This is a genomic window from Salipiger bermudensis HTCC2601, from assembly GCF_000153725.1.
Taxonomy (GTDB): Bacteria; Pseudomonadota; Alphaproteobacteria; order Rhodobacterales; family Rhodobacteraceae; genus Salipiger; species Salipiger bermudensis.
Map to the genome: position 1 here is coordinate 1387577 of NZ_DS022276.1, position 54759 is coordinate 1442335.

The 54759-nt window shown below is 64.9% G+C and carries 57 protein-coding genes (2 of these 57 only partly in view); 27 read left to right on the forward strand and 30 right to left on the reverse strand.

Annotation, left to right across the window (positions count from 1 at the left end; all coding sequences use genetic code 11):
• Positions 1-1031: the 5' portion of an AI-2E family transporter gene (locus R2601_RS06600; RefSeq protein WP_007795456.1), read on the reverse strand. The gene continues 22 nt to the left of window position 1, outside the view; 1031 of the gene's 1053 nt are visible here — the first part of the coding sequence; its start codon is at positions 1029-1031; its stop codon lies off the left edge, out of view.
• A 192-nt stretch (positions 1032-1223) separates the two neighbouring features.
• Between R2601_RS06600 and R2601_RS06605 the strand changes: the two genes are divergently transcribed.
• On the forward strand, positions 1224-1817 hold the full coding sequence (locus R2601_RS06605; protein ID WP_007795459.1) for an exopolysaccharide biosynthesis protein: 594 nt from the start codon (positions 1224-1226) through the stop codon (positions 1815-1817).
• A gap of 35 nt (positions 1818-1852) precedes the next feature.
• On the opposite strand, the gene R2601_RS06610 is transcribed toward R2601_RS06605, so the two are convergent.
• From R2601_RS06610 to R2601_RS06620, 3 genes are read right to left on the reverse strand one after another with little or no spacing between them, the layout of a single operon-like run.
• Positions 1853-2068, reverse strand: coding sequence for a hypothetical protein (locus tag R2601_RS06610; RefSeq protein WP_007795462.1), 216 nt, complete (start codon positions 2066-2068; stop codon positions 1853-1855).
• Between the two features lie 36 nt (positions 2069-2104).
• Complete coding sequence (locus tag R2601_RS06615; protein ID WP_007795466.1) at positions 2105-2932, reverse strand: metallophosphoesterase family protein; 828 nt, start codon at positions 2930-2932, stop codon at positions 2105-2107.
• Complete coding sequence (locus R2601_RS06620) at positions 2929-3858, reverse strand: diacylglycerol/lipid kinase family protein (protein WP_007795469.1); 930 nt, start codon at positions 3856-3858, stop codon at positions 2929-2931. The genes R2601_RS06615 and R2601_RS06620 overlap by 4 nt, the downstream gene beginning before the upstream one ends.
• 266 nt (positions 3859-4124) lie before the next feature.
• Here R2601_RS06620 and R2601_RS06625 point away from each other — a divergent pair, with 266 nt between their 5' ends.
• Complete coding sequence (locus R2601_RS06625) at positions 4125-4775, forward strand: CbiX/SirB N-terminal domain-containing protein (RefSeq protein WP_254656038.1); 651 nt, start codon at positions 4125-4127, stop codon at positions 4773-4775.
• A 75-nt stretch (positions 4776-4850) separates the two neighbouring features.
• Here the strand turns inward: R2601_RS06625 and gyrB are convergent, their stop codons facing one another.
• The 5 genes from gyrB to rpsT all read right to left on the reverse strand — a co-directional run bounded on the left by gyrB (position 4851) and on the right by rpsT (position 11944).
• Positions 4851-7268, reverse strand: coding sequence for a DNA topoisomerase (ATP-hydrolyzing) subunit B (gyrB, locus tag R2601_RS06630; RefSeq protein ID WP_007795473.1), 2418 nt, complete (start codon positions 7266-7268; stop codon positions 4851-4853).
• 79 nt (positions 7269-7347) lie between these two features.
• The gene (gene recF, locus R2601_RS06635; RefSeq protein WP_007795474.1) at positions 7348-8457 is read right to left on the reverse strand and encodes a DNA replication/repair protein RecF; all 1110 of its coding nucleotides are present in this window, start codon (positions 8455-8457) and stop codon (positions 7348-7350) included.
• A gap of 37 nt (positions 8458-8494) precedes the next feature.
• A complete protein-coding gene (gene dnaN, locus R2601_RS06640) occupies positions 8495-9613 on the reverse strand; it encodes a DNA polymerase III subunit beta (protein WP_007795477.1) in 1119 nt (372 codons plus the stop codon).
• Positions 9614-9781: 168 nt separating this feature from the next.
• Positions 9782-11161, reverse strand: a complete 1380-nt coding sequence (dnaA, locus tag R2601_RS06645) for a chromosomal replication initiator protein DnaA (protein WP_040544429.1) — start codon at positions 11159-11161, stop codon at positions 9782-9784.
• 519 nt (positions 11162-11680) lie between these two features.
• Positions 11681-11944 carry a 30S ribosomal protein S20 gene (rpsT, locus tag R2601_RS06650; protein ID WP_007795483.1) on the reverse strand — a complete coding sequence of 88 codons (264 nt, stop codon included), beginning with the start codon at positions 11942-11944 and terminating at the stop codon, positions 11681-11683.
• Positions 11945-12215: 271 nt separating this feature from the next.
• Here rpsT and R2601_RS06655 point away from each other — a divergent pair, with 271 nt between their 5' ends.
• Positions 12216-12398: a hypothetical protein gene (locus tag R2601_RS06655; RefSeq protein WP_007795485.1), complete on the forward strand. Its 183-nt coding sequence runs from the start codon at positions 12216-12218 to the stop codon at positions 12396-12398.
• 70 nt (positions 12399-12468) lie between these two features.
• Here the strand turns inward: R2601_RS06655 and R2601_RS06660 are convergent, their stop codons facing one another.
• Both R2601_RS06660 and mutM read right to left on the reverse strand, forming a co-directional pair.
• Positions 12469-13245: an enoyl-CoA hydratase gene (locus R2601_RS06660; protein WP_007795488.1), complete on the reverse strand. Its 777-nt coding sequence runs from the start codon at positions 13243-13245 to the stop codon at positions 12469-12471.
• A gap of 64 nt (positions 13246-13309) precedes the next feature.
• On the reverse strand, positions 13310-14161 hold the full coding sequence (mutM, locus tag R2601_RS06665) for a bifunctional DNA-formamidopyrimidine glycosylase/DNA-(apurinic or apyrimidinic site) lyase (protein ID WP_007795491.1): 852 nt from the start codon (positions 14159-14161) through the stop codon (positions 13310-13312).
• 94 nt (positions 14162-14255) lie between these two features.
• On the opposite strand from mutM, the gene ubiE reads away from it, so the two are divergent.
• Genes ubiE through R2601_RS06680 form a run of 3 tightly spaced genes read left to right on the forward strand, consistent with a single transcriptional unit; the run spans position 14256 to position 17597 of the window.
• Complete coding sequence (ubiE, locus tag R2601_RS06670) at positions 14256-15008, forward strand: bifunctional demethylmenaquinone methyltransferase/2-methoxy-6-polyprenyl-1,4-benzoquinol methylase UbiE (RefSeq protein WP_007795494.1); 753 nt, start codon at positions 14256-14258, stop codon at positions 15006-15008.
• A gap of 3 nt (positions 15009-15011) precedes the next feature.
• Positions 15012-16544: a 2-polyprenylphenol 6-hydroxylase gene (gene ubiB / locus R2601_RS06675; RefSeq protein ID WP_007795500.1), complete on the forward strand. Its 1533-nt coding sequence runs from the start codon at positions 15012-15014 to the stop codon at positions 16542-16544.
• Between the two features lie 36 nt (positions 16545-16580).
• Positions 16581-17597, forward strand: a complete 1017-nt coding sequence (locus tag R2601_RS06680) for an NAD-dependent epimerase/dehydratase family protein (protein ID WP_007795503.1) — start codon at positions 16581-16583, stop codon at positions 17595-17597.
• A 29-nt stretch (positions 17598-17626) separates the two neighbouring features.
• Here R2601_RS06680 and R2601_RS06685 read toward each other — a convergent pair whose 3' ends face one another.
• Positions 17627-18301 (reverse strand): flagellar hook capping FlgD N-terminal domain-containing protein, encoded by a 675-nt coding sequence (locus R2601_RS06685; RefSeq protein WP_007795505.1) that lies wholly within the window; start codon positions 18299-18301, stop codon positions 17627-17629.
• A 10-nt stretch (positions 18302-18311) separates the two neighbouring features.
• Positions 18312-18827: a flagellar hook-length control protein FliK gene (locus tag R2601_RS27140; RefSeq protein ID WP_217626363.1), complete on the reverse strand. Its 516-nt coding sequence runs from the start codon at positions 18825-18827 to the stop codon at positions 18312-18314.
• 2924 nt (positions 18828-21751) lie between these two features.
• Here R2601_RS27140 and R2601_RS06695 point away from each other — a divergent pair.
• From R2601_RS06695 to R2601_RS06720, 6 genes are all read left to right on the forward strand, one after another.
• Positions 21752-22012, forward strand: coding sequence for a rod-binding protein (locus R2601_RS06695; RefSeq protein ID WP_040544432.1), 261 nt, complete (start codon positions 21752-21754; stop codon positions 22010-22012).
• A 40-nt stretch (positions 22013-22052) separates the two neighbouring features.
• Complete coding sequence (locus R2601_RS06700; protein ID WP_254656039.1) at positions 22053-22361, forward strand: flagellar protein FlgN; 309 nt, start codon at positions 22053-22055, stop codon at positions 22359-22361.
• Between the two features lie 207 nt (positions 22362-22568).
• A complete protein-coding gene (locus R2601_RS06705; RefSeq protein ID WP_007795519.1) occupies positions 22569-23858 on the forward strand; it encodes a flagellin N-terminal helical domain-containing protein in 1290 nt (429 codons plus the stop codon).
• 83 nt (positions 23859-23941) lie between these two features.
• Entirely contained in the window at positions 23942-24319 is a 378-nt protein-coding gene (gene flaF / locus R2601_RS06710) for a flagellar biosynthesis regulator FlaF (protein ID WP_007795522.1), read from the forward strand.
• Positions 24316-24720 carry a flagellar biosynthesis repressor FlbT gene (flbT, locus tag R2601_RS06715; protein WP_007795525.1) on the forward strand — a complete coding sequence of 135 codons (405 nt, stop codon included), beginning with the start codon at positions 24316-24318 and terminating at the stop codon, positions 24718-24720. The genes flaF and flbT overlap by 4 nt, the downstream gene beginning before the upstream one ends.
• On the forward strand, positions 24717-25934 hold the full coding sequence (locus R2601_RS06720; protein WP_007795530.1) for a DUF1217 domain-containing protein: 1218 nt from the start codon (positions 24717-24719) through the stop codon (positions 25932-25934). Before flbT ends, R2601_RS06720 begins: the two co-directional genes overlap by 4 nt.
• Before the next feature lie 5 nt (positions 25935-25939).
• On the opposite strand, the gene R2601_RS06725 is transcribed toward R2601_RS06720, so the two are convergent.
• On the reverse strand, positions 25940-27301 hold the full coding sequence (locus tag R2601_RS06725) for a FliI/YscN family ATPase (protein ID WP_007795533.1): 1362 nt from the start codon (positions 27299-27301) through the stop codon (positions 25940-25942).
• Between the two features lie 85 nt (positions 27302-27386).
• Between R2601_RS06725 and R2601_RS06730 the strand changes: the two genes are divergently transcribed.
• From R2601_RS06730 to R2601_RS06770, 9 genes are read left to right on the forward strand one after another with little or no spacing between them, the layout of a single operon-like run.
• Positions 27387-27764 (forward strand): FlgB family protein, encoded by a 378-nt coding sequence (locus R2601_RS06730; protein WP_007795537.1) that lies wholly within the window; start codon positions 27387-27389, stop codon positions 27762-27764.
• A 15-nt stretch (positions 27765-27779) separates the two neighbouring features.
• Positions 27780-28172, forward strand: a complete 393-nt coding sequence (gene flgC, locus R2601_RS06735) for a flagellar basal body rod protein FlgC (protein ID WP_007795538.1) — start codon at positions 27780-27782, stop codon at positions 28170-28172.
• A gap of 29 nt (positions 28173-28201) precedes the next feature.
• On the forward strand, positions 28202-28492 hold the full coding sequence (fliE, locus tag R2601_RS06740; protein ID WP_007795541.1) for a flagellar hook-basal body complex protein FliE: 291 nt from the start codon (positions 28202-28204) through the stop codon (positions 28490-28492).
• 3 nt (positions 28493-28495) lie between these two features.
• Positions 28496-28765 carry a flagellar biosynthetic protein FliQ gene (locus R2601_RS06745; RefSeq protein ID WP_007795543.1) on the forward strand — a complete coding sequence of 90 codons (270 nt, stop codon included), beginning with the start codon at positions 28496-28498 and terminating at the stop codon, positions 28763-28765.
• A gap of 1 nt (position 28766) precedes the next feature.
• Positions 28767-29480 (forward strand): flagellar hook-basal body complex protein, encoded by a 714-nt coding sequence (locus R2601_RS06750; protein WP_007795546.1) that lies wholly within the window; start codon positions 28767-28769, stop codon positions 29478-29480.
• Positions 29481-29490: 10 nt separating this feature from the next.
• A complete protein-coding gene (gene flgG, locus R2601_RS06755) occupies positions 29491-30276 on the forward strand; it encodes a flagellar basal-body rod protein FlgG (RefSeq protein WP_007795548.1) in 786 nt (261 codons plus the stop codon).
• On the forward strand, positions 30276-30692 hold the full coding sequence (gene flgA, locus R2601_RS06760; protein WP_007795551.1) for a flagellar basal body P-ring formation chaperone FlgA: 417 nt from the start codon (positions 30276-30278) through the stop codon (positions 30690-30692). Before flgG ends, flgA begins: the two co-directional genes overlap by 1 nt.
• 3 nt (positions 30693-30695) lie before the next feature.
• A complete protein-coding gene (gene flgH, locus R2601_RS06765) occupies positions 30696-31424 on the forward strand; it encodes a flagellar basal body L-ring protein FlgH (protein WP_007795554.1) in 729 nt (242 codons plus the stop codon).
• 10 nt (positions 31425-31434) lie between these two features.
• Entirely contained in the window at positions 31435-31950 is a 516-nt protein-coding gene (locus R2601_RS06770) for a flagellar basal body-associated FliL family protein (protein ID WP_007795556.1), read from the forward strand.
• Between the two features lie 7 nt (positions 31951-31957).
• Here the strand turns inward: R2601_RS06770 and R2601_RS06775 are convergent, their stop codons facing one another.
• The 11 genes from R2601_RS06775 to R2601_RS06825 form a co-directional block, all read right to left on the reverse strand.
• Positions 31958-32383 (reverse strand): hypothetical protein, encoded by a 426-nt coding sequence (locus tag R2601_RS06775; RefSeq protein WP_007795559.1) that lies wholly within the window; start codon positions 32381-32383, stop codon positions 31958-31960.
• Entirely contained in the window at positions 32380-33471 is a 1092-nt protein-coding gene (locus R2601_RS06780) for an EscU/YscU/HrcU family type III secretion system export apparatus switch protein (RefSeq protein WP_040544436.1), read from the reverse strand. Before R2601_RS06780 ends, R2601_RS06775 begins: the two co-directional genes overlap by 4 nt.
• A 6-nt stretch (positions 33472-33477) precedes the next feature.
• Positions 33478-34245: a flagellar biosynthetic protein FliR gene (locus R2601_RS06785; RefSeq protein WP_007795564.1), complete on the reverse strand. Its 768-nt coding sequence runs from the start codon at positions 34243-34245 to the stop codon at positions 33478-33480.
• Entirely contained in the window at positions 34242-36317 is a 2076-nt protein-coding gene (flhA, locus tag R2601_RS06790) for a flagellar biosynthesis protein FlhA (protein ID WP_007795567.1), read from the reverse strand. Before flhA ends, R2601_RS06785 begins: the two co-directional genes overlap by 4 nt.
• Positions 36318-36441: 124 nt before the next feature.
• A complete protein-coding gene (locus tag R2601_RS06795; protein WP_254656040.1) occupies positions 36442-38694 on the reverse strand; it encodes a hypothetical protein in 2253 nt (750 codons plus the stop codon).
• Positions 38691-39560 (reverse strand): flagellar motor stator protein MotA, encoded by an 870-nt coding sequence (motA, locus tag R2601_RS06800; protein ID WP_007795570.1) that lies wholly within the window; start codon positions 39558-39560, stop codon positions 38691-38693. The genes R2601_RS06795 and motA overlap by 4 nt, the downstream gene beginning before the upstream one ends.
• Before the next feature lie 99 nt (positions 39561-39659).
• Complete coding sequence (locus R2601_RS06805) at positions 39660-40772, reverse strand: flagellar basal body P-ring protein FlgI (protein WP_007795571.1); 1113 nt, start codon at positions 40770-40772, stop codon at positions 39660-39662.
• Positions 40769-41773: a flagellin gene (locus R2601_RS06810; RefSeq protein WP_007795573.1), complete on the reverse strand. Its 1005-nt coding sequence runs from the start codon at positions 41771-41773 to the stop codon at positions 40769-40771. Before R2601_RS06810 ends, R2601_RS06805 begins: the two co-directional genes overlap by 4 nt.
• 10 nt (positions 41774-41783) lie before the next feature.
• On the reverse strand, positions 41784-43244 hold the full coding sequence (gene flgK / locus R2601_RS06815) for a flagellar hook-associated protein FlgK (protein WP_007795575.1): 1461 nt from the start codon (positions 43242-43244) through the stop codon (positions 41784-41786).
• Positions 43245-43283: 39 nt separating this feature from the next.
• The gene (locus tag R2601_RS06820; RefSeq protein ID WP_007795577.1) at positions 43284-44582 is read right to left on the reverse strand and encodes a flagellar hook protein FlgE; all 1299 of its coding nucleotides are present in this window, start codon (positions 44580-44582) and stop codon (positions 43284-43286) included.
• Positions 44583-44687: 105 nt separating this feature from the next.
• The gene (locus R2601_RS06825; RefSeq protein ID WP_007795579.1) at positions 44688-45521 is read right to left on the reverse strand and encodes a flagellar motor protein MotB; all 834 of its coding nucleotides are present in this window, start codon (positions 45519-45521) and stop codon (positions 44688-44690) included.
• 212 nt (positions 45522-45733) lie between these two features.
• On the opposite strand from R2601_RS06825, the gene R2601_RS06830 reads away from it, so the two are divergent.
• Together R2601_RS06830 and R2601_RS06835 are read left to right on the forward strand one after the other, a co-directional pair.
• Positions 45734-47881: a YjbH domain-containing protein gene (locus R2601_RS06830; protein WP_007795582.1), complete on the forward strand. Its 2148-nt coding sequence runs from the start codon at positions 45734-45736 to the stop codon at positions 47879-47881.
• Entirely contained in the window at positions 47860-48549 is a 690-nt protein-coding gene (locus tag R2601_RS06835) for a YjbF family lipoprotein (RefSeq protein WP_242533807.1), read from the forward strand. The genes R2601_RS06830 and R2601_RS06835 overlap by 22 nt, the downstream gene beginning before the upstream one ends.
• A gap of 10 nt (positions 48550-48559) precedes the next feature.
• Here R2601_RS06835 and R2601_RS06840 read toward each other — a convergent pair whose 3' ends face one another.
• Positions 48560-49171, reverse strand: coding sequence for a sugar transferase (locus tag R2601_RS06840; protein WP_007795584.1), 612 nt, complete (start codon positions 49169-49171; stop codon positions 48560-48562).
• Between the two features lie 190 nt (positions 49172-49361).
• Here R2601_RS06840 and R2601_RS06845 point away from each other — a divergent pair, with 190 nt between their 5' ends.
• Positions 49362-50480, forward strand: a complete 1119-nt coding sequence (locus R2601_RS06845) for a polysaccharide biosynthesis/export family protein (protein ID WP_040544440.1) — start codon at positions 49362-49364, stop codon at positions 50478-50480.
• Positions 50481-50591: 111 nt separating this feature from the next.
• Here R2601_RS06845 and R2601_RS06850 read toward each other — a convergent pair whose 3' ends face one another.
• Complete coding sequence (locus R2601_RS06850) at positions 50592-51020, reverse strand: c-type cytochrome (RefSeq protein WP_007795588.1); 429 nt, start codon at positions 51018-51020, stop codon at positions 50592-50594.
• 138 nt (positions 51021-51158) lie between these two features.
• Here R2601_RS06850 and idi point away from each other — a divergent pair, with 138 nt between their 5' ends.
• Positions 51159-51680 (forward strand): isopentenyl-diphosphate Delta-isomerase, encoded by a 522-nt coding sequence (gene idi, locus R2601_RS06855; protein WP_007795590.1) that lies wholly within the window; start codon positions 51159-51161, stop codon positions 51678-51680.
• 3 nt (positions 51681-51683) lie between these two features.
• Here idi and R2601_RS06860 read toward each other — a convergent pair whose 3' ends face one another.
• Genes R2601_RS06860 through R2601_RS06870 form a run of 3 tightly spaced genes read right to left on the reverse strand, consistent with a single transcriptional unit; the run spans position 51684 to position 53976 of the window.
• A complete protein-coding gene (locus R2601_RS06860; RefSeq protein WP_040544443.1) occupies positions 51684-52277 on the reverse strand; it encodes a Smr/MutS family protein in 594 nt (197 codons plus the stop codon).
• Positions 52274-53317, reverse strand: coding sequence for a murein transglycosylase A (gene mltA / locus R2601_RS06865; protein ID WP_007795596.1), 1044 nt, complete (start codon positions 53315-53317; stop codon positions 52274-52276). The genes R2601_RS06860 and mltA overlap by 4 nt, the downstream gene beginning before the upstream one ends.
• A complete protein-coding gene (locus R2601_RS06870; RefSeq protein ID WP_007795599.1) occupies positions 53317-53976 on the reverse strand; it encodes a Tim44/TimA family putative adaptor protein in 660 nt (219 codons plus the stop codon). Before R2601_RS06870 ends, mltA begins: the two co-directional genes overlap by 1 nt.
• A 103-nt stretch (positions 53977-54079) precedes the next feature.
• Here R2601_RS06870 and R2601_RS06875 point away from each other — a divergent pair, with 103 nt between their 5' ends.
• Positions 54080-54631 carry an FxsA family protein gene (locus R2601_RS06875; protein WP_007795601.1) on the forward strand — a complete coding sequence of 184 codons (552 nt, stop codon included), beginning with the start codon at positions 54080-54082 and terminating at the stop codon, positions 54629-54631.
• A 57-nt stretch (positions 54632-54688) separates the two neighbouring features.
• Positions 54689-54759, forward strand: partial view of a protein-export chaperone SecB gene (secB, locus tag R2601_RS06880; protein ID WP_007795604.1) — the beginning only. The gene runs 439 nt beyond the window's last position; the window shows 71 of its 510 coding nt (coding positions 1-71); its start codon is at positions 54689-54691; the stop codon falls past the right edge of the window.

A 54759-nucleotide genomic window follows, 5' to 3' on the forward strand; every position in this document is an offset into this window, starting at 1 on the left:
TTGGCGGACACGGAGGTGTCCCCCAGAATATCGAACAGGCGCAGCAGGATCAGCGTGACCGGGATGGCGACGATGCCACCCAGCGGGCCCCAGAACCAGAGCCAGAAGATCAGCGACACGAAGATCAGGAATGGGTTGATCTGCACATGCCGGCCGATCAGCGCCGGCGTCACGAACTGCGCCTCGGTCATGTTGCAGCACAGGTAGATCGCCATCGGCGCAAAGGTCATCAGGCCATCATAGTTGACCACACCCGCCAGCAGCAGCCCCGCAGCGAGGGCCGCCGGTCCGAGATAGAGCACGAAGTTCAGCAGCATCGCGGCGATGCCCCAGACCACCGCCCCGGGCAGGCCGAGCAACATCAGCGCGGTGCCAACGGCGATGCCAAGCCCGGCATTGACCACCGAGATGGCGGCAAAATACTTCGACACCATCGCCTCGGCATCGCAAAACCGCTCGAGCAGCTTGGGCGTATCCATGCCGGTGCCGATCTTGGCCGAAATGTATCGGTAGATCTCGTTGCGGGTGAGCAGGAAGAAAAACAGCCCGCCGAGGAAGATCAGCATCTGCGCGAGGATCTGCGGGGCCAGGAACATGGCATCCGTCAGGCCCGGGATGTCGGCGGCCTCCTTCTGCTCGCCACCGCTGCCAAGCGCCGCCTCGACCTCCTTGTTCATCTCGTCGAAGCCCTGGATCAGGCCCTGGTATTCGATGAACAGCTTGCGGATCTCGTACTTGATCGAGGGCAACCGGTCGATCAACGTGGTGATGTAGGGCTCGACCAGATAGGCGAGCGCGCCGATTGCAAAGAAGATGCCGATGATCAGCCCCATCGCCACCAGCCCGCGTGGCAGGCCCAGCCGTTCCAGCCGGTCCGCGAGCGGAGCAAAGATCACCCCGGTCACGATGGCCAGCGTCAGCGGCGCAAAGATGTCTTGGGCTACCTTGAGCCCAAATAGCAGCACGCCAGACGCCATGATCACCGTCGAGACGCGCAGCACGGTGTCGGAGACGATGGCTGGCCTTTTCATGCGAGGACAACTTCGGCTGACGGGCTTTGTTCCTTCAGGCTGACTGTATTTCGCGCTACATTGACGCGATACGATCTCGTCCTGCCCGCTGGAAGCGTCAGAAACGGCACGATGCCGGCAAAGCGCTGCCCCGGCGGGGAACCGCGGGCGCTGTCGAAGCGTTGGATGCGGCAACAGGAAGGGCCAGAAGGCATGGATGCGCAGAGTGGACACCAGCCGGTGGGCGAAATCGTCGACCGGCTTGATGCCGTCGTGAAGCGGGACAACGTCTCGCTGCGCGACCTGTTCGAGGAATTCGGCGAGAGCTCGTTCCTCCCCGCTCTGATGGTTCCGTCCCTGCTCGTGGTCTCGCCGCTTTCGGGAATTCCGCTTTTCTCATCGGTCTGCGGCCTGACCATCGCCTTCATCTCGGCCCAGATGCTGATCTCGCGCAAACACCTGTGGTTGCCCGACATGCTGATGAGGATGAAGATCGACGGACCGAAGGCGCGGACCGCGGTGCAGAAGATGCGAGGGGTCGGCGCCTGGATCGACCGGCACAGCCGTCACAGGCTTCCGGTCTTCCTGACGGCGCCAATGCGGAAATGGCTGCAACTGCTCTGCATGCTCTGTGGTTTCGCGATGCCGTTCCTCGAGATCGTGCCGTTCTCGTCGTCGCTGCTCGGCAGCGCCGTGACGTTGCTCGCCACCGCGATGCTGGCCCGAGACGGCCTGTTCGCCCTGCTTGGCAGCATCGCGATTGCCACGGCTGCGCTGGTTCCGGTCGGCGTGATCGGGGCGATCTAGAGACGAAGCTGCCAGAATAGAGACGCTTGGCAGCGTCAGACCAGCGCGACGATGTTCAGAACGAACACGGTGATGAAACCGACCCCGACCAGCCAAAGGAACAACCGTGTGGCGCGATTTCCGTCGCGGCGGTCCTGCGGCGTCTCCTCGCGGTGAACCGGTCGGTCGCTGGCACCCGCATCACCGGGGCCGGCGCGGACATCACGGGGACGGCTCGGGGGGTCTTTCATGTCGGCGTCTGGCTTGGTCATCCAATGGCCTCTTGAAGTGTATTCCGGGACAAACCCTTACAGCCCCCTGCCGGTTCCGAGTGACCTCGCGTCTTGGCGATCACGCCAGCCGTCCTCGCCGAACTGGAAACTGCGGGAGCCAGCCGGGACGAACTGCTCGCCCCGCGCCACCATGCGCGTGACCTTGGCCTCGTCGGCGTCAAGATCGAGCACCGCGAAATCGTTCTCCTGCCCGCGCAACCGCGTCGACAGTCCGGTGCCGACATGGATCTGCAGAACCTGCGCACCGTGCTTGCGCGACAGGAAAGGCTCGGCCCGCCAACGGTGAAGGTGACCTGAGAGCAACAGATGCGCGCCGCACTCCGCCAGTTGCTCGATGGCCTTCTCGGCCTTGGGCATCAGGCTTTTCTTCACGTCCTGGTCCTGCTCGAACGGGTGGTGCGCCAGCACCACGCGGATCGCCTCGTCGCTGTCCGAGAAGATCTTGCATGCGTTGCGCATCTGCCGCCAGCGGATCCGTCCACGCTGCCAACGGTACTGATCGACGGTGTTCAAGCCGACCGCCACAAAGCCGTCGCCGCGATGAACCGGGAAGAGGTCGTTGCAGATATGGTCTCTGTACCGCCTGAAAGGCCGCATCAAGCGCAGCCAAAGATTGTCGAGCGAGATGTCGTGATTGCCCGGCACCGCCAGCCAGGGCGCCTCGAACCGGTCGAGGAAGGCGCGCGCGTCGCGATACTGGCTGTTGCGCGCACGCTGGGTGAAATCGCCTGTCACCGCCACGAGATCCGCCTGCGTGGCGTTGACCGCATCGACCAGAGGGTCGAGCAATTCCACATCGGTGCGACCGAAGTGCAGGTCGGAGATATGAACGATACGGGTCATTCGGTGGCCCGGCCCTCCGGCACCATCACCCGCAGCGGCGCATCGCGCAGACGGATGCGGATCGGTGTCTCCATCAGGGCCTTTTCGCCATCCCGCGCCACCAGCGTGCGCTTGCGGCCGGTGTGGATGGTGATGTCACGCGCGGTTTGAAGATCGAAATCAGAGCCCTTCTGCGCCGCGCCGCCGGCCAGTTTCAGGGCCGTGCGCACCAGATCGATGCTTCGCTCGCCCTTGGCGGTGAACAGTGCGAAACGCCTATCGCGGATCGCATCGGCCCCGTCGAGGTTGAAGCGCTCAAGCTGATAGGCGCTGTTGGCCACGAAGGCGAGCGGTGTGCGCAGTTTCATCTCGCGACCATCGAGCGTCAGCCGGAGCTTCAGCGGGCGGCGGAACCCGGTCAACGCCAGAAGCACCGACCAGTAAGCCGCGAGCCGCGACCGGCCCCAGCGATTGTAGATGCTCTCGCGGCGATGCAGGATCAGCGGATAGACTCCGAGGCTGGCATTGTTGAGGAAGACCTCGCCATTGACCTCGCCCAGCGGCATGTCGTGCAACCTCCCCGAGGCGAGCACGTCGATGGCGCCTTCCATGTCCTCTGGAATGTCGAGACCGCGCGCGAAGTAGTTGAAGGTGCCCTGCGGGATCACCCCCATCGGCACGCCCGCATCATGGCTGGCGGCTGCCACAGCGGCGATGGTGCCGTCGCCCCCCGCCGCGACCAGCATGTCTGCGCCGCTCTCCTCAAGCGACTTTCGTGCGAAGGCGACCATGTCGTCGCCACTCTCCGGGACCGCGATTTTCGAGCCTATACCCGCCTCATCGAGCAAGGCAGAGAGACGAGCGTGCCGATCGCCCTCGGCATGATCGCCGGAGCGTTCGTTCAGAATGATACAGACGTTGCGGACGGCAGGCACCGTGACCTCCACTTGAAACCGTTGGTCAACGCCCCGGGTTAAGGCCGGTTCCCCTGCCCAGAGAAAAGGCAAGCCGGGCCGTCTCGCGGAAATTTCAGTTTCGGCAGGGCGACGGAATGGATCGAATCGTCTAGCATCGACCACTCACCGGTGGATCGGAGGAGGGTCTGCCGGGCCTACAGCACAGAGGATACCGACAGAACATGGCTCATAGCCCAGTTCCCCGCAGCGCCGTAATTGTTGCGCATGGCAGCCCGTCAGACCCGGAGTCGCAGGAGGTGGCGCTCCGCGCTCTGGCGAGCAGCGTCGAGGCCCACATGGACGGCTGGCGGATCGGCAGCGCGACACTGGCCGCGAAGGGCCGGCTTGAAGCCGAGATCGGCGAACTCGGGAGGCCTCTGATCTACCCGTTCTTCATGGCGCGGGGCTGGTTCACCGGGCAGGTGCTGGCCAAGAAGGCGCGCGAGCTCGGCCTGCGGATGCTGGAGCCGTTCGGTGTCGAACCCGGGCTTGTCGCCTGCGCCCGGACCGAGCTGCATGCGCAGCTCGCGCAGAAGGGCTGGGAGGCGTCCGAGACCGCGCTGGTGGTCGCCGCGCATGGCAGCGCGATCTCGCGCACCAGCGCCGACAGCGCCTACGGCTTTGCGCGAGCGCTGCATTCTGGGATGGGCTTCACCGCAACACGCACCGGGTTCATCGAACAACCGCCGTTTCTCAAGGACGTGGCGCAAGGGCTGGGTCAGGCGATCTGCCTGCCCTATTTCGCGCAGCAATCGGGTCACATGGAAGACGATGTACCCGCCGCGCTCGCCGCCGCCGGCTTCGACGGTCCGATGCTTCCGCCCTTCATCGCCTGGACCGACACACCGGCCCTGATCGCCGGCAGCATCGAGCGGCAGGGCGCCGCGCTCGTAACCGAGGCATCCTGAGCTCTCGCTCTTATCAACCCACGCAAAAGGGCCGCCCAATCGGGTGGCCCTTGGCATTTCCGGCTCGGAACCGGCTCAGAAGTCGAGGTTCTCGACGCTGAGCGCGTTCTGCTGGATGAACTCGCGGCGCGGTTCGACCACGTCGCCCATCAGCTTGGTGAAGATGTCATCCGCCTCGGTCATGTCGTCGACGCGCACCTGAAGCAGCGTGCGGGCGTCGGGATCGAGCGTGGTTTCCCAGAGCTGGCCCGGGTTCATCTCGCCCAGACCCTTGTAGCGCTGCAGCGACAGACCCTTCTCGCCCTCTTCGAGGATCGCCTCAAGCAACCCGAGCGGGCCATAGATCGCCTGACGGCGGTCCTTGCGCTCGAGCACGGCGGGCGTGGCGTACACGGTCTGCAGCGCCTGCGTGAAGCTGCCGGTCTTGCGCGCCTCGCCGGACCGGAGCATCGGGCCGTCCAGCGTGCGGACTTCCTCGACCCCGCGCAGGATGCGCGCGAGGCGAATGCCGCGGTCCTGGGTGATGCGGCCCTGCCATCCCTTCTCGTATTCCAACGCGATCAGATCGAGCCGCTCGGCCACCTTGTCGGCCACGCCCTGCAGGTCGCTCTCGACCGCGCCGGGCACGAAGGCCCCCGCCACGGCGGCCTGTTCGAGGATGTGGCGCGGGTAGTGCGTCGGGAAGGCGTCGAGCACGCGCTTGAGCTGACGCGCCTCGTCGATCACCCGGACAAGATCCTGCCCGGTGATGACCTCGCCATTGCCGAGCGTCAGATGCGCCCCGTCGACCCCCTGCTGGATCAGATAGTCGTCAAGCGCCGCCTGGTCCTTGACGTAGACCTCCGAGCGGCCGCGCGCGACTTTGAAGAGCGGCGGCTGGGCGATGTAGAGATAGCCACCTTCGATCAGCTCCGGCATCTGCCGGTAGAAGAAGGTCAGCAGCAGGGTGCGGATGTGGGCACCGTCGACGTCGGCGTCCGTCATCAGGATGATCTTGTGATACCGCAGCTTGTCGATGTTGAACTCGTCCCGGCCGATGCCGGTGCCGAGCGCCATCACGAGGTTGCCGATCTCCTGGCTGCCGAGCATCCGGTCGAAGCGCGCGCGCTCGACGTTGAGGATCTTGCCCTTCAGCGGCAGGATCGCCTGGGTGCCACGATCCCGCCCGGTCTGGGCCGAGCCGCCGGCGGAGTCCCCCTCGACGATGAACAGCTCGGTCTTGGACGGGTCCTTCTCGGAGCAGTCCTTGAGCTTGCCGGCGAGGAAGTTGACATCCATCGGGTTTTTACGGCGCGTGAGCTCGCGCGCCTTGCGCGCAGCCTCGCGGGCGAGCGCCGCCTCGACGATCTTGCCGACGACCATCTTGGCCTCGTTCGGGTGCTCTTCGAACCACTCGGTGAGCTTCTCGTTCACCAGGTTCTCGACCGCCGGGCGCACTTCGGACGACACCAGCTTGTCCTTGGTCTGGCTCGAGAACTTCGGGTCGGGCACCTTCACCGACAGCACGCAGGTCAGGCCCTCTCGGGCGTCGTCGCCGGTGAAGCTGACCTTTTCCTTCTTGGCGATGCCGCTGTCGGTGGCATAGCGCGTCAGCGTCCGGGTCAGCGCGCCACGGAAGCCGGCCATGTGGGTGCCGCCGTCGCGCTGCGGGATGTTGTTGGTGAAGGGCAGCACCATCTCGTTGTAGCTGTCGTTCCACCACATCGCGACCTCGACGCCGATGCCGTCCTTCTCGCCGGTCATGTAGATCGGCTCGGGCATCATCGGCTGCTTTGAGCGGTCGAGATACTTGACGAACTCCTTCACACCGCCCTCGTAGTGCAGCTCGGTGTGCAGCGGCTCGGCCGGGCGCTCATCCTCGAGGATGATGCGCACGCCGGAGTTCAGGAAGGCGAGCTCGCGCAGGCGCTTTTCCAGCGTGGCAAATTCGAAATCGAGGTTCGAGAAGGTCTCGGTCGAGGCGAGGAAACGGACCTCGGTGCCCTGCTCGCCCTCGGCATCGCCGACCACGCGCAGATGCTCGACCGTCTCACCGTGCGAGAACTTGGCGTAGTGCTCCTTGCCGTTGCGCCAGATGCGCAGCTCGAGCCAGACCGACAGTGCGTTCACCACCGAGACGCCCACGCCGTGCAGACCACCGGAGACCTTGTAGGAGTTCTGGTCGAACTTACCGCCGGCGTGCAGCTGGGTCATGATGACCTCGGCCGCCGAGACGCCCTCTTCGGCATGCATGTCGACCGGGATGCCTCGGCCGTTGTCACGCACCGAGACCGAGTTGTCGGCATGGATTTTCACGCGCACGAAGTCGGCATGACCGGCCAGAGCCTCGTCGATGCCGTTATCCACGACCTCGTAGACCATGTGGTGCAGGCCCGAGCCGTCATCGGTGTCACCGATATACATGCCGGGGCGCTTGCGCACTGCCTCCAAACCCTTGAGAACCTTGATGGAATCCGCGCCGTATTCCTGCGGAGCGCCTGCCGGTTCGGCCATGTAGCCATCCTCTGTCTTGTTTGGGAATTTTATAGGTGAGAAGCGCTGCCTTGTCACGCAGATGACACAAGATTTGGTGTCAGATCGGCAGGTTTTCAACGACTGATTGCCCGGCCTCTTCGGTGACCTGAAGCCGCTGCGCGCGATCGCCCAGCTCCGCGAACAGTTCCGGCCCGGTGCCGGTCATCCAGGCCTGCGCACCGAGGGCGCAGATCTCGTCATAGAGCGCCGCGCGGCGGCCCGCGTCGAGATGCGCCGCGACCTCATCGAGCAGCAGGAGCGGTGGTGCACCGATCTCGGCCGCGAGCGCCCGTGCATTGGCAAGGATCAGCGAGATCAGCAGCGCCTTCTGCTCGCCGGTGGAGCAATCCGAGGCCGGCACCCCCTTCGCGGCAAAGACCCCGTAAAGATCCGACCGGTGCGGCCCGACCAGCGTGCGCCCGGCGGCCATGTCGCGAAAGCGCCCCTCGGCGAAGACGGCGCGCAGATCCTCCTCGGTCTCGGGAATGTCGGCCTCGGTGGAGACCAGCGCGAGATCGGCGGCCGGAAAGCTGGTCTCCGCCCCATCCTGCGCGCGGGCCAGACGCGCCAGCGCCGCCTGCCGGTTCTGCTGGATCAGCGCGCCGCTCTGCGCCATCTGGGTCTCGAGCGCGGCATACCAATGCGCGTCGCGGATCTGCTCCTTGAGCAGCCGGTTGCGCTCGCGCATGGCCTTCTCGTAGGTCAGCGAGGCGTCGGCGTGATCGGGGAAGAAACTCAGCGTCATGCGGTCAAGAAAGCGCCGCCGGCCCTCGGGAGCCTCGATCCACAGCCGGTCCATCGAAGGGATCAGCCAGAGCACCCGCGCGATGCGCCCCAGCGCCGTCTGCGGCGCGGGCTTGCCGTCGATCTCGACCTGCCGCGAGCCACCGCTTTCCGAGCGCACCGAGATCTCGCTCGCGCCCTCGGGTCCGTGCAGCACCGCGCCGATCTTCCAGCCCAGAGCCTCGGGCCGTCGCGTCATCTCCTGCGCCGAGGCGCGCCGCATGCCGCGCCCGGGCGACAGCAGCGAGACCGCCTCGATCAGGTTGGTCTTGCCCGCGCCATTGGGCCCAAAGATCGCCACGGGCCGGGCATCGACCTCCACCGCCGCGCGCTTGTGCGAGCGGAAATGCGAGAGCGTCAGACTGGAGAGGTGGAGAGCGGTCACGGTCCGCTCTCCCTGTGCAGGTCAGGCCCGGTCAGGGTCACACGCGCATCGGCATCACGACGTAGACCGCGCTGGTGTCGCTGCCTTCGCGCATCAGGGTCGGGTCGCCGGAGGAGTTGAACATGAACACCGCGTTCTCGCGATCCACCTGGCTGGCGATCTCGAGCAGGTACTTGGCGTTGAAGCCGATCTCGAGCGGCTCGTCGCCATAGGCCACGGCGAGCTCTTCCTCGGCGGCGCCGCTGTCGGGCGCGTTGACCGACAGCACAAGCCGGTCCTCGTCGAGCTGCAGTTTCACAGCGCGCGACCGCTCGGACGACACGGTGGCGACACGATCGACCGCCTTGGCGAACTCGGTCGCGTCGACCTCGAGCCGGCGGGTGTTGCCGGTCGGGATGACGCGGGAGTAATCCGGGAAGGTGCCGTCGATGACCTTGGAGGTCAGGGTGATGTCGGGCGTCGCAAAGCGCACCTTGGTCTCGGACACCGACACGGCGATGTCCATATCGTCATCGTCGAGCAGCTTGCGAAGCTCGCCCACGGTCTTGCGCGGCACGATCACGCCGGGCATCGCCTCGGCGCCCTCGGGCACCGGCGCATCGATCCGGGCGAGGCGGTGGCCGTCGGTGGCGACGCAGCGCAGCACCCGGCCCTCTTCGCTGTCCGACACGTGCATGTAGACGCCGTTGAGGTAGTAGCGGGTCTCTTCCGTCGAGATGGCGAATTTCGACTTGTCGAAGAGCTTGCGCAGGGTCTCGGCCTTGGCGGAGAAGTTCGTCGCGTATTCCGACGAGGCCATGACCGGGAAGTCCTCTTTCGGCAGGGTCGCGAGGTTGAAGTTCGACCGGCCCGCGGTGACCGTGAGGCGCCCGGCGGCGCTGTCATCGGCGAGCTGGACAAGCGCGCCGTCGGGCAGCTTGCGGACGATCTCGTGCAGGGTCACGGCCGAAACCGTGGTGGCCCCGGCCCGCTCGACCTGCGCCGGGGCGCGGTCCAGAACCTCGATGTCGAGATCGGTGGCACGGAAGGTGACGGTGTCGCCCTCGGCCTCGATCAGCACGTTCGCGAGGATCGGAATGGTGTTGCGACGCTCGACAACAGATTGCGCCTGGCTGACTGCCTTGAGCAGCGTTGCCCGTTCGATACTGACTTTCATCCCTCACCCTCTCCGCCGTGCCGGAGGCGCAGCGTAGCGCCATGCGCAAGCTGCTCCAAGCCTTGTTTCAGCGATTGATCGGATTGTTTTACAGTGGCGTCAAGGCCGCGAGGCCGCGTGAAGGCGGCCCCGTTCGGTTGTGTTGTGTTCGAACCTCAGAAGGCCGTTTCAGGCCTCGAGCGCGCGGCGCAGAAGCTCGACATCGTCGGCGATCTGGCTGTCCTGCGTGCGCAGCTCCTCGATGCGCTTCACCCCGTGCATGACGGTGGTGTGGTCGCGCCCGCCAAAGCGGCGGCCAATCTCGGGCAGCGACCGGGCGGTGAGCTGCTTGCACAGGTACATCGCCACTTGGCGCGGCCGCGCAAAGTTGCGCACCCGCTTGGGACCGATGAGGTCGCTGAGGCGGATGTGGTAATGCTCGGCCACCTTGCGCTGGATTTCCTCGATCGAGATCTTGCGATCCGAGGCACGCAGCACGTCGGCGAGGCAATCCTGCGTCAGCTCCATGGTGATCGGCTGGCCGACCAGCGAGGCGAAGGCGAAGAGCCGGGTCAGGGCGCCCTCGAGCACGCGCACGTTGGTCGAGATGCGGTGGGCGAGGAATTCCAGGATGCCGTCATCGAGTTGCAGCGCGGGATACTGCTCACGATAGTTCTGAACCTTGGATTGCAGGATGCCGAGACGCAGTTCGTAGTCGGTGGGATGCAGATCGACCACGAGACCGGACTGGAGCCGCGAGCGGATGCGGTTCTCGAGGTCCTTGATCTCATCCGGGGCGCGGTCGGCCGAGATGATGATCTGCTTGTTCTGGTCAACCAGCGCGTTGAACGTGTGGAAGAACTCTTCCTGCGTGGAATCCTTGCCGGCGATGAACTGGACATCGTCCACCATCAGCACGTCGACCGAGCGGAACAGCTCCTTGAAATCCATCATCCGGCGCTCGCGCAGGGCCTGCACGAAGCGGTACATGAACTGCTCTGCGGAGAGGTAGAGCACGTTCAGGTCGGGCCGGTTGTTGCGCAGGTCCCAGGCGATGGCGTGCATCAGGTGGGTCTTACCAAGGCCCACACCACCGTAAAGGAACAGCGGGTTGAAGGTCACCTGGCCACCCTCGGCCACGCGCTTGGCCGCGGCATGGGCCAGCTCGTTGGGCTTGCCGACGACGAAGCTGTCGAAGGTGAAGCGGCCGTCGAGCGGCGCGCCGGGCAGCAGGTCGCTGTTGGCGGGCGCCGCGGCGGCCGGGGCCGGCTGCGCCTGCGCCGCCGGGCGCGGCTGCTGCTGGGCCGGGGCGGGCCGGGTGTCGGCATTGGCGACCTGAAACTTCAGCCGGCGCACGTCGGTGTCCATCCCCGACAGCTTGGCAAGAAGAATGTCCCCGAAGTTCTGCGACACGTAGGTGCCAATGAAGTTGGTCGGCACGTTGAACACGGCCACACCACCCGGCTCCACGCCGTGGAATTCCATGGGTTCGATCCAGGTCTTGTAGTTGTTTTCCCCGATCGTACTGCTCAGCTGGCTCTGCAATGCGCCCCACTGGTCTTTTGTCATTTGTCCCCGCTCCGAAAGCCTGACTGCCATTCATCCATCTCGTCATCTCGGGCGATCTGAGTGAGCCGCCCGGCGGACACATGTCATGCGGGAACAGGTCTCTGCCCCATGCCATGACGACATGGGCTGGAATGATACGCATTCCGGACGGACAACACCTCACCGCGCCCTTGGCATCCCAACCAAGGACTGATCAAAGTGAGCGCTGTCCGCGCATTTGTATACCTCGGACTGGCAGGGCAAACGCCCTGTTCTGGCGGCTGGTGCAGCAGACCGCCAAAGCGCAGTGCATACGTCCCAAAAAACACGGGCGTTGCGCTGCTTGCCTGTCCCCCCAAAGCAATGTGACTCGCTCGGTGAAATTAGCAATTTGGCGGGAAGCCCGGCAACCGAACTTAAATGTTGACTCAGAGGAATCCGAAAAAAGAATCTCCGATTTCAACGGATAGTATCTGGGTGAAAAAAAGGCACCACAGATTGTGGTGCCTTTTTATTCGTCTACAAATCCGGTGTGGCTTTTCAGCCCAGCGCTTTCACCCGCGATGCAAGGCGCGACATCTTCCGCGATGCGGTGTTCTTGTGGAACACGCCCTTGGTCACACCGCGCATCAGCTCGGGCTGTGCGGCCAGAAGAGCGGCCTTCGCGGCGTCTTGATCGCCCGAGGCGATCGCCTCTTCGACCTTGCGCAGGTAGGTGCGGATGCGCGAGCGGCGCGCCTTGTTGATTGCAAAACGCTTTTCGTTCTGACGGGCGCGCTTCTTCGCCTGGGGGGAGTTTGCCATGATGATCAGTCCTCTGTCTTCTGCCCCTCGCATGGGGGTCAACGGTATCCGGGTCGCGCAATGGCACTCTGACCCGGACAGGTGTCGCCGGACCGATTCTTGCCTGAGCGGGCATCACGCGCATGTAGCCGCGGCGCATATACCAAAACTTCGGTCTTGCAAACCCCTATGCGGGTCAAGACGGACCCGAAGGTCGCAGAATCGGCCCTGAGCCCCTATATTCGGGGTCCTGCCACCGCAGGACCGTTCATTCTGAAAGGAGGAATCAGAGATGAATGCGATGCAAATTTCGGAGTATGCACAATCGCTCTACCGCGCCCACGGTGACCGGGCAGAGGCCGAGGCGGCCCAGAAGGCCCGCACCTGCGAGGAGAGCGGCAACACGGCTCAGGCCGAGGACTGGCGCGCCATCCAGGCCGCGATCCGCAGCCGTCGTGGCGCACTTCAGGGCTGACGCCGCACCGAGGCCGAAACGCGAACGGCCCGCCGAGGGGCGGGCCGTTTTCTTGTTCTGAAGCTTGGGCTCAGCGGTCGCGGAACTGCGCGGTGCGCTTTTCCTGGAAGGCCGCCATGCCCTCTTTCTGATCCTCGGTCGCGAACAGCGAGTGGAACAGCCGGCGCTCGAACAGCAGCCCCTCGGTGAGCGTGGTCTCGTAGGACCGGTTCACCGCCTGCTTGGCCGCGATGCTGGCCAGCATGGACTTCTCGGCGATCTTCTCGGCCGCTTTCTTGGTCTCGTCCATCAGCTGCTTGGCCGGCACGATACGGCTCACCAGCCCGGCGCGCTCGGCCTCTTCGGCATCCATGAAGCGACCGGTGAGGTGCATGTCCATGGACTTGGACTTGCCGACATAGCGCGTCAGGCGCTGCGTGCCGCCGATCCCGGCGATGACCCCGAGATTGATCTCGGGCTGGCCGAACTTGGCGTTTTCGGCTGCAATGATGAAGTCGCACATCATCGCCAATTCGCAACCGCCGCCCAGCGCGTAGCCCGCCACCGCGGCGATGATCGGCTTGCGCACCCGGGTCACGGCCTCGGTCGCCGGCTCGAAGAAATCTCCGAGATACATGTCGACAAAGCTCTTCTCGGACATCTCCTTGATGTCCGCCCCGGCCGCAAAGGCCTTGGCCGAGCCGGTCACGATGATGCAGCGTACCTTGTCATTGGAATCCAGCTCGCCCAGCGCCTGCGCCAGCTCCTGCAGCAGGTGGCTGTTGAGGGCGTTGAGGGCATCCGGGCGATTGAGTGTGATCGTTGCGACGTGGTCATCTATTTCGACGATGATCGTCTCATAGGCCATGACTTCGGGCTCCCGTCCGTTAGCGTCAGACGGCAGCCTTACCAGCTTGGCCCTCGCAATCAAGTTATCTTTGGCACCGCGGGCAGTAGAACGAGGACCGCCCTGATTGAACCATCCGGTGTACCGTAGCGCCGCAATCGGGGGTCCGGCACGGCTGCCCCTCGCGCCCGTAGACATCGAAGCTGTGCTGAAAATATCCAAGCTCCCCATCGGCTTGGCGGAAGTCCCGCAGGCTCGATCCGCCTGCCGCAATGGCCTCTTCCAGCACCTCTCGGATCACCGGCACCAACGAGGCGATGCGTTTCTCGGAAATCCGTCTGACGCGACGTCCCGGATGAATTCCGCAGCGATAGAGCGCTTCGCAGACGTAGATATTGCCGAGGCCCGCGACGATTTTCTGGTCGAGCAGAGCCGACTTGATCGGCATGTTGCGCCCCGCCAGCGCCGCCACCAGGTGGGATTCGCTGAACGCGTTGCCAAGCGGTTCCGGCCCCAGCGCCGCGAGGAGCGGGTGGGCTTCGGCCGTGGCGGTTTGCATCAGATCCATCGCCCCGAACCGACGCGGATCGTTGAAGGTGACGCGGGCGCCATCCGCCATGTCGAGCACCACGTGATCGTGCTTTTCCGGCGCCGGATGGTCGTGCACGAAGCGCCCCAGAGCGTCGCCCGAAACCAGCATCCGGCCGGTCATGCCAAGGTGGATCAGCAGCGTCTCGCCGCTGTCGAGATCGCCGAGGATGTACTTCGACCGCCGCCGCAGCTGGAGGATCCGTGCCCCGGTCAGCCGCTCGGCCATGCGCTCGGGGAACGGCCAGCGCAGATCGGGCCGGTTGACCTGCGCCTGGGCGATGCGGTTGCCCTCCATCACGGGGGCGAGGCCGCGGCGCACGGTTTCCACCTCTGGCAATTCGGGCATGTTCTCTCCGGGTCACAGCGTCTTGTCGAAGGGCCGCATTGCAGCGCGCCCCCCGCGCCCTATAAGGAGATGCAGCAGCAAAACGGCAAGACCCATGACCGACGACACCCAGAAAACCACGCATTTCGGCTTCACCGACATCCCCGAGACCGAGAAGGCCGGTCGCGTGCAGGGCGTCTTCAACTCGGTGGCGTCGAAATACGACGTGATGAACGATGCCATGTCGCTTGGCATCCATCGGGTCTGGAAGGACGCGATGATGGACTGGCTGGCCCCGCGCCCCGGGCAGCGCCTGCTCGACGTGGCCGGTGGCACCGGCGACATCTCGTTCCGCTTCCTCAAGCGCGCCGGTCATGGCCACGCCACCGTGCTCGACCTGACCGAGCCAATGCTGGTTGAGGGCCGCAAGCGCGCCGATGCCGCGGCGATGGCTGAACAGCTCGACTGGGTGGTGGGCGACGCCATGGCGCTGCCCTTCCCCGACAGCACGTTCGATGTCTACACGATCTCCTTCGGCATCCGGAACGTCACCCGCCCGCAGGAGGCTCTGAACGAGGCGTTCCGCGTGCTCAAGCCCGGCGGCCGGCTCATGGTGCTCGAGTTCAGCCAGATCCCCAACGACATGATGCAGAAGGCCTACGATCTTTATTCCTTCAACATCATCCCGCGCATGGGCCAGATGATCGCCGGCGATCGCGACAGCTATCAATATCTTGTGGAATCGATCCGCAAGTTCCCCGACCAGGAGACCTTCCTCGGCATGCTGCGCGCCGCCGGGTTCGGCAACGCCAAGTACCGCAACCTGAGCATGGGCATTGCCTGCCTGCATTCCGGCTGGAAGATCTGAGCCATGCGCGGACCGCACAATATCTGGCGCCTGATCCGCACCGGCGCCACCTTCGAGCGCACCGGCGCCATGGGCGTTGTGCTCGACGCGTTCGACGCGCCGAAAGTGGTGCGCATCGCCTTCCGCACGCTGGTCTGGCCGTTCAAATGGACCGGCATCGAGGGCGATCCGTCGATGCCGCCCGCGCCCCGCGCGCTGAGCGCGCTCGGACCCGCCTATATCAAGTTTGGCCAGATTCTCTCGACCCGACCGGACGTGGTCGGTCAGGATCTCGCCAACCAGCTGCGGGTGCTGCAGGACAAGCTCCCCCCCTTTGGCATCGAACAGGCCGAGCGCCAGATCGAGGCCGAGCTTGGCGTGCCGGTCTCGGAGATCTTCAGCGAGTTCAGCGCGCCCGTCGCGGCGGCCTCGATCGCGCAGGTCCACAAGGCGCGCCGTGCCGATACGGGCGAGACCGTTGCAGTGAAAGTGCTGCGTCCGGGCATCGAGCGCGCCTTCCGCACCGATATCGATGCGTTCTACTTCGCCGCGGACATGATCGAGACGCTGGCCCCGGCCGCACGCCGGCTGCGTCCGCGCGATGTCATCTCGCATTTCGAGAGCGTGGTGATGGGCGAGCTCGACCTGCGGCTCGAATCCGCTGCCGCCTCGGAATACGCCGCCAACACCGCCGACGACGATGGCTTCGAACTGCCATCGGTGGTCTGGGGGCTCTCGGGCCGGCGGGTCATGACCATGAGCTGGGCCGAGGGTGCACCGCTGGGCGACAACGCCGCGCTGGATGCCGCGGGACATGACCGCGAGCGGCTCAGCGAGCGGGTGCTGCAGCTGTTCCTGAACCATGCGCTGCGCGACGGCTTCTTCCACGCCGACATGCATCAGGGCAACCTCAAGGTCGCGCCGAACGGCAACATCATCGCCTACGATTTCGGCATCATGGGGCATATCGACGAGTATACCCGACGGGTCTATGCCGAGATCCTCTACGGCTTCATCCGGCGCGACTACAAACGCGTGGCCGAGGTGCATTTCGAGGCCGGATACGTGCCCGCCGACCGCGATGTCGACGAGTTCGCCCGGGCGCTTCGGGCCGTCGGGGAGCCGATCTTTGGCATGGACGCAACGCGGATTTCGATGGCGCGGCTGCTCTCCTACCTGTTCGAGGTGACCGAGCGGTTCGGCATGCAGACCCGGACCGAACTGATCCTGCTGCAGCGCACCATGGTCGTGGTCGAGGGCGTCGCACGCTCGCTGAACCCGCGCATGAACATCTGGAACACCGCCAAGCCGGTGGTCGAGGACTACATCAAGACCTCGATCGGCCCGCGCGCCGCGCTGCGCGACCTCGTGCAGACCGCCCAGGTGCTTGGCCGCTTTGGCCCGCGCCTGCCGGGGCTGGTGGAGGCCGCGCTGATCCGTCAGTCCGAGGGCGACGGCGCCGCGAAACGCAGCTCATGGCGCGTGCGGCTCGGCTGGGGCGGTGCCGGTGCGGCGCTCGGGGCGGCGCTCATGCTTGTCTGGCATACGTTCGCCTGATAGATCGGCAGCCTGATCTCTTGGGGGAGGACGCTCATGTCCACCGCGAAAACCGCGCTCGTGACCGGATCTGCCGGCTTTATCGGATTTCACCTGTCGAAGCGCCTTCTCAACGAGGGCTACCGGGTCATCGGTTTCGACGCGATGAGCGACTATTACGACGTCGTTCTGAAGCAGCGCCGGCACGCGATCCTCGGCGAGCATGCAGCCTTTGAGCCGGTCATCGCGCATACCGAGGACGAGGGCCGACTGACCGAGCTCTGCGTCTCCGAGCGCCCCGAGATCATCGTTCATCTCGCGGCACAGGCTGGTGTGCGGTATTCGCTCGAGGCACCGAGGTCCTACGTTCAGTCCAACCTCGTCGGTGCGCTCGAACTGCTCGAGGCAGCCCGGGCGGCGCCGCCGAAGCACCTCCTGATGGCCTCGACCTCGTCGGTCTACGGCGCCAATACCGAGATGCCGTATCGCGAAACGGCGAAGGCCGACCACCAGATGTCGTTCTATGCGGCGACGAAGAAGGCCAACGAGGCGATGGCGCATTCCTACGCGCATCTCTACGGGCTGCCGATCACCATGTTCCGCTTCTTCACCGTGTACGGACCTTGGGGCCGGCCTGACATGGCCCTGTTCAAATTCGTCAAGGCGATCCTCGAGGGCCGCCCGATCGACATCTACAACCACGGCGACATGCGGCGCGATTTCACCTATATCGATGACCTGATCGAAGGTCTTGTCCGCCTGATCGGCCAGCCCCCGGTTCTGGGCGCACCGATCGAGGGCGACAGCCTGTCCCCGGTGGCACCCTGGCGGGTGCTGAACGTGGGACACGGCACGCCGGAACGGCTCGAGGATTTCGTGACCGCCATCGAGCAGGCTCTCGGGACGCCTGCCCTGCGCAATTACATGGATATGCAGCCCGGCGACGTTCCCGCAACCTGGGCAGACAACGCGCTGCTGACCCGTTTGACCGGTACCTTGCCCCGGACCCCTCTCGCGGATGGCGTCGCGGCTTTTGTCGATTGGTACAAATCCTATTACGCCTCCGCGACCTGAACGCGGCCAGGGCTTTCGCGCTCTGCCCATCAGCGCAGAGCAGTGACGGCCTTGGCATCGATTTCGCTGCCATCCGACAGGGTCAGCAGGGTTGCTTCACCCTCGCGGCGCACCTCAATCACCGGATTGTAGACCTGGGCGGGTTGGCGCGCGACTGTGGTGCCGCCGGACAGGCTCTCGACCTCGAAACTGTAGATCCCAGATGCCATCGGTGTGCCGCTGTCACGAACCCCTTGCCACGCGACGACCGGTTGCGACGGATCGAGCGACAGGCGCTGCACCACGGAACCCGCAGCATCGCGCACTACAAGCCGGGCAGCATCCGCCCCGGGCTCGAACTCCGGCCGCATCACGAGAGGTGCTCCGTCAAAGCGCACCGCCGCATCCGCCAGAACATCTCGCCCGATCCAGGAGCCAAGTTGCTGCAACGTGCCTCCGGTCATGGCCTGCGCAAGATCCCCAAGAAGGTCGTTGGTCAGTACTTGCTGCTCCACCGACGAAAAGGTCGCGAGCTGGGTGGCGTAGTCCGTCGAATCAACCGGGTTGAGCGGATCCTGATTCTGCATTTGCGTGGTCAGCATCTTCAGAAACGTCTCGAAATCGCTGCTCAGAACTGCCGCATTCTTGGTCTGTTCCTCGCCCGCCGAGCCGGTGGACTCGGCACGCCCGGTGGGGATGGCACCCGTTACCGCACTGCTTTGCATGATGATCTCCCTAAAGCCTCATGTCCAAACCATCGGAGGCCCGCGCGACCGGGTCCGACACCGCGGCCTCGGTTACCTGGCCACCGATGGGATCCGGCCCCTGCGCAGCGGACTCCCTTGACGAGCGCGATTGCGAACCGGGCCGTTCCTCACCGAAGCTGAAGCTCGCCGACCCATAGCCGAGATCGGACAGATGCCGGGCAAGCTGATCAACGTTGCGCCGCAGAAGATCCAGCGTTTCAGGCCGATCCGCAGTCACGCTCAGCATCAGTCCGGTCTCACCCTGGCCGATGCGGAACCGCAACTGGCCGAGTTCTTCCGGCCGGAGCTTCAGTTCAATGACCTGATCCTGGGCATCCACCGCGGCGGTCATCGCCTCGGCGGCCTGGCGCAGCACAGGAACGGCCGCCTCGCGGGCCACGACGCTCGTTGCGTGGCCGGGGGCCGAGGCCGACCCCGGAGCCGATCCGCTCGGCAGTGGTGCTGCGAAGAGCTCTTCTGAAAGCGGCTCCTCCAGATCAATCACGGGTGAAATGACCGAGATTGCAGGCCGTTCAACACTCGCACCAATGGCTGGCGATGGCAGTCCAGCCGACGCGGGGCTGGCCCCCATAGCCGGCTGGCCGGCGGCCACAAGCCCAGCACCCTGTCTCTGGTTCCGGCCCCGATGCCGGGTCTCGATCGATGACACGACCTCCCGCGGCTCGACCGGTCGCCCATCCGGACTTGCCGGCATGACGATGTTCTCGTTTCGGCCTGACAACGGCACGGCCTGGATCTCGGGCGCAAAAGAGGATGTCCGTCCCCCTTGCACAATCAAAGCCCCTGCGGAGGCGGTCTTGTCGGGCAGTCCTTGCGCAGACCGTGTGACGATACGCTCAGAAACGGCGCCATTCTGGCCGGTTTCCGATGACGCAAGACCTTCCCTTCTGAGTTCGTGACCGCCCTCTTGCGGCAGAGGAACCACCCCATCCTGTGCCGAGCCTTTCATCACCTGTGGCACGGGATGCGCTTCGGTTCGGGAGACCGCTGTTCTGCTTCGAAAGACCTCGACGGTGTCCGCCGGCTCCGTGGCCTCTTGATTTTGCTTCGGCGTGGCGCCGCCCCGCCCCCTGAACAAGACCGATGGAGCGTTTTCTGGCGCATTGCTTGCGAGCGGGCGGTCGGCGGGTTGTCCGGCCTGGACCGGGCGAGCGTCATGCGCGACAGCCACATCCGGCGCGCGGGGACCTTCGCTTGCACGCCCCTGTCGCGTCGGGATAACGCCCCGCTCAAGAGCGGATGATCCGTCCGGAGGCTGGACGCTTTGACGTGCATCGGAGGCCTGAACCGATACCTCGGGCAGAGGGGTTCCACGGCTCGGCACAGAGAATGCGCTGCGCTCGCTCTGTACACCGACCGGCAGCTTCGCGGACTCGACTTCTGGAGCGCGCGATCTCTGCATCCTGCCGTGCGTCGCAAGGTGATCTGCCTCAGCCTCATGCGCGAGTATGCGCTGTCGGGAGATCACCGCATCACCTCGCGTTTCCGGACGCGGCGTTTCGGGCATCTCAGGCCGCGCGCGCAAATCGAAGCGCTGCGCTGTCGGAGGTCTTGAGACGGGCAGCTCCCCCAAAGCCCTGATTGCACTATCTTTCGGGGGTACTTTCTGGCGGTTTTCGTCTGCGCGCTTCTCTGCCACCCCGAGCAACGGCGCATCTCGCGGCTGTGCCACACCGGGAGGCACATCTCCGGATGGCGGCTTGGCGGCCGCATTGACGCTTCGCTCTGCGCCCGCACCGCTTAGCAAGGGAGGCGCCACCGTCACCGCCCGCGCGCGCCCCCCATCCGGGTGCGGTATGGGAGCCCAGCCGGAGGAGCGTCCACGAAGATCCACCGCAGGGCTCAACACGTCTGCCTTGGAGCGGTTCTCCGTTCGGTCCGAAGCGGCGCGTAACGGCTTGCCCCGGGTCTCGGGGCCATTCGGACGTGTCTTTGGCTGTCGTGCCTCCGGCTTCGGCTTCTCCGTGTCAGCGCCGTCGGGCGGGGCATTGGCCGAGAGAACCAAGCGGGTCGTCCTTGCAGTGGCGGCTCTTTCACGCATTTCACCAGGCCCGACATCAAGAGCCGGGGGCAACGCCTTTGCCGGAGCGTCTGGTGCAGGCCAAGGCAGACGCGCCGGGCTGGGCGCACTGTCCAAGCGGCCAGATGCGGGGCCCAGCCCCCTGCCCTTGGTCGCGCGCGTCAACGGGCTGAGATGCTCGGGCAGAACCACCTTCGAGCTTTGGGACAGAGCCCGATCAGGTTCGGAACCGGGCATTCCCCTTGGTTCAGGCTTGAGCTGCGCTTCCGCCGTAGGAACCGCGCCCGGATGAGCGGGATAGACACCTCTCTGCCCGGGCCTATGCACGACAGTGTCCACTATCGAGCTCCGTCGGCTCGCTTCCGTCCTGCGAAGACCGGAGGCGCACACCCCGACCTCTTCCACCCGCGACGTCGGTTCCGCCTCGAACCGCTCACCCAGGCGCGGGCGCTGGGACTCGACAGAGCTGGGCCCAGCGCCGTTCGGCGGCAGGGCCTCTCGCCTCGTATCGCTTCGCGCCTGATCGATCCCCTTTGCCGTTTCGGCCTTTGTGAGACCCTCATCTGCGCCTCTTGGCGCGTCACGCCGGGCACCCGGGCGCAATGACATATCGGGCGCTGAAGGGGCAATCGGCCGCTCGCGCCTCGATCTCGAGGACTGGACCGCATCGATCTGTTCGCCCTCGGGCTCCGGGCCGACAGGTGACGTCGAAACGTGGGTCTTTGGCACCGAGATCGCGCTCGTCGGCAATATCGGGACCTCCTCAAGTGGCTTCGAGGCCATCCGCTCAGATTGCGCGGGCTCGGAAGGCACGGATGGCCGCGCTGTCTCCTCCGCAGACATCCCTGCCCTCGCACGTTTGCCCTCAGGCTCGGGGAGCATCTCCATCGCATCATCCCGCGACACCCCGGTCGATGCCTCCCCGCCATCGACCTGAAACCGGGGTCGACCGTCGCCGCGCCCGAGTTCCTGTCGGAGCACCGGAGCGGACACTGTTTCGCCCCTGCCCTCCACCAAGGCCTCATCGTCCGCGACCGGATCGATATCCGACATCTCAAGCGTCTGCTGCTGGCCATCGGATGGTGACAGCTTTGGCTCGTCCATGCTCTTCTCCGAGGTCTCTTCGCCCTCATCAGGCTCTGCGGAGTCCGGGGCCTCTTGGTCGAGCGAGGCGAACACATCGGCGAACGGCATCCCGCCCGCCTCCGGTCCTGTGTCATTCTCGCGAAGCGCCGTCGGCAGCGCGAGGTTCAGCAATCCTGACAGTGGCTTCAGCATGGTCGCTCCGGGAATTCTTCCGCTGGAGACGGTCTAACGCGATTTTCCTTACCGCTTCTTTACCGACTTCCGCGCACTCTGCCGTTCGTTAGCTCGAATTGGAGAGACTCATGGAGATTCACGGGCCACTTCCTCCTGATGGACGCACCTCCCTGCGCAACGCAGCGATGGCGCTCGAGGCCAGTTTCCTGACCGAGATGCTGCGCTCTGCAGGGCTCGGCAAGAGCCGCGACACCTTCGGAGGTGGTGTCGGCGAAGACCAGTTCGCCTCAATGCTCGCGCGCGAACACGCGCAGGCGCTGACAGAGGCCGGCGGGATCGGACTTGCCGAATCGATCTTTCAGGCCCTTGTCAGGCACACCGATGACTGACCCGGTGCCCGATCCATTCGATACGCTCGAGGCGCTCCTCATGCAGGAGCGCGACAGCCTGCTTGCCGGCGCTCTCGACGACATCGCCCCCTTGATGGAAGAAAAGATCGCTCTGATTTCACAGCTACGCCACGATCCCCCCGAGGATGCAGAGCGGGTGCAACGGCTTCATGCGACCATGGTCCGCAATCAGGCGCTTTTCGATCAGACGCTTGCGGGACTTCGCAACGCCGCGGAACGGGTCGGCAGCATGCGCCACCTGCGCCGGTCGATGGAGATCTACGACGCAACCGGGCGCCGGGCGACGATCGACATGCCGCCGGCGCAACAGGTCGAGCGCAGGGCATGACGAATTTGCATTGAATCCAAGAAACGTCAGATGGCGGTCTTAGCGCTTCATTAGCTTCCGTGACCCAATGTCTGGCCTGCATCCGGTTCGGATGGCGCAGGGGGCAATCAGCCCGGCCTGCACTCGTCAGAAAGACGTTCAGAACGCCGGCCTCCGGCACATCGAAATACGGTGCAAAGCGCCGTTTGATCCCAAGGACGAACATCCATGTCTAGCATTCTGACGAACAACGGCGCCATGGTGGCGCTCCAGACCCTGAAATCCATCAACTCGAGCCTCGCCACCACCCAGGGCGAAATTTCCACCGGCAAGCGCGTTGCCGACGCCAAGGACAATGCCGCCGTCTGGGCCATCTCCAAGGTGATGGAAGCCGACGTGAAGGGCTTCAAAGGCATCTCCGACAGCCTCAACCTCGGCGAGTCCACCGTCGCGGTGGCACGCTCCGCGTCGGAAACGGTCACTGACCTGCTGACCGACATCAAGGGCAAGATCGTCGCCGCGCAGGAGGAAAACGTCGACCGCGCCAAGATCCAGACGGATATCGACGCACTGCGCGACCAAATCGACGCGGTGGTGGGCGCGGCCCAGTTCAACGGTCTGAACCTGCTGTCGAACACCGATTCGACCGCCGACTCCGGCAACATCAACGTCCTTGCGTCGCTCGACCGTTCGGGCACCGGCGTTGCCGCCTCTGATATCGCTGTCGCGAAGCAGGATCTGGGGACCGGCGCAGCCTCCACCGCCACCGTGAACCTGGACGTCTCGGTGAACACGACCGGTGTGGCAAGCGGTGCCACGGCCGAATACGTCACCTTCGACGGGGTCGGCGCAGACGACGAGCTGGTCGCCGGCGCGAACTTCAAGGTGACCGGTAGCAGCAACTTCGCAGGCGATGTCTCTGCCGATGCGTTCGATTTCTCGGCAGATGTCGAGTACGTTGCCCGGGACGGCGACACCCTTGCCGACGTCACCTCGGCGATGGTCGAGCGCCTGAACTTCCAGGCCGCTTCGGATGGTCTGGAAATCACCTTCTCGGTCAACGGGACCAATGCAGGCCAGATCGACTTCACCAACAACTACGACGAAGCGATCTCTGACGACAACAGCGTGGTGGAGCAATCCGACATCGCCGACATTGCGACACTGGAAGCCGAAGCCGACGGAACCATCGGTGGCGGCCTGGAACTGCTGGCTGAATTCGACGTCACAACCGACGACGGTACCGACGCAGCTCTCGATAGCATCGAGGGCCTGCTTCAGACGGCCATCGACTCCGCCTCGGCCTTCGGTTCCGTTCAGGGCCGGATCGAGACCCAGACCGATTTCATCTCGAGCCTGATCGACTCGCTGAAATCCGGCATCGGCACGCTTGTCGACGCCGACATGGAGGAGGCTTCGGCCCGGCTTCAGGCGCTTCAGGTGCAGCAGCAGCTTGGTGTTCAGGCGCTCTCCATCGCCAACCAGGCCCCACAGTCGCTGCTCTCGCTCTTCCAGTAAGGCAGAACCTCGGGGACCGGTTCGTCCGGTCCCTGAACCGCTAGCAAACCGCTTCATCCGAAACACAGTCGGAAGGTTCCGCCGTGAACGCGCAGATCATGGCGCAGCGCGCCTATACCCAACCAACAACCAGCACACGGACAGACCGGGCCATCGAGTATGACCTGCTCGCGCGTGTGACTCACCGCATCAAATCCGCTGCCGAGGCTGGACCCAAAGCCTATCCGAGGCTTGTGCGGGCCCTCTATGACAACCGCCGCCTCTGGACAGCACTGGCCGTCGATGTGGCCAGCACCGAGAACGCTCTGCCTCAGGAGTTGCGGGCGCAGATCTTCTACCTCGCGGAATTCGTGCAGCTGCATACCGGCAAGGTTCTCGCCCGCAAGGCACGGCTCGCCCCCCTGCTTGAAGTCAATGCCGCCATCCTGCGGGGCCTCGGCGGCCAGAGGCCAGGCCGATGAGCGGCCTGGTTCTCAAGCTCGGCCCGCGGGAGCGGGTCCTGATCAACGGCGCGGTGATCGAGAATGGAGATCGCCGCAGCCGGCTTTCGATCGTGACGCCCAAGGCCAATATCCTGCGCTTGCGCGATGCGATCCATCCCGAGGAAGCAAGAACACCGGTCCGCCGCCTCTGCTACATGACCCAATTGATCCTGACCGGTGATATCGACCCGGATGAGGCCCAGCGGCAACTGATCCGTGGGATAGAGGAACTCAGCCGCATTCTCACCGATCCCGACAGCCGCGAGCTTCTGACCAAAGCAACAACAAGCTTGCTGGACGCACAGTATTATCAATCTCTCAAGGCGCTTCGAAGCCTGATCCCAAGAGAAGACCGGCTGCTCGCCGCGCGGCAGCAATGACCTATACCCCCATGATCGGAGGTCCAGGGCTGGTCGGGTGGCAGATCCTGCAAAATACGATGGACACGCAGCGGACGGCCTTCAACAAGACCCCGGAGATCACCCGCGAAGCCGCCTACTTCACCGAGACCATCGGCAGCATCGGCTCTGCGGAGGAGCTTGTCGGCAATCGGCGCCTGCTCAGCGTCGCGCTCACCGCCTTTGGCATGGAGGATGAACTCGACAGCAAGTATCTGGTGCGCCGCCTCATTGAAGAAGGGACCAAGGATGACGAGGCGCTTGCGAACAAGCTGAACGACAGCCGCTTCGTGGCCCTTGCCGATGCCTTCGATTTCGAACCCGTGATCACGCGCAAAACCCAGGAAGAGGGTTTTGCAGAGACGGTGCTCGTCCGCTACGAGGAACGCATTCGCGCCAACCTGGCGCAGACCCTGACCGAACCGGACTACGTGGCCGATCCCGACTATGCCGCGCTTTTTGCCGCGCAGGTCGAGGAGAATCTGGAAATCTCGCGCGCCTACTTCACCGAGAATATCGGCCGCATCACCTCAGCCGAAGAGTTGCTGCTCGATCCGGAGCTCAGGCAGGTTGCAACAACCGCGTTCGACCTTGGCGACCGCGCTCGGAGCACGACGCTGCTGCGCCGGGCCCTCGAAGAGGACCCCGCCGAAGCGACGGCCTTGTCCAACGTTCTGAATGACAGGAATCTCCGCGCCTTTTCGATGGCCTTCGCATTCTACGAGACCGAAACCAGCACAGTGCTTCAGACCGAGGGGTTTGCCTCGAACATCACCGAACAGTTCCGCTGGCAACGCTTCGAAGACGCTGTGAGTGATGTTAATGAGGCGATCGGCGCGGCTCTGAAGTTCCAGCGCTCCCTGCCCGAGCTTGCGGCCAATGACCTTAGCGAGACCGCCAAGTGGTACAATGTTCTTGGCAGCACCATGATGCGCGAGGTTTTCGAAACCGCGCTCTCCCTGCCGGACGGTTTCAGCCAGATCGATCTCGACAAACAGGTCGAGGTCATCTCTGACAGGGCACGACAGCGCTTTGGAATCGAAACCTTCTCGGACCTGCAGGACCCCAAGACCCTGAACGGGATCATCCAGAGCTATCTTCTGCAGGACCAGATCTCGCAAAGCGGCGCTTTCGGCTCGCAACAGATCGCCCTTACCCTGCTCAGCACCATTCGCTACGATCGCGACAGAGCCTAAGACCGTCAGCCAGCGCCCGACAGGCGCCTCCTTTGTTGAGGCGGCCTGACACCAGAGCGACGCAGGATCAACCGAAGCTGATTGAACGCCGCGTGTGGCCCATGAGGTGCTGCCTCGGAGAAGAAGGTATCGAGGTCGGGCCAGGCTCTGATGGCCTGATCGAGCAGCGGATCCTCGCCCTCGCGGTAAAGCCCCGCACGGATCATCGTCTCGGATCGCGCATAGGCCCCAAGCAGGTGTCTGGCCTGAAGCAGGACGTCGTTCTCCTCCTCGGTTGCCGCCTCGGGGAGGCTGCGCGACACCGACCGCAAGACATTGATCGCCGGAAACCGGCCCCGTTCCGCGATCTCGCGGCTGAGAACGACGTGGCCATCGAGCACGCCACGCAGAATATCGGCGATCGGCTCCTCCATGTCGGACCCCGCGACGAGAACGCTGAAGATCGCGGTGATGTCGCCAGACCCGGCCAACCCGGGACCAGCCCGCTCAGCCAGACGCATGATCTGATTGGCGGTTGAGGGCGGGAAGCCGCGCAGCGCGGGCATCTCGCCGGCGGCGACCGCGACCTCGCGATGCGCCTCGGCAAAGCGGGTGATCGAATCGGCAAGAAAGAGAACCTGTCGGCCAGTGTCGCGAAAATGCTCTGCCACGGTCATCGCGGCAAGCGCGCAGCGCCGCCGTTCGAGCGGCGAACGATCCGAGCTTGCCGCGATGACCACGCTGCGCGCCATCCCTTCTGGCCCGAGAACATCATGCACGAAATCATGCACCTCGCGCCCCCGCTCTCCGATCAGCGCCAGCACGACGACATCCGCCTCGACGCCGCGCGCGAGCGAGGCCAGGAGCCGTGACTTGCCCACGCCGGACCCTGCAAACAGCCCCACGCGCTGCCCCCGCACGATCGGCAGAAAGGTGTCGAACGCGGCGAGCCCGCTGCGCAAGCGCCCTCCGAGACCGCGCCGCTGCGCCGCCGGGGGCGGGCTGGCCCGAAACGGTCTCCGGAGCGACCCGGACGACAGCGACCGACCGTCGAGCGGCTGCCCGTAAGGGTCGATCACCCGCCCGACCCAATCATTTGAAGGCGCCAGAACCGGCGGCCCGAGCACCGCAACGCGATCGTCCTGAGACACGCCCTCCGGCCCCTCGTCGGGCAGCATCGCGACGAGGTCGTCACGAATGCGCAGCACCTCTCCTCCGAGTTCACCGTCAGCGTGATAGAGCCGCAGGCGATCGCCGATGCAGGCAAGGTGCGCAAGCCCGCGGACCCAGATGACCGTTCCGTCGACCGAGCGAACCCGCCCGACCGCGCGGGCCGGGCGGATCTGCGTGATCTGCGCCAGCAGACCGTCGAGTTCGAGTTTCTCCATCAGGCGCCCCCTTCAGCGGTCTCAAACCATTTCTAAAGGAATCAGCCTTAAGCCTTGGTTGAAACCAATCGAGGGAGAAGCCCCGATGTTCCAGAACCTGAACGTCTTCCAGACGGCGATGGCGCTTGCGAAGCATTCCGGCCTTCGGCAGGCCCTCAGTGCGCAGAATATCGCCAATGCCGATACACCTGGATATCACGCACTCGATATCCCGGATTTCGAAGCCACCCTCCGCGGGTCCGAGGGTTCCCAACGCGCCACCCGGGACAAGCACTTGCACGGGCTGCGCCAGGATCACCTGCCAGAGCCGACCCTGCGCCGGGCAAGCGTCGATCCGAACGGAAACTCAGTCTCTATCGAAGGGGAAATGGTGACGGCTGTCGCGGCGTCCCGCGGACATGGTCGCGCGCTGTCGATCTACCGATCAAGCCTCAACATCCTTCGCACGAGCCTCGGGCGCTAGACACGGAGTGGATGAATGAGTGCCTTTTCCGATGCCCTGTCGGTCTCTTCCAGCGGGCTGCGCGCCCAGGCCGACCGCCTGCGCGTGGTGTCCGAGAACATCGCCAATGTCGACACGCCCGGTTACCGCCGCAAGACCCTGCCGTTCGAACTTGGAGAGGGCAGTGACGGCGTCCGGGAAGTGCAGGCCGGCGATACGCGGCTCGACCGCAGCGATCTGGAACGGATCTGGGATCCTCATCACCCCCTCGCCGATCCTGCCGGCTTCTACGACGGGACCAATGTCGATCTGATCGTGGAGCTGGCCGACGCCCGCGAGGCGCAGCGCAGCTACGAAGCCAACCTGAAAATGTTCGAACAAACGCGGCAGATGTCCAGCAGTCTGATGGATCTGCTGCGCCGTGGATAGAGCCTAACACTGCGTGAAAGGAGACCAGAATGGACGTCCGATCGCTTTTTGCTGCGCAGAAGTATGCGGCACAGCGCCCCGCAACAGAGCCGCAGCCCAATGCCGACAGCGCCGCCGCACGGCTGAGAGGCGCCGCAGAGGATTTCGCCACGACGCTGAACGAGGCCGAGACCACGGCGACGGCGGCCATGACCGGGGATGCCGACCCGCATGCGCTGGTTCAGGCGCTGGCCCAGTCCGAACTCGCGGTCGAGACGGTCGTCGCGCTTCGAAACAAGGTCGTCGAAGCCTACCAGGAAATTCTGCGGATGCCGGTCTGAACCATGCTGAGCGAAACCATCTTCTATGACACGCTCAGGCAGGGCCTCTGGGTCGCAACCATCACCTCGGTGCCGATCCTGACCGCAGCGCTGCTCGCGGGCGTGGGCGTGGGCCTGTTTCAGGCGCTGACCTCCGTGCAGGAGATGACGCTGACTTTCGTCCCGAAGCTGCTCGCCATCGTGGTGGTGTTCTGGATGTCGATGAGCTTCATGTCCGAAACCCTGGTCGGCTTCTTTCAGGGCCGCATCATTCCCGTCATCACCGGGGGCTGACATGGGCATCACCGACTACACAACCTTGTCCCGGCAGCAGGGCCTCATGCGCGAGATGCGGATGGTGGCGAACAACATCGCCAACATGGCGACGACCGGCTACCGCCAGCAGGGCGTGGTGTTCTCCGAATACGTTCGCCAGACCGACCGGGATGGCAGCGTCGCCATGACCGCGAGCCACGTCCGAAACACCTCCTTCGCGCAGGGCAGCCTGACCCGCACCGGCGGGCAGCTGGACCTCGCCATTGAGGGCGAGGGCTTTTTCCTCGTCCAGACCCCGGCCGGCGAGCGCCTGACCCGAGCGGGCAATTTCGCCAGCAGCTCCGCCGGCGATCTCGTCACGCAGGACGGGCATCTGGTGCTCGACTCCGGTGGTGCACCGGTCTTCATCCCGCCGGACGCGACAGATCTTGCCATCGGTCAGGATGGCACGCTCAGCAGCAACGGCGCTCCGATTGGCCAGATCGGTATCGTGCAACCGCTCGATCCCGGGGCGCTGGTCCGCGAGGGTGGTGTGCTGTTCCGCGCCGAGGCCGGATACGACCCCGCAGAGGCCCCCCGCGTGCGACAGGGCTTTGTCGAAAGCGCGAATGTCGATCCGATCCTGCAGATCGCCCGCATGATCGAGGTCCAACGCGCCTACGAGATGGGCCAGAATTTCCTGCAGCGCGAGGATGAACGCGTCCGCGCAGCCATCAAGTCCATGATCACATGAGGAGAGCGTCATGCGTGCCCTGAAAATCGCCGCGACCGGCATGAGCGCCCAGCAAATGCGGGTCGAGGTCATTTCGAACAACCTCTCGAACATGAGCACGACCGGCTACAATGCCCGCCGGGCCGAGTTCGCCGATCTGCATTATCAACAGGTCGCCCGCGCCGGGACGGTCAGCGCCGCCGACGGGACCATGCTGCCGACCGGCGTGCAGCTGGGGCTGGGGGCACGGCCGGCTGCGGTCACGATGAAGCTTGCACAGGGGGCCTTGTCCCAGACCGGCGGAGATCTGGACCTGGCCATCGAGGGCCGCGGCTATTTCGAGGTGACCCTGCCCTCGGACCTTGCAGGCTACACCCGCGACGGGGCGCTCAAGCGCGATGGCGAGGGGCTTATCGTCACCTCCGACGGGCTTCCCGTCGCGCCGGAGATCGTTATCCCCGACGACGCCACCAGCCTGTCGATCAATGCCGAGGGGGAGATCTATGCCTATTTCAACGACGCCGTCGAAGCCCAGCTTCTGGGTCAGCTCACCCTTGTCGGCTTCACCAATCCCAAGGGGCTTGAGGCCATCGGCGGCAATCTCTTCACCGAGACCGAAGCCTCCGGCCCGCCGATCCAGACCACCGCGGGACAGGACGGGCTCGGCACGTTCCGGCACGGCTATCTCGAGGACAGCTCGGTCGATCCCGTCTACGAGATCACCGAACTGATCGAAGCGCAGCGCGGCTACGAGCTCAATTCCAAGGTCATCTCCGCCGCTGACCAGATGCTCGGCGCAACGGTTCAGGTGCGCTGATGCGATTGGCGCTGCTCCTCGGTCTTGCCGCGGCGGCTGCCGATGCTCAGACCGTGGTCGCGACCCGCACGGTGCGCGCTCAGGATATCGTGCCGGCGGATGCGGTCCGGCTGGAGTCAGCAGATGTCCCCGGCGCACATGTCGTCCTTGAAGATGTCATCGGGCAAGAGGCGCGGGTCACGCTCTATCCCGGGCGTGCCGTGATGCGGGGCGCGGTTGGCGCCCCGGCGCTGGTCGAGCGCAACCAGATCGTCGAGCTGATCTTTGCCCGCAACGGGCTTCACATCGTGACCGAGGGTCGCGCTCTCGACCGGGCCGGTGCCGGCGAACGGGTTCGGGTGATGAACCTGTCCTCGAGAAGCACGCTGTTCGGAACGGTCACCGCCTCCGGGACCGTGAGCGTTTTGGGAGACTGAGCAATGACATATCGCGTTCTGTGCCTCCTCGGGCTCCTCGTCCTCTTCGGGTGCAGCCGTCTCGACCACCTCGGCAAGGCACCAAGCTTCACCCCGCAGGAGCAGAGCCCGGAGCGGGTCGCCATGGCCTATTCCGGGGTCCCGACCGTTGCCTTGCCCCAACGTCAGACCGATCAGGCCTCTCTCTGGAGCCGTGAGCGAAGCTCGTTGCTCGGCGATCGGCGGGCCATGAAACAGGGCGATATCCTCACCGTCGTGATCGAGATTGACGACGAGGCCAGCATCTCGAACAGCACATCGCGCTCGCGGTCAGGCTCGGAGAGCCTCTCTGTGCCCCAACTCCTTGGGATACCGCAACGCATCGACGAGGATCTTCCGCTCGGGGCCACCATGGCGGATGCGGTCGATCTTGGCAGTCAGGCTGCATCGGGAGGAGACGGGCAGGTCCAGCGCAGGGAAGAGCTTACCCTCCGGGTGGCTGCGACGATCACCGACGTGATGCCGAACGGGGTGCTGGCGATCGAGGGGGCGCAGGAAGTGCGGGTGAATTTCGAGCTCCGGGAATTGCTGGTGTCGGGCTTTGTCCGCCCTGAAGACATCACGCGGCAGAACGAGATCACCTATGACAAGATCGCCTCGGCCAAGATTTCCTATGGCGGCCGCGGCCAGATCAGCGACATGCAGCAGCCGCGCTATGGCCAGCAGGTGCTCGACATTGTCCTGCCATTCTGACGAGGCCGCGATGAAAAAGCTACTGCCCATTCTCCTGGCCGTGATCGGCACCGCAGCGGGGATCGGCGCCGGCCTCTTCCTCGCGCCGGCGCCCACTGCCCACGATACAGCCGAGTCCGCCTCGGCAGGGGATGTGCATGACACCAGTGCGCATGACGGCGCCGGAGATCATTCCGATGCGGACGATGAAGAGGGCGAGGGTGGCAATGAATACGTGCGGCTGAGCAACCAATTCGTGGTTCCGGTCGTCGGCAATGACCGAGTCGAGTCGCTTGTGGTCCTGTCGCTGAGCCTCGAGGTCGGTCCCGGCGATACCGAGGCGGTCTTTGCCCAGGAACCGAAGCTCCGCGACGTGTTCCTGCGGGTCCTCTTCGACCACGCCAATATCGGCGGGTTTGCGGGCAATTTCACCGAGCAGCATCGCATGGACCGACTGCGTCGCGCCCTCTGGGAAGCCGCCCGAAACGTAATGGGCAAGATCGTGGTCGATGTGCTCATCACCGAGATCGCCCGGCAGGATTCCTGACCTCGGATCAGACCTCCGGATCCTTGAGAGCCAGCCTCCAAAGCGCATCCAGCCGGATCTCTTCCTGGTGAAGCCGCTTGTGCTGCAAGATGGCTGCCTCCTGCTCGTGCAACCGCTTGGTTGCTTCGGCCTGGGCCAGCGCAAGCCGCGCCCGAGCGAGACTGTGTTCCTGCTGCACGCGGCAGCGCGCCAGATCACGGTTCAGCTCGCCTCTCCTGCGCGACAGCCAGCCCTGCCAGAGCGTGTCGGCCCCGATCAGCCGCCGGTCCGCGAGGCTCTCGGTCTCGGAAAAGGCGGCCTGTCTCAACGCGTCGATCCGCGCAAGTTCATCCAGAAGACGCCGCTCCTCGTCCCGGTCGCGGCGGTTCTGCTCGAAGGCCCGGTCCTGCAGAAGCCGGGTGAGCTGACCAAGATCGCTCTGCGCACGGCTCATCGACCGCCTCGCCGACGGCGCATCGTCTCGCGCATATCCTCTGCAAAGCGGATCGCCGCCGCCACCGGGCGGTAATGTTCTGGCGCGATCTGCTCACCGATCCGGGTGGTGGCATGCAGCGCCCGCGCGGTGGGCGGGTCGGAATGCAGCGGCACGCCCGCGTCCTCGGCGACTTCGCGGATCCTGCGGGCAATTTCGTCCACGCCCTTGGCGACACAGATCGGGGCGTCCCCTGGCTTGCGGCTCCAGCTCAGCGCCACGGCGTAATGGCTCGGGTTCACAATCACCACGTCGGCGCGTGGCACGTCGGCCATCATCTGGGTCTGGGCGATCTCCTGCGCCCGGGCGCGGCGCTGCTGCTTGAACATCGGATCGCCCTCGGCCTCCTTGTGTTCATCTCGGAGCTCTTTCTGGGACATCCGGTTGCGCCGCAAATGCTCGGCCCGTTGCCAGAGATAGTCTACCGCACCGATGCACAGAGCCACCACTGCGGCAATCCCGAGCAGCTGCAGCATGAGATTGAGCATAAGCTCCGCGGCATCCGGCGCCGCGCCGCGAAGCACCCCGATGATGAGGTCATAGCGCGACGACAGGAACAGGCCGAGCACGACCGAGTAGACAGTCAGCTTGACGAAGCTCTTGAGAAACTCGAACAGGCCACGTCGGCCATACTTGTTGCGCGCATTTTCCATCGGAGAAAGACGGCTCGCCTTAGGTGCCAGCCGGGACGGTGCGAACACCAGACCACGGGTCGCGAAGAGCGCACACAGCACCACCGCCCCCGGCACCGCCAACCACGGCAAAACCGGCTTCAGCACCGCGCCAAGCACCGTGGCCGCGGGTGCCGTCGCCATCCCGTTGAAGAACAGCGATCCGAGCTTTTCGGGATGCTCGACAAACGGGAGCATCGCCTCGCCGAGACGCAGCACCGCGCCACCGCCTATCGAGAGGCCGGTCGCCAGCAGCCCGAGATAGGCTGCCGCGGTCAAAAGGTCCGGCGACCGCGGTATCTCCCCCTTGCGACGCGCCTCTTCGAGCTTGCGCGGTGATGGCTCATGGGATTTTTCTGCCGACTGTTCCTCTGCCATGGGCGCCTAGGGGGTCTGACCGGAGAGAAAGCGGTCGACGCTTGCGATCCACAGGGAGAGCATCAGCGGAGCGGTGACCAGAAGCAAGGCGATCGAGCCGAAGGTGATCACCGGGGCGCCAACGAAGGCCACCATCAGCTGTGGCATCGCCTTGTTGATGAATCCAAGCGTCAAGTTGTAGAGCGCCGAGAGGATCACGAAGGGCGCGGCGAGCGTGAAAGCCAGGGCGAAGGCCATCGCAATGTGCCCGCGCCCGGCCTGCGCGATAAGCGATGGATCGGGCAGGAGCAGAGCCGGAAACAGTTCGAAGGAAAGAATGATGAACCCTGCCACCTTGACGTGAAAGCCCGTGCTCATCAGCAGCGCCAGCGCCGCCACCGTCAGCACATGCCCGATCGCCGGCATCGGATCCGCGGCGCTGTTGCCAAGCAGCTGCGCCAGCGAGGTGGATTGCGCCGCAATGCTGCCCGCGGTCTGCAGCGCGTGCATGAAGAGCCGAAGCCAGAGGCCGAGGATCAGGCCGATCACGGACTCGGTCACCAGCGCCCAGGCCACCGTGCCGAGACCCGGCGGCGGCAGCGCCAGATCGGCGCCGGTCGCCGGCAGAACGGTGACGGTGAGCACGAGGCCAAGCGCCAGTCGGACCCGCATCGGAACCGTCTGCTCCCCCAGGCCCGGCAGCACCGCCATCATCGCCCCGACGCGCAGGAAAACGACCAGCGCCAGCCACCACCACCCCAGAAGAAGCGGCATGAACCCGGTCGCCCCGCTCATGCCGCCACAACCCCGACCAGCGCGGGCTTGGCCTCGATCCCGATCTCTTCGAAGGATAGCACCGGATTGGCGATCCCCTTGGCAGAGAGGATCGTGCGCAGGAACCGCCGGCGACGTGCGCTGGTGACAAGCGCGGGAAAAATCCCGCGGTTCCCGGCTTCGCTGACCTCGGCGGCGACACCGCTGGTCAGGCTCTCGAACAGATCGGGCGGCAGGGCGACGTCGAGCCCGCCAGCGGAGCCCTCGACCTGGTAGGTCGAAAAGGTATCTTCCCATTCCGGGGAGAGCTGGATCAAGGGAATCGTTCCGTCCTTCCGGCGCATCCCCGCGACCAGCTGGAACCCGATGCGCTGCCGCACGTGTTCACAGATCACGTCGGGCCGCGCCTGTTGGCCACGCATCTCCGAGATTGCCTCGAGAATCAGAGGCAGGTTGCGGATGCTGACCTGTTCCTCGAGCAGCAGCCGCAACACCTGATGCAGCGTATCGATCTGAACCTTGTCCGGGATCAGTTCATCAAGCAGACGACGGTTCGCCTCGGCCCGAGCGGGGTTGCTGAGGCTCACCATCTCGTCCAGCAGCCGGCGGAGCGATTTGAGCGTGAGAAGCCGCCCGAAATTTCGCTTTATGACCTCGAGCAGATGGGTCGCCAGAACCTCGGTCGGGGTCACGATGGTCGCACCGGTGAGCGCCGCACGGTCGCGATGCTCGGGCTTGATCCAACGCGCCGGAGCGCCATAGACCGGCTCGGTCACGTCACGCCCGCCAGGAAGGCTGGCATGATCGTCGGGCATCAGCGCCAGGACCAAATCCGGGTTGAGCTCTCCGCGCGCGACCTCGACGCCGTGGATCCGGATCAGGTAGATCCCGGTTTCGAGCGCCGGAGCATCGGTCAGCCGGATCTCGGGCAGGATGATGCCGAATCCCGAGGCGATGTGGCGCCGCATGTTGTCGATCCGCACATCGAGCCCGGTGCCCGGATCGAGCACCATGTTCACGAGATCGGGAGCAAATTCGACATGGATCTCGTCGACATCGAGGATGTCGCCGATGGGGCGCTCGCGGGGGGGCTCGGGTGCCTCGGCCTCCGGGGCGGCCGTGGGCTCGGCCAGCCGCCGCGCCATGAAGATTGCAAGCCCACCGAGCACGCCCGAGCCGAGGATGAACGGCAGAAAAGGCAAGCCCGGCACGAGCGCGAACAGGGCCATCAGCACCGCGACCGTTCCCAGCGCCGCCGGGTGCCGGGCGAGCTGCCCCGCCACGGCCACATCGGTGGCCCCGATGGCGCCTCCGCGCGCCAGAAGAAGCCCCGAGGCGATGGAGATGATCACCGCCGGAATCTGCGACACGAGCCCGTCACCGACGGTCAGGATGGCATAGGTTTCGAAGGCGCGGGACAGTGGCATGCCCTGGCCGAAGATCCCCATCACCATGCCCATCACGAGGTTCAGCAGCGTGATCAGAAGACCCGCGACCGCGTCGCCCTTGACGAATTTCGATGCCCCGTCGAGCGAGCCGAAAAAGGTCGTCTCCTGCTGTTCGCGTTCCCGCCGCGCCTTGGCTTCGGCATGGTCGATGGCCCCTGAGGACATGTCACTGTCGATCGCGAGTTGCTTGCCCGGCATGCCGTCGAGCGCAAAGCGCGCACCGACCTCGGCCATGCGCGCGGCCCCCTTGGTGATCACCGCGAAGTTCACGATCATCAAGACGCCGAACACGACGAGCCCAAGAAAGACACTGCCCCCCATGACAAAATTGGCGAACCCCTCGATCACATCGCCTGCGGCGGAGGTGCCGGTGTGCCCCTGACCGATGATCAGTTTGGTCGAGCTCACGTTCAGTGAGAGCCGCAGCATGAGCGATGCCAGCAGGATCGTCGGGAAGGCCGAAAAATCCAGCGGGCGCTCGATAAACAGGGTGACTGTGAAGATCAGGATCGCGAGCCCGAAGGACGCGGCAAGACCGACATCCAGGATCCATGCGGGCACCGGGAGGATCATCATCACGATGACCGCCATCAGGGCCACGGCGAGAAGTACGGTGGGCTTGAAGAACATGCCGGTGGCCATCATGCGGACCCGTTCGCGTCTTGCGTCCGATACCGGAGTGCCGCGCAGGCGCGTAAATCCCTCGCGGGAGCAGGCCGCACGCGGACTTGGCGCCGTAACTTTCGGAATTGGGCGCCCCGTGACACGGTTACTCCTCCGCCAGTCGTGTCTGGTCGAGCAGCGCCCGAAGCGTGTCCCGGGTTTCGGCCCCGGAGGTGGCAAGCGCTTCGACGACGGCCAGGCTCGGCTGCGGGCCGGCGCCGTCCGGAAGCGCCGATCCGACAAGCTCTGCCGCTGCGGCCAGGGCGTCCTCGCCTTCACCCAGCGCGGCCCAATCCCCTGCGAGCCAGGCGGCAGACCGCGCTGCGCCGTCCTCGCCGAGGGCCCCGAAGGCGGTTTGCGCATAGCTGTAGTCACCCATCATCGCCCGAGCCTGCGCGCGCAGTGCAAGTGCGTCATCCCCCTGAAGGCCAATCAGCGCGATCTCGGCCTGTTGTGGATCGGAGCGGGCCAGATGGATCTCCGAGAGCAACAGCCGGCGTTCACGAGACTCTCGATCGAGCACCGGAAGCGATGCCCAGGCCATTGCATCGTCCGCGAGGCCAAGACCGAGCAGCCGGCGCGCCACCGTGAGGGCCACATCCGCCTGGACGAGCGTCGCATACTCCGCGCGCCGTGGCACCGCTTCTTGCAGAAAGCCCGTGTCCGACCCCTGCACCGAGAGCGCAGTCAGCAATTCTGAAGCCGCGGCCCGGCGGTGCTCCTCGGGCATGTCGTCTCCGTTGCGAAAGGCTTCGAAAGCGTCCTCGAAACGATCGTTCGCCGCCAGCGCCCGCAGATGCGCAAGCCAGAGCTCCGGCCCTTTTTCGGTGGCGCGCAGCTCTGTCGAATAGGCCGCGGAGAGATCGGTCATCCGCGCGTTCACCGGCGCGCCGTTTTCGGAAGCAAGCGCAATGGTCGCTGCGACCGCATCGGGAGCATGCGCGCCCGCCCCGTGCGACAGGTCTTCGAGAACCGAATGCGCCTCTTGTACCGCGCCCTCGAGCCGGTCGATCTGGGCCTGACTGAAGCGCATTTCTGCGTCAGAGGCACCACCGGACCGGGCCAGCCGCGAGAGCAGGTTGCGTGCGGCGTCTGAATGCCCCGCCTCTGCCAGTCGGGTCGCAAGCGTCGGCCCCAGCACCGGTCGCAGGGTTGCGGGCAGAGCCTCGAAGGCGCGCCTCACCGAACGGTCATCGACCTCCGCCTCTTCCGGAAGCTCGGGGGCCCCGGCAAGCGCCCAGAGCGCGGCTGCGCCCTCGCACCCTGTCTGGCCCGCAAACACACCGGCGCGATCTGTCGCGCCATCCACGATACCAGCAAGCGCATAAAGCACCGGATCGCGCCGGTCGGGCAACAGCTCGAGCAGCGCGCGCGCCTCGGCCCCGAAACCGATATAGACATGGGCGCGCACCAGATCGGTAAGGATCTCCGGGTCGAGCGTGTCGAATTCACCGTAGAGCCGTCTGCGCAGCTCCGGGATGGTCTTGTCAAACGTCCCGTCCGTGCCCCAGGAGGCGATGTCGAGCGCGCCATCCGCGACGCAGCCGGTGCCGCCGATGCGGACGCGCGTCTGCATGTCGGCGGGTTCGCGGCCAAGAATTGCTGCCTCGATCTGTGAATGCGCGCCCGCAAGTTCGGGCACCGGCATCCCGTGATCATTCGCATCGTCTCTCGCGGCGTCCGGTGTCGCTGCGTCCGTTGCTGCGAGACGTTGCGGCAGACCGTTTCTGCTCGGTGACAACAAACCGTCGCTGGCTGCCGTCGCGAGTTGTTCAGCCAAGGTCCGTCCGAGCGCAGCGGAATCCATGCGATCGGCTGCCTCAATCCGCTCTGACAGAGCCAGTTCAGGCTCGGTTGCGCGTTGTGGCACGAAGACAGGCAGCAAATGGTTGCGCGCAGGCGACGGGCCTATGCCCGGCTGCGGACCGACCCGGATCCCGGAGAGCGGCCTCTTTTCTTCCGGCGTCGGTCCGGATGCATCCGCCATTTGTGGAGGCTCTCCAGGCCGAATGTCGAGCACCAGCATGCCCGGCTCCGCGAGAAACGCCTCTGCAACGCAGTCACAGCCAAATTCGAGCGCAAGGCCTGCCCCGCCTGGAAGCGGGTCAAGGCCCGAGAGCCGCTCGGTGTTGATGCGCGCGAAGACATCGCTGCTGTCAAACCGGTAACCCCTGCCATCGAAGCGCAGCTCGATCCGCCGGGGCGCGACATACTCCGTCTGCCACCCCAGACCGTCGGGAATATCGAGCGCGAGCCGCGTGAAAGAGCCATGCTCTCCGGAGCGGACACGGATCTCCTGCGCCGAAGCTGCACCGGCACAGAGCCAGAGCGACGTGCAAAACAGCGCGATACGGATCATGCCGCCGCCTGCTTGACGTTCTTCAACGCTTCTTCGAGATCGGTGAAGCTGGGCCGGAAATGCGCCGGGGTGTTCTGGCGCCCGACCTCGATGCAGATGTTGGTGGCGTGATTGTGCAGGTTCGCGACAAGCACCTCGCGGATCAGCTGGTAGAAATGCAGATCCTCCTCGACCACCGCCTTGACCTTCACCGCAAACGGGCCGGCGAAACCGTAGGCCAGAAACACCCCGAGAAAGGTGCCCACCAGCGCCCCGCCGATCAGCTTGCCCAGAACCTCGGGCGGCTGATCGATCGAGCCCATGGTCTTGATCACCCCAAGGACCGCCGCCACAATCCCCAGCGCCGGCAGCCCGTCGGCCATGGCCTGCAGGGCATGGCTCGAGTGCATCCGATGATGCTCGAGCGCTTCGATCCGCTTGTCGAGCACCTCTTCAACCTGATGCGGATCATCGTAATTCATCGACATCGAGCGCATGGTGTCGCAGATCAGCTCGATGGCGATCTTGTCGCCCTGAATCTTCGGATACTTGGAGAAGATGGTCGATTCATCTGGAGATTCCACGTGTTCCTCGATGGCCACGGGGCTCTGGCGGGCCAGCCTGATCAACTCGAACAGCAGGCAGAGCAGTTCCTTATAGTCCGCGGGCTTCCATTTCGCGCCCTTGAACACCTTTCCGACATCCTTGAGCGTGTGCTTCACCACGCCCGCGTCATTGCCGATCAGAAACGTGCCGAGCGCGGCACCACCGATCATCATCATCTCGAACGGGAGCGATTTCAGGATGATCGACATCTTGCCGCCAGCGAGAAGATATCCGCCAAAGACCATGCCGAAAATCACGACGATCCCGATGATTCCCATCATTGCGGTGACTCCTTCACCCATCCCGCGCGCTCACTCGTGTCATCGTCTTGGTAGCGCGGGGGCGGTTAACAAAACCCTCAGCCCCGGAGGTTTCAGCGGTTACATCACGAGGAAATCAGCGTGCAGCGCGCCGGCGGCCTTGATGCTCTTGAGAATGTCGATCATGTCGCGCGGTGAGACCCCAAGCGCGTTCAGCCCCGCGATCACCTCGGAGAGCGAGGTACCGCCCGGCACCTCGGCCAGACCGATCCCGGGCTCCTCGACGATATCGGCGCCGGTGCGCGGGACGATCACGGTCTCGCCTTCAGCAAAGGGGTTCGGCTGCACGGCAATCGGCGTCTCTTCGATGCGCAGGGTCAGATTCCCCTGCGACACGGCCACGCGGGAAATTCGTACGTCTTCGCCCATCACGATCGTGCCCGAGCGCTGATCCACCACGACGCGGGCGCGACGCTCCGGCTCGACCGGGAGGTTCTCGATCGCGACCACGGCCTGCGCCGGAGATCCGGTCCCCGTTTGTTGCAGGTTGACGGAGACCGTACCCGCATCGAGCATCTCAGCCGCACGGCGCCCGACCCGCCGGTTGATCGCCGCCTCGATCCGAGCCGCGGTGGTGAAGTCAGGTTCGCGCAGCGCCAGGCGCAGGGTCGACAGATCGGCAAAGGCGAACTCCACCTCGCGCTCGATCCGGGCGCCCGCGGGGATCATACCCGAGGTCGGGACCCCCTGCACCACCCGCGCGCCATCACCCTCTGCATTGACGCCGCCCGCGATCACGGTGCCTTGCGCCACGGCGTAGATCTGTCCGTCCGCGGCATTGAGCGGGGTCATGATCAGGGTACCGCCCAGCAGGCTGCTGGCGTCACCGATCGCCGAAACCGTCACGTCGATCTGGCTGCCGGCTCTCCCGAAGGGCGGCAAGCGGCTGGTCACGAACACCGCGGCCACGTTGCGCGGCCGGAACTGCTCACCGGTCACGTTGACCCCGAGCCGTTCGAGAATGTTCTGCATGATCTCTTCTGTGAAGGGAGCATTGCGCAACCCGTCGCCGGTGCCGTTGAGGCCGACCACCAGACCATAGCCGACAAGATCGTTGGAGCGGACGCCGTCGAATTCCACCAGATCCTTGATACGTACGGACTGCGCAGCTGCGCTCTGGGTCAGGAGACACAGAGTGAAGGCTAGGCAGAGGCCAAGCAGACGCGTGATCATCGCAGGAACTCCACCAGCGACATGCGTGAGGACCGCACGGTGATGGCATAGAGACTTTCGAGCTGCGAACGGGTGTTCTCGTAGCGGGTGGCGGTCTCGAACTGGTCCGTTCCGACCAGCTCGAGCCGGGCGATGCTCGTGGCCGTGCGTTCGGCCGCGTTGCGCGCGGTGGTTTCTTCGATCCGTTGTTCGACCGTGCCGAGCCCGGCCCGCAACTCGACCATGCTGGCCATCGCGGTTTGCAGGTCAAGCGCCGCGCTCGAGATCAGGTCGACCTTGACCGCACCGGACAGGGTCAGCGTGTCGTCGCTGGCCAGAGCCGCCTTGGCCATCGCTTTCATGACATCGCGAAACACCGCATCGTCGCCCCGAATGTCGACGCCTGCGCTTTCGGTGGCACTCAACTGGAGAGGCGCAAGCGAGGTGGTCGATCCGAGATAGCCGTCAGTCTCGAAGCCACCTCCCGGCGTGTTGAACCAGTCATCCAGGGCGGTCTCGACATCCGTTACGGTCGTGGCCCCGGCCAGCGCTGTCTGAAGCTCGGCGATCATCGCCTCGCCCTCGATCACCGCCGGGGTATCGGTGGCGGTGCCGGAGAACAGGAAGCGACCGGCGACCGATCGGTTGAGCCCGTTCAGCATGTGGCCCAGGGCGTTGCCAGCCTCGGTGGAGAGCGTGCGGAACATCTCGTCGTTCGGGGTCAGCTCGAGCGCGAGAAGCACCTGCGAGAGCAGTTCCGACCGTGTCTGGATCTCATCCAGCGTGGTCTGCATGGTGCCGGTGAGGAACGCGGCCTCGGTGGTATTCACCCGATAGGTTTCGAGCTGCGCCAGCCGGCGGTCGATCGAGACCAGCGACGAGACGTCTCCGCCAAGATGGGAGACCGGATCGCGGACGAAGCCGGTCGCGATCTCGGTGCCGAGCTGGTCGAGATCGCGGTTCAGGCGGGTCTGGTGGGTGCGCAGGACCAGGGTTCTGGCAAGATCTCCGACGGTATCCAACGGTGCCTCCTCAGATGTTCATCAGGGTCTGCATGAGCTCGTCCACCGTGGTGATGACGCGCGCGTTCGCCGCGTAATGCTGCTCGATCCGGAGAAGCTCCTGCAGCTCGGCGTCGGTATCGACCCCCTTGGACAGTTCAAGCTCCTTCAGCGCGGTGTTCTGGGCGCTGCTGAAGCTCTGCTCGCCATCTGCCCGCAGCCGCGCGGCAGCGATGGCGGCATGGAAATCCGCGACATGCTGGGCAAAGCTCTGTGCGCCTGACCCAAGCGCGGCCGATCCCGGGCTCATCAGCGCGTCCAGCGCATCGGAATAGCCCCGAAGAAGACGTGCCTCTCCGACCGGTCCCTGCACCGCGGCGCCAAGGCCATCCCGCAGGCGCCAGGTCCCGCTGCCGGCCGGATCGACCAGCGAATTGAGCGCGATCCGCCCTGCGAGCCCCGTTTCGTCCAACGGATCGAAGGCGGTGCCCGCATCGGTAAAGAGACCGGGGTCAGTAGCCCCGAGGGTGCTGTCCGGACCACCCGGGGCGAAGCGCTCGATCAGGTCACGGGCAATGCCATCGATCGCCGCCTGCATGTCCGGCGCAACGATATCGCGGATCTGGAACTGGGCACCGAGCGTGCCGCCGCCGAGCGCGCCATCATTGCTGCTGTTGACCGCCTTGCCATTGACCTCGAGCCCCGAAAGCGTACCGGCGCCAATGCTCAGATCGGCAGTGACCGGATCCTGCGGCGTGAAGCTGATCTCCACCGGGTCGCTGTGGAAATCCGGATCGAGAAGAACCGTGCCCGACGCCGCGTAGAGCGCAACGGCCCCGTTTTCGCGTGCCACGCTGCGGAGCGGCACGATGTCGGAGACGTCGTCGATCACCCGCTGGCGCTGGTCCATGAGCGATGCCGGATCGCCGCCGCGCAGCAGGCTGTCGCTGATCGCGGTGTTGAGCTCGGAAACGCGGCCGAGCGCGGTGTTGAACCGTGTGACCTGTGACCCGATGCTGCGGTCGGCATCGGTCCGGGCATCCTGGATCTCGACGCTGATCTGGTTCAGCATGGTGGTGAAATCCTCGGCCCTCTGCGCCACCAGCTTCAGCCGCTGGTCCGATGCCGGATCGGTGGCGGCAGAGAGCAACGCGGTCTCGAAGGCCGCATAGCGACCCACCAGAGATCCTGCCGTGTCGGTCGGCCCGAGCAGGGTTTCGACGCGGGATGCGAAGCTCTGCATCTCGTCGGCAAAGCCGGACTGGGCGTCGGACAACCGGCGGTCTGCCAGCACGGCGGGGTCGACATTGCGGGTGACCCCGTCGATCCACACCCCACCGGAATTTCCAAGCGTCCGGGCCGAAAGATCGAGCGTTCGGCGACCATAGCTTTCGGTCGTCGCGTTGGCGATGTTCGAGGCCACGAGGCCGGCCGATCGGCTGTTCGCGGTCAGCCCGCTCAGCGCGTTGGACAGTGCTCCGCTCAGTGACATGTGGTGCCCTCCGTGGAAGGGCTGACCCCGTTACCGGGCTCAGCGCTTCATGTTGGTGGTTTCCTGCAGCATCTCGTCGACGGTCTGGATCACCTTGGCGTTGGAGGAATAGGCGCGCTGGGTGCGGATCATGTCGGTCAGTTCCTGCGCGATGTCGGTGGCGGATTCCTGTCTGGCATAGGACTTCACGCTGCCGGTCGGTCCGTCCCCGGCATCCCACAGAAAGAACGATCCGCTCTCTGGCGAGGGCCGGAAGGTCGAGCCATCCACCGCGATCATGCCATTGTAATTGGGCAGGTCGACCAGCGGGATCTGGTAGAGCACCTGGCTCTGGCCGCTGTCGTAGAGCGCGCTGACATAGCCGTTCTCGTCGACCTCGACCGAGACCATGTTGCCGACCGAGGAGCCGTCCTTGGAGATCGAGATCGGCGCGAAACTGTCGCCAAGCTGCGACAGACCTCCTGTCGTGCCCGTGGCGCCGATGTCGAACTCGATCGGGCCGCCGGCCACGTCGACGGTGAAGAGGCCTGTCCCGGCATTGTAGGCGCCGCCCGTGGTTTCGACCACGGTCGCGATCGTGCCGCCCGCACCGGTCGTCGCATCGAACGTGATGGTATAGTCACCGATCACCGCGCCGTCCTGCGCGGAGTCGGTCATCACCATGCTCCACTCATTCGAGATCCCGGTGGCGGGAACCGTCGGCGTGAAGGTGATCGAGATGCTCTGCGAGATGCCAACATTGTCGAAATACTCGATCTCGAGATACTCTGCATCGCCCGCCGCGCCGGCCTGTGTCTCGGTGGCGGGCAGGTTCAGCGCCATGTCGACCGCGGTGGTCGGATCGCCGGTGAGGCTGAGGCTGAACTTGACCGGCTCGAGACCGTTGATGGTATCGCGCGGATAGGGCGGAATCGAGCCGTCGAGCGCCGCCGGCCACCCCATCAGGTAGTAGCCGTTCTCGCTTGCCAGATAGCCGTTCTCGTCGATCCGGAAGGAGCCGGTCGATGTCAGCAATAGCTCGGGCTCGCCCGTGGCTTCGTATTGCGCTTGCGATGCCACCGGGAGCATGCCGATCCCGTCCACCGCCAGATCCGTGGCGTTGCTGGTCGAGACGATGGCCCCGCCCTCGTCGATCAGGCGCAGGTTGTCGATCGCGGTGCCACCCGCGGTGTAGGCCCGCTGACTTCCGCTCGACATCACGAGCGCGGTGAAATCCGTTTCGACCCTGCGATATCCATAGGTCGAGGAGTTCGCGATATTGTCGGAGATGGCGCTGAGGCGGCTGGCATTGCCCGCCAGCCCCGAAACGCCGGCATTGAGAGACGAAGAAATGGTCATGGACGCGCCTTTCTGCTGTCACCTTCGAAGAACTCGCCACCAGACCTAACGGCACGGACTTAACCCGGAGCTAACAGCTAAAATCCGCCGCATATCCGCCCGCGGTCAGCTGCGCAGAAAGATGATCTCGAGCCGCGTGTTGCGCGGGTCCATCGGGTTGTTCTTGGCCGGTTCACGGTCGGCATGCGCGGTGACCCGGTTGATCCGGGCCTTTGACAGCCCGTCCGCAAGCAGCAACTCGCGGAACCGGTCGGCATGTCGGGTCGAAACCTCCCAGGAGGGATCGCGCGCGAGAACGATCGGATAGGCCCCGACATGGCCCTCGATCGCAAGCGGATTGGTCACCATGTCCGAGACCCCCGCGATCACGCCGGAGAGCGCGCGCAGCAGCTCGGTCGGGGCGCCCTGGGCGTCGAAGAGCGGCGCCTCCTCGGTTGCAAAAAGCTCGACCACGAGCCCCTCATCGGTGACGCGGGTCACGATATGGCGCATCAGCGTGTCGCTGATCATGCTTTCGCCGCCACGCCCCATGAGCAGATCCTCAACCGCTTCCAGCGCCTCGTCCTGCGCGCCGATCTCGTCGGCCTCGCCCGGGTCCGATGCGCCGCGCGCGGCATGTTGCGAGGTCGGCCTCAGGCTCGTGGCGCCGGTTCCGACCCGTGGCAACGTGTTCTCGGAGAAGATGCTGTCCCCACCGAGACTGCCATCGCCGCCACCGGAAACCCGGCTGATCGCGATGGTTGGGCTGAAGTAGTCCGCAAGCCCCTTGCGCTGTTTTTCCGTTGTCGCATTCAGCAGCCACATCAACATGAAGAAGGCCATCATCGCGGTGACGAAATCGGCATAGGCGACCTTCCATGCGCCGCCGTGATGCCCGTCACCGCCCGAAACCTTCTTCCTCTTGATGATGACCGGCGCGACACTGCTGTCGACCGCCATGTTCCACCACCTTCGTATTTCACCCCGAAGAGCGGTCTAGCGGTGCAGCGGTTACGCCTGCCTTAACATTTAAAACTCTCGACGCATCCTGCCGGCAGGGACGTGCCGAGAATCCCACATGCAGAGACGCCCTCTCTACCGCCGATAGACAGGATCGCGGTTTCCGAATAGCTGTAGGTCCAAGAAACCTTTCGAGACACGGGGTCGGCTTTATGGCGGCGGTATCATCACATCGGGCAAAGCGCGTCGGCGCGCTGGCGACGGCGGGGGCGGCGTTCCTTCTGACCAGCTCCGCACAATCCGAGACGATCCCGAGCTACAACACCTATGGCTCCCCCGGCCTGATCGACATGCCGACCGCCGAGATGGCCCCTGACGCCACGATCGGCCTTACCTACGGCCGCATCGGTGACAGCAACCGGGCGGCATTCTCGTTTCAGATCACGCCGTGGCTGAGCGGGACCTTCCGCTACGCCGGGATCGAGAACTTCGACGACCCCTCGAGTGTCGACGGCGTTTACTACGACCGCAGCTTCGACGTCCGCGTGCAGCTTCTGCGAGAGACCCGGCTTCGTCCCGCGGTCGCCATCGGCCTGCAGGACTTCGTCGGCACCGGTCTCTATGGCGGTGAATATATCGTTGCCACCAAGGCCCTTGCGCCCGGGCTGAGGGTGACGGGCGGCCTTGGCTGGGGCCGGCTTGGCAGCTACAATTCCTTCACCACCATCGGCGAGCGCTCCGAGGTGATCCTGGGCGAAGGCGGTGTGCCGACCTACGATCGCTGGTTCCGCGGCGATGTCGGCGCCTTCGGCGGCATCAGCTGGTCTCCGAACGACAAACTCACCTTCGAGCTCGAGTATTCCTCTGACGCTTACACGCTCGAAAGCGCGCGCGGCGGGTTCGAGCACAAGTCTCCCTACAGCTTCGGGGCTCAGTACCGGTTCGACAACGACGCCCAGCTTGGGCTCTATTACGCCTACGGAGACACGCTCGGCCTTCAGCTGACCTTCCCCACGAACCCGAAGACCTCCGGCATTCCGGGCGGGATCGAGGTGGCCGGCGTTCCGGTCAAGCGGCGCGCATCGGGCAGCGCCTCCGACTTGGGCTGGACCGCCGATCTCGAGGCCACCGAGCGCAGTATCGAACAGCGCATGACGACAAACCTCTCGCGCGAGAAGCTCGAGCTTGTGAATGTCGAGCTCCGGCCGCGCAGTGCGACGGTCTGGCTGCGCAATCCGACCTATGGCGCCCCCGCGCAGGCAATCGGCCGCACCGCACGGGTGATGTCACGGACCCTGCCGGACTCGGTGGAGGAATTCATCATCGTCCCGACCGAGAATGGCATTCCCATGTCGGCGGTCACGATGAAACGCAGCGATCTCGAGGCGCTCGAGAATGACGCCGCGGTCGAGATGCTGGCACGGACCAGCATCACCGACGCCTACGGACGCGGCACGCCGGAGGATCTGGTCACCTTTCCCCGGTTCAACTGGGTGGTGGCGCCCTACTTCGATTACTCGGGCTTCGACCCGGACATGCCCCTGCGCATCGATGTCGGCGCACGGGTGGCCGCGAGCTACGAAATCCGCCGCAACGTCGTGCTTTCCGGTGAATTGCGAAAGCGCGTGATCGGCAATCTCGACGAGATCAGCCGCGAATCCGAAAGCCTCCTGCCGCGCGTCCGCACCGACTATCGGCTCTACGCCGATGAAGGCGATCCCTTCATCAGGTACCTGACGCTGGAGCTCTACGGGCGCCCTGCCCCCGAGCTCTACAGCCGCGTTTCCGTTGGCTATCTCGAACGGATGTATGCCGGCGTGTCGGGCGAAGTCCTGTGGAAGCCGGCCGACAGCCGTCTCGCCTTCGGCGCCGAGCTCAACTACGTGCGGCGCCGGGCCTATGACGGGCTGTTCGGTCTGGAGGAAAACGTCACCGTCGATCCGGTTTCGGGCATCGAGCGCGAGATCCCGGATGTGAACGGTCACGTCTCGGGCTACTACGCCTTCGGCAACGGCTTTCACGGACAGGTCGATGTCGGCCGCTACCTGGCCGGCGATTACGGCGCCACCTTCACTCTGACGCGCGAGTTTGCAAACGGCTGGAGCGTCGGCGCCTTCGCCACCTTCACCGATGTCACCGAAGAAGAGTTCGGCGAAGGCTCGTTCGACAAGGGCATCATGCTGACGATCCCGCTGAGCGCCGGCACCAGCCGCCCGTCCCGAACCCTGAGCCGTCAAACCATTCGCTCGCTTCAGCGCGACGGCGGCGCCCGCCTCGACGTCTCGTCGCGGCTCTACGATCAAGTCCGCACCTGGCATGAACCGGACGTGAGCAACACTTGGGGACGATTCTGGCGATGAACCTGCGCACCACCCTTCCCCGCATCGGCCTGCTCGCACTGGCGTCGGTCCTGACCGGCTGCAGCAACGACCCCTATTTCGAGTTTCCGGTGCAATCGATCGTGCCGACCTCGCTGCGCCAGCAGGAGGCCAACGGCGAAATCACCCCTCAGGCGATCGTGCAGACGCTCTCGGCGACGGACCTTCCCGTCGCTTTCCTGGGGGTTCCCGACCGCGGATCGCAGGCGCTTCTGATCCGGATCGAACAGAACGGTCCCTACGAGACATTCGCCAACCCGGATCGCCAATCCGTCACCATGCGGCACGGCATGATCACCGGCACCCGCGGTCTGAGCGGCGACCTGATGTCGACGGAGGAAGAGGCGCTACTGGACCTGATAAGGGCGCGCCGCGCCGGCCAGGTCAGCTATATCCAGCGTTATCTCACCCCCGAGGATGTCACCGAGGTGGTCACCTATCGCTGCGGTGTCGAGCCCGACGCCACGGTTGATGTCTCGATCGGTCTCGTTCAGGACCGGGCGACCGAGATGGTCGCGGCCTGCGAAAGCCCCGACGGCCCGCCCTTCGTTGATTACTACAAGGTGTCGGGCAGCGGAGAGATCCTCGCTTCGCGGCAATGGCTGGGCGAGAATCTCGGCTACGTCGCGATGCAGATGCTTCAGCGCTGAACCGCTGCGCTCAGTGCAGCGGCAGGCGTCGGATGACCGTCGCCAGCATTAACCGCGCATCAAAGCAGAGACTGCGCCGGCGGGCGTAGATCAGGTCGAGCCGGGCCTTGCGCGGTACGCAGCGCCGGCAATAGACCGCTTCGGTCTCTTCCTTGCTCCGGCACTCGGCCAGCAACCGCTCTTCGGTCCGGTGAAAGGCCAGCGTGGCAAGCCCGGTGACCCCCGGGCGCGATCTCAGCACGTCGGCGTAGAGCTCGGGAAACATCTCGGTGTAGCGGCGCAGCGGCGGTCGCGGGCCGACGAAGCTTATATCGCCGCGCAGGATGTTCCAGAGCTGCGGCAGTTCGTCCAGCCGGTAGCGCCGCAGAACCCGTCCGGTGGCCGTGATCCGGTTCGTCTTGTCGCCGCCCGACACGCCGCTGTCATGTCTGTCGCTTGTCATGGTGCGGAACTTCCAAAGCAGAAAGCCCTCGTCCGGGGTCTTCATGCGTTCGGAAAGGTAAAGGACCGGCGCACCATCACGCCAGAGGATGATCAGGGCGATGATCACGATCACCGGGGACAGGATCACGATCAACAGGACCGCAAGGCCGATGTCGACCGAACGCTTGGCAACACTCAAAACACCCACTCCGTTGCTGACCGAAGGCCCTCGCGATCGGAAGGATTTTGCCTGTCGGCCGAGCGGAGCGCTGAAACTGTCACGATGGCCTGTCCGAAGAACGTTTTCGAGGATAGAAGATTGTCTAGCATCGGGCCGAAACGCTAAGAAGATCCGAGAGACGACCAAAGGTTTTCCGAGGGAGCCTGTATTGCCGAGACCACACATCATTCTCGCCGTGCTGCTGGCACTGGTAGCCGCGGCCTGCTCGCAACTTCCGCGCGGCGCTGCCCTGCAGGCCGAGATCGTCAGCGAATACAACGTTGAAAACCCGACGTTTCAGGCGCTCCGCGTCACCCGTTCGAACCTTCCGATGATCGCCAGCTGGCCGCGCACGGGCTGGAAGAACGACTACCCCTGGCCAGGCACCTCGCAAGGCGCCAATTCCAGCGTGATCCAGACTGGCGACAAGCTCAACATCGTGATCTGGGACAGCCAGGAGAACTCGCTGCTGACCGGTGCCGCCGAGAAATCCGCCTCCTTGAACGGCGTCGAGGTCGGCCCGAACGGCGCGGTCTTCGTGCCGTATGTCGACGAGGTCTTCGTTCGCGGGCTGTCGCCGCAATCCGCCCGCGCCCGCATTCAGGAGAAGCTGATCCAGATCGCGCCCTCGGCGCAGGTTCAGCTGAGCCTGCAACAGGGGCGCAGCAACTCGGTCGAACTGGTCGGCGGGGTCAACAGCCCGGGCGCCTATCCGATGCCGTCGCGCAACTACAAGATCCTCGGGCTGATCGCGGATGGCGGCGGGGTCAGCCCCAGCCTGAACAATCCCCGGGTCCGCCTGCTGCGCAGCGGCACCACCTACGAGACCTCGATCGAGGACCTGCTCGAGAACGGCACCCGCAACACGCTGCTGATGCCAGGCGACACGGTCATCATCGAGGAAGACCGCAAGACCTTCTCGGCGATCGGCGCATCGGGAGTCGAAGCGCTGATCGATTTCCCCAAGGATGATCTCAGCGCCATCGAATCGGTGGCCCTTGTCGGCGGTCTCGCGGATTCCCGCGCCGACCCGCAGGGCGTGCTGATCCTGCGCGAGTACGACGTGCACCAGCTGCGCTCCGATGGCAGCGCACCGAGCATGCAGCAGGTCGTCTTCGCCTTCGACCTGACCTCGGCCGACGGGCTCTTCGCGGCACGCAAGTTCCGGATCAATCCCGGCGACACCGTGCTCGCCACCGAAGCACCGCTGAGCCAGGCGCGGACCCTGTTCTCGCTGATCGGCACCGCCTTCGGCCTGACCCAGGACCTCAGCACACTCGGCGGCTGACGCCTCGGCCCGCTGGAAATGTAAAAGGGCGCATCCGCGGATGCGCCCTTTCTTCGTTGTGCTGCCAAGCGGCGGTCCTGACTCCAGCCGACGGCAAAGGTTTCGCGAAGTTTACATGTCGCCGCCGAGCGAGGCGAGATAGGCATAGACGTCAGCCGCGCCCTCGCGAAGCTTGAAGGTCATGCCCGAGCGCGCGCCGCTGTCGTCGAGATACTCGCGCAGGAAGCCGGTCGGATCCTGAACGTAGGCCTCGAACGAGGCCTCATCCCAGACCAGACCCTTCTCGCGGGCCTCTTCGATGGATTTCTTGTAGCGGAAATCCTCGACCGCGCCGGCCTCGCTGCCGATGATGCCGTAGAGGTTCGGTCCGGTGCGGCCGCCCCTGACGATGGTTTCGCCGGCATCGTCGACGATCATGTGGCATGAGCGGCAGCGCTTGCCGAACAGGTCTTCGCCGGCAGCCGCGTCGCCCGCCTCCTGAGCGACTGCGCTGCCTGCAAGAGTCACTGCGGCAATGGCCGTGGCTATCTTGAGTTTCATGGATTTTGTCTCCCGTGACGTATGTCCAGACAAAAACCTAGCGCAGGCTTGCAGAGCTCAACAATAGCCCGACCGGTCACATGCGACCAAATGGCAGTGCCAGCTTGACGCCATCGGCGCGGCGTTGGAAAGAAGCCCATGACCAACGACATCCCCGCATGGGTCGACGGCACGCTGACGCCGATCGACAAGCTCGAGGCACATCTCAGGGGCCTGCGGCACAAGGCCGTCTCGGTGTTCCTGCTGCGTGGCGACACGGTGCTGATCCAGCGCCGGGCGCTTGGAAAGTATCACACGCCGGGTCTCTGGGCGAACACCTGCTGTACCCATCCGCACTGGGACGAAAGCCCGCTCGACTGCGCAACCCGCCGGCTGCGCGAAGAACTGGGGATCGAAGGCGTCACGCTCGCCCCGCGCGGGCAGGTCGAGTACCGCGCCGATGTCGGTGGTGGCATGATCGAACACGAGCTGGTCGATATCTTCGTTGGATACGCCCCCAAGGGGCTCGAGGTCGCGCCGAACCCGGACGAGGTCATGGACACCGCATGGGTCCCGCTCGACGAGCTTCACCGGCAGACGCACGACGATGCCGCGCGCTTCACCCCATGGCTGCGGATCTATCTCGAAGAGCACTCCGAGCAGATCCTCGCGGATCTCTGATCCTCAGCGGCGCTTGCGCAGGTAGACGTAATAGGCGCCCGAGCCGCCATGCCTGTTATGCGCCTCGGAGACCTGAAGCACCGCCTGCGCCGCCGCCGGCAGACGCAGCCATTGCGGCACCTGCGTCTTCAACACGCCGCGCCGGCGCGGCATCGGATCGTGCGGATCCTCGCGCATGCCCTTGCCGGTGATCACCAGCACCAGCCGCAGACCACGGGTCTGCGAGGTCAGGATGAAGCGGATCAGCTCGGGATGGGCCTGATCGATGGTCATGCCATGCAGGTCGATGCGGGCCTCGGGCACCAGCTTGCCACGCTTCATCCGCGTGAAGGCCTTGGAATCCATGCGCACAGGGTCGCGCGACAGCCGATCCGACGTGGTGCCGAGGAAATCGTGATGCTCGGGCGAAGGCTGAGACCGGCTGCCGAGATCGAAGGCGGGCAGGGGGTCTCTGGGCGGCGGGGACTTGCGCGGCGGGAGCCTGCTCTCGGCCTCATCCGGATCCGGCAGCGGCTTCTGGCCCGGCAGGCGCTCGGCGGACCGTGCCACCTGCTGCCACAGCTCCAGTTCCTCCGGTCTTAGCCGACGCTTCCTCATAGCACCGATTCCGGCAGCAGCGCGTAGGCGCGCTGGATCGGCAAGAGCACCACGAGGCGGCCCGGATCCATGATCTCGCCCGCCCGGCGGCCCGCCGCATCGCCGGTGCCGAAAAAGATGTCGGCCCGCTGCGCGCCCTTGATCGCCGAGCCGGTATCCTGCGCGATCATCAACCGGTGCAGCGGCTCGGCCCCGGCCTTTTCGATCCAGACCGGCGCACCCAGCGGGGTGTAGGCGGGATCGACCGCAATGCTGCGCATCGTGGTGATCGAGCGGTTCATCGCGCCCAGCGGTCCGCGCTCGGCGGGCACTTCGCTGACCTCGCGGAAGAACACGTAGGACGGATTGTGAAAAAGCAGGTCCTCGCCATCGAACGGGTTGCTGCGCACCCAGTTCTTGATCACCTGCGCCGAGACCTGATGCGGATCGAAGGTCCCGCGGCGAATCAGTTCCTTGCCGATCGAGCGGTAGGGGTGGCCGTTGGCGCCGCCATAGCCGACCCGCAGATGCCGCCCGTCTGCCAGCCGGATACGGCCCGAGCCCTGCACCTGCAGGAAGAACAGCTCGACCGGATCGTCGACCCAGGCGATTTCCAGCCCGCGATCCTGCATCACGTCGGTCGAGAGGATCTCGCGCCGGTCGAGCCAGGGCCGGGTCTCCGCCGCCTCGGGCGGCATGCGGTAGATCGGGTAGCGATAGCGCGGCGTCGGGGTCAGCGATCCGTCAAGCTCGGGCTCGAAATAGCCGGTGAACAGACCGTCCCTGCCATCCGAGATCTGCACCGGGCGAAAGAACAGCTCGAAGAAATCCTTCGCGTCCTCGGTCTCGCGCGCCACTGCGCAGAGGCTGCGCCAATCGGGTTCGTCGAGGTCGCCGCAGGTCTCCAGAAACACCGAAAGGGCGGCGGAGTGATCGTCCGCCGCCCAGCCGTCGAGATCCGAGAACTCGAGAATCCGGTATGTGGTGTCTGTGTCCGCCGCGCTCATGGTGCCTGCCAGTGCCATGCCGGCGAGGATCGCGGCACGGATCGCCTGTCGCATTATTCGTCGGTCGCGACCAGCTGCCAGTTGGGATCGTCGCTGCCCATGCGGCGGGCATAGGTCCAGACATCCTTCTGGCGTTTCACCGCGGTCGGGCTGCCCTCGATCACCTCGCCGGCGGCGTTCTTCACCACCGAAGTCAGCTCGCCGACATATTTCACGGTAATCTCGGCCAGACGCTCGGTGTCGTCGAAGGTCGCATCCACCAGCGACAGCTCGCGCACGCCGACGAATTGCGCCTCGATGGTCAGGCCCTGCTGGGCGCGCTGCTCGATCACGTCGCTGAAGGTCTCGTAGATCTCGTCCGACAGGAACGGCTTGAGATCCTCGATCTCGCCATTGTCGAAGCCCATCAGGATCATCTCGTAGGCGCCGCGTGCGCCCGAGAGGAACTCGCCCACACCAAAAGAGGGCTCGGCGCGTTTCATCTTGGCCAGCGCCTCGGCGGCGGGGCTGTTCTCGGGAACGTGATCGATGATATCGTGATCGGGACCCCCTTCGATGACCTCGAAGTCGCGCGCGGTGTCATCGCGGCGGCTGGGCGAGGGGGATTCGGGCTTCTCGAAGCCGTCACGCGTTCCCAGAACGCTGCGCAACCGCAGGATCAGGAAGATCGCGATCCCGGCAAGGACCAGAAGCTGGACGATCGGCGTATTCATCGGCACCTCATGCGCGCAAACGTGGAAGTTTTGTTGTTGCAATCCTATGTAGGGGCTGGGTCCCGGCAAGTCTACCGGCCCCCAACCGCAAGGGAGACCGCATATGTGGCTTTTTCTGGCATTTTTGCTCGTGCCGCTGATCGAAATCGGATTGTTCATCCAGGTCGGAGGGCTGATCGGCCTGTTTCCGACGCTGGCCATCGTCGTCATCACCGCGGTGATCGGCACCTGGCTGGTGCGCTCTCAGGGGCTGCGGGCAATGGGCGATCTTCAGGGCTCGTTCTCGCGGCTCGAGGATCCGACCACGCCTCTGGCCCACGGTGCGATGATCCTGCTCGCAGGTGCGCTGCTGCTGACGCCGGGCTTCTTCACCGACGCGGTGGGCTTCGCGCTGCTGACGCCGGCCTTCCGCAAGATGGTGCTGACCTACATCTCGCGCCGGGTGAGCGTGACCCGCTTCGAGATGGGCGGCCGTCCGGGCCCGCAACCCGGCCCGCGGCCCGGTCCCCAGCATGGCCCGCAGGCCGGCCCACGACCAGATGCACGACAAAATCCCAAGCATTCTCCGCAAGGCGACGTCATTGACGGCGAATTTACGGAAGTCGGGCAAGACAAGAAGCCAAATCACCCCGGGTCTGGCTGGACGAAGCATTGAGGCACCGACACGGGGCTGCTATTGCATACCCAAACCTGCTTCGAGGAGTGAGACATCATGGCAGAAGAAGCCACCCAGAATGGTGAGGCCGGGGCGCAGCAAGCACCGGTGAAGATGAACGTTCTCGC

Excerpts from the sequence above, each read along its gene's own strand:
- R2601_RS06605 (WP_007795459.1), top strand. The coding sequence starts at position 1,224 with ATGGATGCGCAGAGTGGACACCAGCCGGTGGGCGAAATCGTCGACCGG.
- R2601_RS06610 (WP_007795462.1), bottom strand. The coding sequence starts at position 2,068 with ATGACCAAGCCAGACGCCGACATGAAAGACCCCCCGAGCCGTCCCCGT.
- R2601_RS06615 (WP_007795466.1), bottom strand. The coding sequence starts at position 2,932 with ATGACCCGTATCGTTCATATCTCCGACCTGCACTTCGGTCGCACCGAT.
- gyrB (WP_007795473.1), bottom strand. The coding sequence starts at position 7,268 with ATGGCCGAACCGGCAGGCGCTCCGCAGGAATACGGCGCGGATTCCATC.
- dnaN (WP_007795477.1), bottom strand. The coding sequence starts at position 9,613 with ATGAAAGTCAGTATCGAACGGGCAACGCTGCTCAAGGCAGTCAGCCAG.
- dnaA (WP_040544429.1), bottom strand. The coding sequence starts at position 11,161 with ATGACAAAAGACCAGTGGGGCGCATTGCAGAGCCAGCTGAGCAGTACG.
- rpsT (WP_007795483.1), bottom strand. The coding sequence starts at position 11,944 with ATGGCAAACTCCCCCCAGGCGAAGAAGCGCGCCCGTCAGAACGAAAAG.
- R2601_RS06655 (WP_007795485.1), top strand. The coding sequence starts at position 12,216 with ATGAATGCGATGCAAATTTCGGAGTATGCACAATCGCTCTACCGCGCC.
- R2601_RS06660 (WP_007795488.1), bottom strand. The coding sequence starts at position 13,245 with ATGGCCTATGAGACGATCATCGTCGAAATAGATGACCACGTCGCAACG.
- mutM (WP_007795491.1), bottom strand. The coding sequence starts at position 14,161 with ATGCCCGAATTGCCAGAGGTGGAAACCGTGCGCCGCGGCCTCGCCCCC.
- ubiE (WP_007795494.1), top strand. The coding sequence starts at position 14,256 with ATGACCGACGACACCCAGAAAACCACGCATTTCGGCTTCACCGACATC.
- ubiB (WP_007795500.1), top strand. The coding sequence starts at position 15,012 with ATGCGCGGACCGCACAATATCTGGCGCCTGATCCGCACCGGCGCCACC.
- R2601_RS06680 (WP_007795503.1), top strand. The coding sequence starts at position 16,581 with ATGTCCACCGCGAAAACCGCGCTCGTGACCGGATCTGCCGGCTTTATC.
- R2601_RS06685 (WP_007795505.1), bottom strand. The coding sequence starts at position 18,301 with ATGCAAAGCAGTGCGGTAACGGGTGCCATCCCCACCGGGCGTGCCGAG.
- R2601_RS06695 (WP_040544432.1), top strand. The coding sequence starts at position 21,752 with ATGGAGATTCACGGGCCACTTCCTCCTGATGGACGCACCTCCCTGCGC.
- R2601_RS06700 (WP_254656039.1), top strand. The coding sequence starts at position 22,053 with ATGCAGGAGCGCGACAGCCTGCTTGCCGGCGCTCTCGACGACATCGCC.
- R2601_RS06705 (WP_007795519.1), top strand. The coding sequence starts at position 22,569 with ATGTCTAGCATTCTGACGAACAACGGCGCCATGGTGGCGCTCCAGACC.
- flbT (WP_007795525.1), top strand. The coding sequence starts at position 24,316 with ATGAGCGGCCTGGTTCTCAAGCTCGGCCCGCGGGAGCGGGTCCTGATC.
- R2601_RS06720 (WP_007795530.1), top strand. The coding sequence starts at position 24,717 with ATGACCTATACCCCCATGATCGGAGGTCCAGGGCTGGTCGGGTGGCAG.
- R2601_RS06725 (WP_007795533.1), bottom strand. The coding sequence starts at position 27,301 with ATGGAGAAACTCGAACTCGACGGTCTGCTGGCGCAGATCACGCAGATC.
- R2601_RS06730 (WP_007795537.1), top strand. The coding sequence starts at position 27,387 with ATGTTCCAGAACCTGAACGTCTTCCAGACGGCGATGGCGCTTGCGAAG.
- flgC (WP_007795538.1), top strand. The coding sequence starts at position 27,780 with ATGAGTGCCTTTTCCGATGCCCTGTCGGTCTCTTCCAGCGGGCTGCGC.
- fliE (WP_007795541.1), top strand. The coding sequence starts at position 28,202 with ATGGACGTCCGATCGCTTTTTGCTGCGCAGAAGTATGCGGCACAGCGC.
- R2601_RS06745 (WP_007795543.1), top strand. The coding sequence starts at position 28,496 with ATGCTGAGCGAAACCATCTTCTATGACACGCTCAGGCAGGGCCTCTGG.
- R2601_RS06750 (WP_007795546.1), top strand. The coding sequence starts at position 28,767 with ATGGGCATCACCGACTACACAACCTTGTCCCGGCAGCAGGGCCTCATG.
- flgG (WP_007795548.1), top strand. The coding sequence starts at position 29,491 with ATGCGTGCCCTGAAAATCGCCGCGACCGGCATGAGCGCCCAGCAAATG.
- flgA (WP_007795551.1), top strand. The coding sequence starts at position 30,276 with ATGCGATTGGCGCTGCTCCTCGGTCTTGCCGCGGCGGCTGCCGATGCT.
- flgH (WP_007795554.1), top strand. The coding sequence starts at position 30,696 with ATGACATATCGCGTTCTGTGCCTCCTCGGGCTCCTCGTCCTCTTCGGG.
- R2601_RS06770 (WP_007795556.1), top strand. The coding sequence starts at position 31,435 with ATGAAAAAGCTACTGCCCATTCTCCTGGCCGTGATCGGCACCGCAGCG.
- R2601_RS06775 (WP_007795559.1), bottom strand. The coding sequence starts at position 32,383 with ATGAGCCGTGCGCAGAGCGATCTTGGTCAGCTCACCCGGCTTCTGCAG.
- R2601_RS06780 (WP_040544436.1), bottom strand. The coding sequence starts at position 33,471 with ATGGCAGAGGAACAGTCGGCAGAAAAATCCCATGAGCCATCACCGCGC.
- R2601_RS06785 (WP_007795564.1), bottom strand. The coding sequence starts at position 34,245 with ATGAGCGGGGCGACCGGGTTCATGCCGCTTCTTCTGGGGTGGTGGTGG.
- flhA (WP_007795567.1), bottom strand. The coding sequence starts at position 36,317 with ATGATGGCCACCGGCATGTTCTTCAAGCCCACCGTACTTCTCGCCGTG.
- R2601_RS06795 (WP_254656040.1), bottom strand. The coding sequence starts at position 38,694 with ATGATCCGTATCGCGCTGTTTTGCACGTCGCTCTGGCTCTGTGCCGGT.
- motA (WP_007795570.1), bottom strand. The coding sequence starts at position 39,560 with ATGATGGGAATCATCGGGATCGTCGTGATTTTCGGCATGGTCTTTGGC.
- R2601_RS06805 (WP_007795571.1), bottom strand. The coding sequence starts at position 40,772 with ATGATCACGCGTCTGCTTGGCCTCTGCCTAGCCTTCACTCTGTGTCTC.
- flgK (WP_007795575.1), bottom strand. The coding sequence starts at position 43,244 with ATGTCACTGAGCGGAGCACTGTCCAACGCGCTGAGCGGGCTGACCGCG.
- R2601_RS06820 (WP_007795577.1), bottom strand. The coding sequence starts at position 44,582 with ATGACCATTTCTTCGTCTCTCAATGCCGGCGTTTCGGGGCTGGCGGGC.
- R2601_RS06825 (WP_007795579.1), bottom strand. The coding sequence starts at position 45,521 with ATGGCGGTCGACAGCAGTGTCGCGCCGGTCATCATCAAGAGGAAGAAG.
- R2601_RS06830 (WP_007795582.1), top strand. The coding sequence starts at position 45,734 with ATGGCGGCGGTATCATCACATCGGGCAAAGCGCGTCGGCGCGCTGGCG.
- R2601_RS06850 (WP_007795588.1), bottom strand. The coding sequence starts at position 51,020 with ATGAAACTCAAGATAGCCACGGCCATTGCCGCAGTGACTCTTGCAGGC.
- idi (WP_007795590.1), top strand. The coding sequence starts at position 51,159 with ATGACCAACGACATCCCCGCATGGGTCGACGGCACGCTGACGCCGATC.
- R2601_RS06860 (WP_040544443.1), bottom strand. The coding sequence starts at position 52,277 with ATGAGGAAGCGTCGGCTAAGACCGGAGGAACTGGAGCTGTGGCAGCAG.
- mltA (WP_007795596.1), bottom strand. The coding sequence starts at position 53,317 with ATGCGACAGGCGATCCGTGCCGCGATCCTCGCCGGCATGGCACTGGCA.
- R2601_RS06870 (WP_007795599.1), bottom strand. The coding sequence starts at position 53,976 with ATGAATACGCCGATCGTCCAGCTTCTGGTCCTTGCCGGGATCGCGATC.
- R2601_RS06875 (WP_007795601.1), top strand. The coding sequence starts at position 54,080 with ATGTGGCTTTTTCTGGCATTTTTGCTCGTGCCGCTGATCGAAATCGGA.